The organism is Prevotella sp. FD3004 (assembly GCF_000746155.1).
In the GTDB taxonomy this organism is placed as follows: domain Bacteria; phylum Bacteroidota; class Bacteroidia; order Bacteroidales; family Bacteroidaceae; genus Prevotella.
In genome coordinates this window covers 346,029-403,699 of record NZ_JQKR01000008.1, presented here as the reverse complement: position 1 = coordinate 403,699, position 57,671 = coordinate 346,029, and the positions used below count along the sequence as shown (strand labels likewise).

44 protein-coding genes and 1 pseudogene (2 of these 45 cut by a window edge) are annotated in these 57,671 nt (G+C 44.9%); 27 read left to right on the top strand and 18 right to left on the bottom strand.

Annotation, left to right across the window (positions count from 1 at the left end; genetic code table 11):
* From T325_RS01835 to T325_RS01790, 10 genes are all read right to left on the bottom strand, one after another.
* Positions 1-751, bottom strand: the 5' portion of a protein-coding gene (locus tag T325_RS01835; protein ID WP_036909841.1) for an outer membrane beta-barrel family protein. 1,457 nt of this gene lie to the left of the window's left edge; only the first 751 of its 2,208 coding nucleotides appear in the window; the start codon lies at positions 749-751; its stop codon lies off the left edge, out of view.
* 8 nt (positions 752-759) lie between these two features.
* A complete protein-coding gene (locus tag T325_RS01830; RefSeq protein WP_036909840.1) occupies positions 760-1,689 on the bottom strand; it encodes a hypothetical protein in 930 nt (309 codons plus the stop codon).
* Entirely contained in the window at positions 1,679-2,290 is a 612-nt protein-coding gene (locus tag T325_RS01825) for a hypothetical protein (RefSeq protein WP_036909839.1), read from the bottom strand. The genes T325_RS01830 and T325_RS01825 overlap by 11 nt, the downstream gene beginning before the upstream one ends.
* A complete protein-coding gene (locus T325_RS01820) occupies positions 2,287-2,781 on the bottom strand; it encodes an RNA polymerase sigma factor (RefSeq protein WP_036909838.1) in 495 nt (164 codons plus the stop codon). Before T325_RS01820 ends, T325_RS01825 begins: the two co-directional genes overlap by 4 nt.
* Before the next feature lie 73 nt (positions 2,782-2,854).
* A complete protein-coding gene (locus tag T325_RS01815) occupies positions 2,855-3,397 on the bottom strand; it encodes a hypothetical protein (RefSeq protein WP_036909837.1) in 543 nt (180 codons plus the stop codon).
* A 95-nt stretch (positions 3,398-3,492) separates the two neighbouring features.
* Positions 3,493-4,179 (bottom strand): helix-turn-helix domain-containing protein, encoded by a 687-nt coding sequence (locus T325_RS01810; RefSeq protein WP_036909836.1) that lies wholly within the window; start codon positions 4,177-4,179, stop codon positions 3,493-3,495.
* Between the two features lie 8 nt (positions 4,180-4,187).
* Positions 4,188-5,828, bottom strand: a complete 1,641-nt coding sequence (locus T325_RS01805) for a family 43 glycosylhydrolase (RefSeq protein WP_036909835.1) — start codon at positions 5,826-5,828, stop codon at positions 4,188-4,190.
* Between the two features lie 63 nt (positions 5,829-5,891).
* Positions 5,892-7,010, bottom strand: coding sequence for a tetratricopeptide repeat protein (locus tag T325_RS01800; RefSeq protein ID WP_081911009.1), 1,119 nt, complete (start codon positions 7,008-7,010; stop codon positions 5,892-5,894).
* A 10-nt stretch (positions 7,011-7,020) separates the two neighbouring features.
* A complete protein-coding gene (locus T325_RS01795; protein WP_036909833.1) occupies positions 7,021-8,880 on the bottom strand; it encodes a M56 family metallopeptidase in 1,860 nt (619 codons plus the stop codon).
* Entirely contained in the window at positions 8,873-9,235 is a 363-nt protein-coding gene (locus T325_RS01790) for a BlaI/MecI/CopY family transcriptional regulator (protein WP_036909831.1), read from the bottom strand. The genes T325_RS01795 and T325_RS01790 overlap by 8 nt, the downstream gene beginning before the upstream one ends.
* A 315-nt stretch (positions 9,236-9,550) precedes the next feature.
* On the opposite strand from T325_RS01790, the gene T325_RS01785 reads away from it, so the two are divergent.
* From T325_RS01785 to T325_RS01760, 6 genes and pseudogenes are all read left to right on the top strand, one after another.
* Entirely contained in the window at positions 9,551-12,553 is a 3,003-nt protein-coding gene (locus T325_RS01785) for a PEP/pyruvate-binding domain-containing protein (protein ID WP_036909829.1), read from the top strand.
* A gap of 42 nt (positions 12,554-12,595) precedes the next feature.
* A pseudogene (locus T325_RS01780) lies at positions 12,596-13,720 on the top strand (PIG-L family deacetylase); the annotation flags it as partial.
* A gap of 15 nt (positions 13,721-13,735) precedes the next feature.
* On the top strand, positions 13,736-15,367 hold the full coding sequence (locus T325_RS01775; protein WP_036909828.1) for a beta-N-acetylhexosaminidase: 1,632 nt from the start codon (positions 13,736-13,738) through the stop codon (positions 15,365-15,367).
* A gap of 21 nt (positions 15,368-15,388) precedes the next feature.
* Positions 15,389-16,387 carry a YqiA/YcfP family alpha/beta fold hydrolase gene (locus T325_RS01770; protein ID WP_036909827.1) on the top strand — a complete coding sequence of 333 codons (999 nt, stop codon included), beginning with the start codon at positions 15,389-15,391 and terminating at the stop codon, positions 16,385-16,387.
* A 102-nt stretch (positions 16,388-16,489) separates the two neighbouring features.
* Positions 16,490-17,170 carry an MIP family channel protein gene (locus T325_RS01765; RefSeq protein ID WP_255327763.1) on the top strand — a complete coding sequence of 227 codons (681 nt, stop codon included), beginning with the start codon at positions 16,490-16,492 and terminating at the stop codon, positions 17,168-17,170.
* 3 nt (positions 17,171-17,173) lie between these two features.
* Entirely contained in the window at positions 17,174-18,403 is a 1,230-nt protein-coding gene (locus tag T325_RS01760) for an MFS transporter (protein WP_036909824.1), read from the top strand.
* Here T325_RS01760 and T325_RS01755 read toward each other — a convergent pair.
* The 3 genes from T325_RS01755 to T325_RS01745 form a co-directional block, all read right to left on the bottom strand.
* Positions 18,393-19,145: a LytR/AlgR family response regulator transcription factor gene (locus T325_RS01755; protein WP_036909819.1), complete on the bottom strand. Its 753-nt coding sequence runs from the start codon at positions 19,143-19,145 to the stop codon at positions 18,393-18,395. The two genes, T325_RS01760 and T325_RS01755, sit on opposite strands and share 11 nt — an antisense overlap.
* A 5-nt stretch (positions 19,146-19,150) precedes the next feature.
* Complete coding sequence (locus tag T325_RS01750; protein ID WP_036909818.1) at positions 19,151-20,194, bottom strand: sensor histidine kinase; 1,044 nt, start codon at positions 20,192-20,194, stop codon at positions 19,151-19,153.
* 97 nt (positions 20,195-20,291) lie between these two features.
* Complete coding sequence (locus T325_RS01745; RefSeq protein WP_036909817.1) at positions 20,292-22,790, bottom strand: outer membrane beta-barrel family protein; 2,499 nt, start codon at positions 22,788-22,790, stop codon at positions 20,292-20,294.
* Between the two features lie 389 nt (positions 22,791-23,179).
* Here T325_RS01745 and T325_RS12890 point away from each other — a divergent pair, with 389 nt between their 5' ends.
* From T325_RS12890 to T325_RS01720, 5 genes are all read left to right on the top strand, one after another.
* The gene (locus T325_RS12890) at positions 23,180-24,106 is read left to right on the top strand and encodes a TolC family protein (RefSeq protein ID WP_081911007.1); all 927 of its coding nucleotides are present in this window, start codon (positions 23,180-23,182) and stop codon (positions 24,104-24,106) included.
* On the top strand, positions 24,099-25,121 hold the full coding sequence (locus T325_RS01735) for a sensor histidine kinase (RefSeq protein WP_036909816.1): 1,023 nt from the start codon (positions 24,099-24,101) through the stop codon (positions 25,119-25,121). The genes T325_RS12890 and T325_RS01735 overlap by 8 nt, the downstream gene beginning before the upstream one ends.
* Positions 25,118-25,816 carry a LytR/AlgR family response regulator transcription factor gene (locus T325_RS01730; protein WP_036909815.1) on the top strand — a complete coding sequence of 233 codons (699 nt, stop codon included), beginning with the start codon at positions 25,118-25,120 and terminating at the stop codon, positions 25,814-25,816. Before T325_RS01735 ends, T325_RS01730 begins: the two co-directional genes overlap by 4 nt.
* Positions 25,817-25,996: 180 nt before the next feature.
* On the top strand, positions 25,997-27,001 hold the full coding sequence (locus T325_RS01725) for a class II fructose-bisphosphate aldolase (protein WP_036909814.1): 1,005 nt from the start codon (positions 25,997-25,999) through the stop codon (positions 26,999-27,001).
* Positions 27,002-27,135: 134 nt separating this feature from the next.
* Positions 27,136-28,641, top strand: a complete 1,506-nt coding sequence (locus T325_RS01720; RefSeq protein WP_036909813.1) for a sensor histidine kinase — start codon at positions 27,136-27,138, stop codon at positions 28,639-28,641.
* A gap of 11 nt (positions 28,642-28,652) precedes the next feature.
* Here the strand turns inward: T325_RS01720 and T325_RS01715 are convergent, their stop codons facing one another.
* Both T325_RS01715 and T325_RS01710 read right to left on the bottom strand, forming a co-directional pair.
* Positions 28,653-29,732, bottom strand: coding sequence for a DUF4831 family protein (locus T325_RS01715; RefSeq protein ID WP_081911006.1), 1,080 nt, complete (start codon positions 29,730-29,732; stop codon positions 28,653-28,655).
* A 4-nt stretch (positions 29,733-29,736) separates the two neighbouring features.
* Positions 29,737-31,248: a bifunctional ADP-dependent NAD(P)H-hydrate dehydratase/NAD(P)H-hydrate epimerase gene (locus tag T325_RS01710; protein ID WP_036909812.1), complete on the bottom strand. Its 1,512-nt coding sequence runs from the start codon at positions 31,246-31,248 to the stop codon at positions 29,737-29,739.
* A gap of 89 nt (positions 31,249-31,337) precedes the next feature.
* On the opposite strand from T325_RS01710, the gene hpt reads away from it, so the two are divergent.
* The 9 genes from hpt to T325_RS01665 all read left to right on the top strand — a co-directional run bounded on the left by hpt (position 31,338) and on the right by T325_RS01665 (position 45,162).
* Positions 31,338-31,874, top strand: a complete 537-nt coding sequence (hpt, locus tag T325_RS01705) for a hypoxanthine phosphoribosyltransferase (protein WP_036909811.1) — start codon at positions 31,338-31,340, stop codon at positions 31,872-31,874.
* A 33-nt stretch (positions 31,875-31,907) separates the two neighbouring features.
* Positions 31,908-32,480, top strand: coding sequence for an adenylate kinase (locus T325_RS01700; protein WP_036909810.1), 573 nt, complete (start codon positions 31,908-31,910; stop codon positions 32,478-32,480).
* On the top strand, positions 32,470-33,642 hold the full coding sequence (gene obgE, locus T325_RS01695; RefSeq protein WP_036909809.1) for a GTPase ObgE: 1,173 nt from the start codon (positions 32,470-32,472) through the stop codon (positions 33,640-33,642). Before T325_RS01700 ends, obgE begins: the two co-directional genes overlap by 11 nt.
* Complete coding sequence (gene pgeF, locus T325_RS01690; protein WP_036909807.1) at positions 33,639-34,415, top strand: peptidoglycan editing factor PgeF; 777 nt, start codon at positions 33,639-33,641, stop codon at positions 34,413-34,415. Before obgE ends, pgeF begins: the two co-directional genes overlap by 4 nt.
* A gap of 140 nt (positions 34,416-34,555) precedes the next feature.
* On the top strand, positions 34,556-37,840 hold the full coding sequence (locus tag T325_RS01685; RefSeq protein WP_036909805.1) for a TonB-dependent receptor: 3,285 nt from the start codon (positions 34,556-34,558) through the stop codon (positions 37,838-37,840).
* Positions 37,841-37,882: 42 nt separating this feature from the next.
* Positions 37,883-39,388 carry a BACON domain-containing protein gene (locus T325_RS01680; RefSeq protein ID WP_036909803.1) on the top strand — a complete coding sequence of 502 codons (1,506 nt, stop codon included), beginning with the start codon at positions 37,883-37,885 and terminating at the stop codon, positions 39,386-39,388.
* Positions 39,389-39,550: 162 nt separating this feature from the next.
* Complete coding sequence (locus T325_RS01675; protein ID WP_036909801.1) at positions 39,551-42,853, top strand: TonB-dependent receptor; 3,303 nt, start codon at positions 39,551-39,553, stop codon at positions 42,851-42,853.
* 125 nt (positions 42,854-42,978) lie between these two features.
* Positions 42,979-44,520 (top strand): glycine--tRNA ligase, encoded by a 1,542-nt coding sequence (locus T325_RS01670; RefSeq protein ID WP_036909799.1) that lies wholly within the window; start codon positions 42,979-42,981, stop codon positions 44,518-44,520.
* Between the two features lie 3 nt (positions 44,521-44,523).
* A complete protein-coding gene (locus T325_RS01665; protein WP_051949647.1) occupies positions 44,524-45,162 on the top strand; it encodes an FKBP-type peptidyl-prolyl cis-trans isomerase in 639 nt (212 codons plus the stop codon).
* Positions 45,163-45,447: 285 nt separating this feature from the next.
* On the opposite strand, the gene T325_RS01660 is transcribed toward T325_RS01665, so the two are convergent.
* Positions 45,448-46,359: a hypothetical protein gene (locus tag T325_RS01660; RefSeq protein ID WP_156097621.1), complete on the bottom strand. Its 912-nt coding sequence runs from the start codon at positions 46,357-46,359 to the stop codon at positions 45,448-45,450.
* A gap of 472 nt (positions 46,360-46,831) precedes the next feature.
* Between T325_RS01660 and T325_RS01655 the strand changes: the two genes are divergently transcribed.
* The 5 genes from T325_RS01655 to T325_RS01635 all read left to right on the top strand — a co-directional run bounded on the left by T325_RS01655 (position 46,832) and on the right by T325_RS01635 (position 53,483).
* The gene (locus T325_RS01655; RefSeq protein WP_036909796.1) at positions 46,832-48,568 is read left to right on the top strand and encodes a hypothetical protein; all 1,737 of its coding nucleotides are present in this window, start codon (positions 46,832-46,834) and stop codon (positions 48,566-48,568) included.
* A 175-nt stretch (positions 48,569-48,743) separates the two neighbouring features.
* Positions 48,744-50,225 carry a thiol-activated cytolysin family protein gene (locus T325_RS01650; RefSeq protein ID WP_081911004.1) on the top strand — a complete coding sequence of 494 codons (1,482 nt, stop codon included), beginning with the start codon at positions 48,744-48,746 and terminating at the stop codon, positions 50,223-50,225.
* Positions 50,226-50,251: 26 nt separating this feature from the next.
* Positions 50,252-51,166 carry a hypothetical protein gene (locus T325_RS01645; RefSeq protein ID WP_036909794.1) on the top strand — a complete coding sequence of 305 codons (915 nt, stop codon included), beginning with the start codon at positions 50,252-50,254 and terminating at the stop codon, positions 51,164-51,166.
* A 482-nt stretch (positions 51,167-51,648) separates the two neighbouring features.
* Positions 51,649-52,485: an AAA family ATPase gene (locus T325_RS01640; RefSeq protein WP_036909793.1), complete on the top strand. Its 837-nt coding sequence runs from the start codon at positions 51,649-51,651 to the stop codon at positions 52,483-52,485.
* Positions 52,482-53,483: a DUF4435 domain-containing protein gene (locus tag T325_RS01635; protein WP_036909791.1), complete on the top strand. Its 1,002-nt coding sequence runs from the start codon at positions 52,482-52,484 to the stop codon at positions 53,481-53,483. Before T325_RS01640 ends, T325_RS01635 begins: the two co-directional genes overlap by 4 nt.
* A 30-nt stretch (positions 53,484-53,513) precedes the next feature.
* Here the strand turns inward: T325_RS01635 and T325_RS01630 are convergent, their stop codons facing one another.
* Positions 53,514-53,906, bottom strand: coding sequence for a hypothetical protein (locus T325_RS01630; RefSeq protein WP_036909789.1), 393 nt, complete (start codon positions 53,904-53,906; stop codon positions 53,514-53,516).
* Between the two features lie 218 nt (positions 53,907-54,124).
* Entirely contained in the window at positions 54,125-55,690 is a 1,566-nt protein-coding gene (locus T325_RS01625; protein WP_036909787.1) for a helix-turn-helix transcriptional regulator, read from the bottom strand.
* A gap of 454 nt (positions 55,691-56,144) precedes the next feature.
* Between T325_RS01625 and T325_RS01620 the strand changes: the two genes are divergently transcribed.
* Together T325_RS01620 and T325_RS01615 are read left to right on the top strand one after the other, a co-directional pair.
* On the top strand, positions 56,145-56,456 hold the full coding sequence (locus T325_RS01620; RefSeq protein WP_156097620.1) for a hypothetical protein: 312 nt from the start codon (positions 56,145-56,147) through the stop codon (positions 56,454-56,456).
* A 7-nt stretch (positions 56,457-56,463) separates the two neighbouring features.
* A protein-coding gene (locus T325_RS01615; RefSeq protein ID WP_036909784.1) for a TonB-dependent receptor domain-containing protein crosses the window boundary here: on the top strand, positions 56,464-57,671 show its 5' portion. Its footprint extends 1,099 nt past the window's final position; 1,208 of the gene's 2,307 nt are visible here — the first part of the coding sequence; the start codon lies at positions 56,464-56,466; its stop codon lies off the right edge, out of view.

Sequence of the window (57,671 nt, the reverse complement as noted above, 5' to 3'; positions counted from 1 at the left end):
GTGAGTCTATGTCGTAGCTGGCATCCACGTTGGCAACATGATAGTGGCCAGGGTTGCTCTGGTCGTTATGTGTCTGCAGCATGTTGCCCGTTTCGAGATAGGTCCGCTCATTGTCAGACATATATCTGGATTCGCGCCTCGACGTTCTGCCATAAGCGTAATCGCCAGAGAGCATGAGTCTTCCCATCTGTCCAGTCAGGGAGTTATAATAATTGAAGTGGTTGTCCGACCTATAGCTCGCAGACACGACACCCGTTATGCCCTCCATATTGGAGCCGCCAGCCATCACGATGTTCAGAACGGCATCAACGCCTTCTGCATCCTCACGGGCACCTGGGTCGGTAATCACTTCGATACGCTTTACCATCGAAGCGGGCATCGACTTCAGCACCTCCTTGGCGTTTTTCGTCAGTCTGGGATCATAGTGTCCGTTTTTGTAAATCTTAAAGTTGCTGTTGCTCTTCACACGGATGTTATCCTGACCGTCCACAGTCACCATTGGAACCTTGCGAAGCATATCCATCACAGTCAGCGTCTTCGATTCCTCATCGCTCTGCACGTCGTAGGCTATACGGTCTATCTCCTGCTTGATGAGTTGTTTCTGTGCTTTGATGACAACACCATCCAGTTCTTTGCTCCATGTGATGGAGTCGTTGCTTACACTAGTTGAATCTGCCTGGTTCATGGGCATGGCTATCCCTGCTCTCGCTGCCATTAGCAGCGAGAGGGAAACAATCTTTTTAAGTTTCATAAGTGAGATTACTTCTTGAGTCGTTCGATGCTCATGTCGAACAGGTTCTGTATGAATTCGTCGTTGGTCTTTGTCTTTAGTTTCAGTATTTCTTTTGATACAAGTGCCTTTTCAGCATCATCTAAGTTGTCGGCCTTCTTGCACAGATTGTATATCCGTGACGCATATACGTTGGCTGGTGTTCCTTCAGGATTCTTCAGGAAAAGGTTCTTGTAGTTGTTGAAATTTGTTAGCCAGTCTCCGAAAGCTACGTCGAAGATATTTCCGATGTTGCCAAGGTCGATTTGTGTGGCTGGATTGAGGGGTATGGAGTCGACATGAAGAATGGAGTCCACATCAAAAGGAAAGTTGTCACTAAATGTAATCGAGGACGTGTCAGGAACGTTGAATTTCTTTCCCTTGATGATGATTTTCTTTGGTCTTCTATTGTTCTTACTCTCGCGATACTGCTGCGTGGTAGCGTATGTTATTGCCAGACGTACCCGCGAATCCTTCCATTCCAAAGCGTAGGCATAGCGATACTTCTTCTCGGGATCGTCCTTGTCGAGGAAACAGGCATAGATAAAGTCTGATCCATTGATTTTACCGATAGCAACAGGCGGTTCCCCGCCATCGCCAACGGCCAAGGCAACATAGTTGCTACCTACATTACTGCCTGACCTGATCTGATAGGCCGCCTCTTTGTCTTTCTCAAAAGCCTTTTGGATGTTCTTGATCTTGTTGAGGCTAACGCTATTTGTTACAGAGAAGTCATAGACATCCATCTGCGACGTTTTCTTACCCGTCTCAGGGTCGCGCACCAAGGAATGCTGTGTCTTGGTCTCTACTATTCTTTCGTTCAGCAGTGCATCGAATGCTTTCTGAATGTTCTGCTGCGCCATCAGGGCTGAAGGCAGTGCCGTCAGCATGGCTGTAAAGATAATACTTTTACTCTTCATATGCAATCAGTTCTTTTTGTTCGTTAATATATGTAATGGTACCATCTTCTTGTGTTACAGGAATATAGCCGTAGGCTGCAAGCTGGGCCTCAATCATCTCTATGCGACATTCTGCCAATTGAAGTTCCACCTCTCGCTGCTCCTGCTCTGCCTGAGCTACCAGCGCATAAGCCTTGTCAATGTCATGGATCGTTGGCTGTGGCTTGCGTATCCGTCTTTTCTTCGATTGTATCGGCTTGCTCTCTATTTGGCGCAGCGATGTGGTGTCGGCTTGCAGGATGGGCTGTGTTGCTATGGTATCTGTTTGTGCAGCTAGGGGCTGAGCTTCTGGTGAGACTTCTTGCTCAGACGGAACTGCCAGATATATGATGCCTGCCACTACGGCAGCCGCCACACTCCAGCCAATCCATTGTCTGTTTCTTCTTGGCTGAGGTTTCATAGCCTCTATCTCTTGAAACATCAGGCGATAGTCTTCCCACTCCTGAGGTATATCATTGCCTCGGAAGTAGCTGGCTAGGATGTCTTCCTCTTCGAGCGAGGTTGTACCATCCATATATTTGTCCAGCAAATCCTTGATGTATGCCTTTGTGTAACGTATCATATCTGATTCCTCCGTTTGATTTCTTCTAATAATGTTCGTCGTGCTCTTGCAAGCAGCGTGCTGACTGAGGTGATTTCGATGCCTAATAGTGTGGCTATCTCTTCGTGACTTCTTCGTTCCACCTGCCTCATATATAATAAGGTGCGTTGGGTGGTGGGTAGCTGCTGTAGCTTTGCTGAGAGCCATTCGTCGTTCTCTTTCGTTTCCAGTTCATCGTGCGGACTGGTGTCGAGGGTAATAATGATAGCCTCATCAAGCGTTTCTGAAGGTTTTCGCCTTTGATGGTTTCTTAGCAGATGCTTCGCCATCAGGGTTACAATAGCCTCTACAGACCGATAACGCTCCAGTTCGTCGTGCATCTGCCATAGGCGGAGCATCACATCCTGTGCGATGTCTTCTGCTTCGTCTTTGCCCGCTCCGTTGTGCAGACTCACTTCTAGAGCCTTCTTTCGCCACGAGCGGGCTTCCTGTTCAAATGCACCTGTTTCCATTTATTTTCGCATTACAATTATTAGACACACAAAACTTTAGAAACCAAACTTACTTTAGCATAACTTAACATCTTTACCAGATTTTCCACTTATCGATTTCTTCTTTTAGGCGCTTTACGGCTTGTTCGCAATTCTCAGGGTAGGTGAGGGTTTGCACGAACCAGAGTTTGCGATGCTTTACGAACTTGGCATAGAAGCAACGGCCACTGATGGCACCGCTATTTGTATGGAGTGAGCCTGAAAGAATGAAGTAGTCATCACCCTTCTGCTGGCGGGTGGCGTGAAGTTCTGAGGCGTATTTCGCCATGGCCTGTTCGATGGTGAGGCTGTCGGCATTGGGCTCCACGAAGGTGTTCAGCACTACCTCTGTGCTATCCTGCCAGAAACTGAAGCGACTGCTTCCTTTATCTAATATGGAATCGGGCGTCTGCTCGAAGAAAGCCGGATAGCGTACCACGTAATCATAGTCGTCATCGTGGTACTTCTTCATCTTGGTAAGCCTCATGGTCTTCTCCAGCTTCTGGGGTAGAGGAGTATTGTCTTCCTTTTCATGAACAGATACGTATATCATCACTGCTATGAAAACCAACATCGAAAGGAACAGAAATCTCTTCATACGTTTACGTTTTTAATGCAAAGGTATGAAGAGATTTCATATGATGCAAATTTATTGTCTGACATTTGTCTGACAATCATCTGACGGATAATTATCTACTTGATTATCAGCTCGTATGCTTTTCCCCTATCTACCTCTATTTTGAGATTAGAATGGCTCTCAATGATGGGCTTCAGTCTTCGGATAAGGGTGTAAAGCGTCTCATTGGCGTTATCTTTCTTGGGCCAGAGGGTGTCGCAAATCTCTGTCTTGGAGAGCGTATGATTGGAAGAGTGGAAAAACATTTCCATCAGTTGCTGCTGCATGGGCGTAAGTTTTACGTATTCGCCTTTTGCATTGAAGAATCGGCTTTCTGATTCAGAATAGAGCAAGTCTCCATATTGCAGCATTCCAGTGAGCAAAGGTGTTACCCTTCTTCGTTGGAAGAAACAGAATGTAGCCCAAAGCAACGCCAGCATCCATATGACTAATGCTGGACGTTGTTCCGACATGGAGAAGATGGTTGCCATTGAGCAATTCGCCTCGCAGCGGAAGTCTTTCTGTCTTGTGTCCACTGCCAGTATTGCACTGCCCCTCAGTTCGTCCAACTGTAGAAAACTGTTAAACACTCTGATGGTATCGGCATTAATCACATCACTCTGCTGTTTCTTCAGTGCTAAAGTCAGCGCTTGATTCATATCGTCCTCCACCAGTCGTTCCGTAGCACGATAGCTGTAGAAACTTGTCATTGCCGATGTTCCTATCAGTACCAAAAATACTATGATAGCGTACCTCTGTTTCATTTATGCCCTTAATAGCTAAATACAAAATCCTCGAGTATACAGAGTGACTTTTCCTTGGTGTCGGAGACAAAGACGAAGTATATGGCATGCTTGCCTGTGAAATCTTTAAGGGCTGGCAAGGCTGTGGTTATCTCTTTAGAATTTTGAGGCATGTCGGCTTTCAGCTCAATGGTGCCTAAGAGCTTGCCGCCCTGCGACTCCCATGGACGATCGATCATGACTTTGATTGTGCCGTCAGTTCCTTCTGGAATCAGGCGAAGTCGCAGCTTAGACTTCTTACCGTTAGTTTCTGTGAAGTTGAAGTACTTATAACCCACTATGGAACCATCGGTATTATTTACCACGCGGTTGGTGTTGTTTTTCAGGTCATAGGGAGCTTCGAAGTTGGTTTCTGTGCCATACGATGTCTCCACATACGAACCGTAGTAAACATTCTTTGGCCACTCATGTACTGCTACTTTTGGACCTGTGATCCAACAGGCAATACCCGCGGAATGACGCTCTAAGGGATTCAGACCATTGAGGGCAAAGCCTTCTGAGTTGTATTCACCTTCGGTGATTTCCACTTTACCGCCTTCGCCTTCCTCAACTTTCACCTCGATAGGAGCGACCATAGCCTGTCGGGCATATTCGTCGAGACCAGCCTGACGATGATAGAACACATACCACTGCCCGTTTACCTCACAAATGCTGCCATGGGTATTTCCGCTAACAACGCCTGAGGCGATAGTATCACCTTTCTCGTTAATTTCACGTCCGCGTCCGTCAATGATGGTGCCGCCATAGGTCCAGGGGCCTAAGGGCTTGTCGCTATAGGCATAAGCCAGTGTGTAGTTGGTGTCGGGCAAGCCGAACTCGCCATTTTCTGTCCAACGGCTATAAATGAACACGTATTTATCTTTAATCTTGCGGATGGATGAGGCTTCAAAGAAGCGGAACTCGCCTGCTTCATTTCTACCAGAAATCATGCCGTCGACAATCTTCGTTCCAGGTTTTACTGTACACATGGTGGTAGGATCAATCTCTGCGGCATAAGAATGCTCAAAGCCCCAGTAACCATATACGCGACCATCGTCGTCAACAAATACGGCAGGGTCGAAACCATAGATACCATCTACTTTATTGGGGTCGTTGGCATTCCAGTTGCATACCTCAAACGGTCCGTCAGGGCGGTCACTCTTGGCAATAAGTCCATTACGGAATCCTGTCTGATCGTTTGGGAAGAGATAATATGTCTTTTTGCCATTGCTATCGGTTACCAGTGTTACGTCTGGGGCGAATAACACATCGGCAGTACCTGCAGAGTCGAATGGCTCGCCCTTTGCGTTTTTGTCGACCATCAAAATAATACCGTCGTAACGCCACTGGCTTAAATCTTCAACGGGGGCAGACCAAACCACCTGATCGCGTCCGCAGTAAGCTGTTTTAAGATTGTCGTGCGAGCCATAGATGTATACGCGCTGCTTGTGTGCGTTATCTGGATCGTCAAACACGTATGGCTCTCCATCGGGGATATGTTCCCATAGGGGGAGATAAGGATTGCCTACGGTTGTGAGTTCAGACTTTGCGGTCTCTGTCTGTTTGGCGCACGAGAGAGCCAGCATTGTGCAGCAAACTGCTGTCGCCATTTTCAGTGTTTTAGCTTTCATAATGTTTATGATGATTGGATTTAATGGTTGCAAAGGTACTAATAAGTGATGGAAACACCAAATTTATTTTGGTATTTCCATCTTCTGTTTTACTTTATCAAGGAGCTCCAGCATTTCTTTTGCCTTAGCAGTCATTTCTGTAAGTTGTGGGGTCGGATCCTCTATTTTACGGGCAATCTCAAGGAACTGCTCATAATATTCCTTGGCCTGTTCCCTGTCGTTGAGAAGGTAAACATAGGTGTTCGCTATATTATAATAGGTGGCTACGGATGATGGATTGAACGTCAGGTGTTCTTTCCATGCGGCAACGGCTTCATCATAACGTTCTGTCATATAGTATCCCTCGGCTTGTGAGAGCGTGATAGCTTTCATGATAGCAGTGTCTGGGAGCATCAGTTCACGGGCAAGGCTCAGATAGCCGAGACCTTCTTCATGGCGCTTGGTGTCAACACAGATTACCCCAAGTCGATAAGCGCAGCCATAGTGCTGCATGCCGCTGATGAGAAACGCTAGCTGCAGGTATTTGTAGGCACGCTCAAGGTCTTGTGTCTGTGAGTAGCATATGCCGGCAGAGTAGAGTGTGTTGAAGGTGGAGTCGCCTTGTTCGAGAAGTTTGTTGTACCATTCGGAAGCTGCAATAAAATCTCTTTCGAGGAAGAACGCATCAGCCACAGCTCGATTTACAAGGATGTTTTTTGAATCGTGTAAATAATAGTTCAGACCGTATCTGAGCCCATTCTCTGGTTGGTGGTTTCGTGCATAGGCACGTGTTAGTCCAGCCACCATCTCGCCATCCATGGGATAGCGGTTTACCAGTTGTTCAGCCCAATAGATAAAGGAATCATTGTCGTCTTGCTTCTGGTAGCTGAGGGCAAGCTGGCGGAAGGCCTCATGCGAGAGGCTGTCTTCTGGCACATTTTTCAATAAGTCAGAAGCTTCGCGATAGTTGGCGCGTTTGTAGTAGCAATCAGCAAGTTTTATACGGATAGCAGTCCCTGTCTTTGCTTGCTCATAGGCCTTCTGATAATAGTTCAGTGCCTCAAAGGTGTTAAACTGCTGCATGCAACTGTCTCCTGCTTGTATGCAAACCTGCAAGGAATCTACAAAGCCCTCGCCCCTGACGGGAAGGGCCGTCATTAGGGCGAGGGAGACAAAAAGACTCAGTAATTTTAGTTTTGTCATGTTTTGTTATTTATTTTTTCTTCGTGGTGATGAGAATGACACCGTTCTGGGCACCATACTTCTCTTTGGCTTCCTGATTTTTCAGCACTTGCATACTCTCAATGGTCTTTGGATCGATCTCTTTCAGCTTCTCAGAGTCAATGGTTTTTCCATCAAGCAAAACAAGTGGGTCTTTCTCATCAACTACTTTCCTCAAGACAACTCCAATTCCTTTTTGGGGCTTCTCATCAGATTTGATACTGCCTTCATAATGGGTAACATCAGAATCTTTCCCTGGAAGGTTGAAAGAAATGGGTATAGTGTATTTTACACGAACAGCCTTGCCATTCTGCATACCAGGTTGCCACTTTGGCATGGTATTAATGATGCGTAAAGCTTCGGCATCGAGCAAGGGGTCGATAGATCTTACCACTTTCGCATTCGAGATGCTTCCATCCTCTTCTACTACGAAGGTGGCGATGACGCGTCCCTGAGTACAATTCATCTCTGCCTCTGCGGGGTATTTTAAGTTGCGAGTGATGTACTCCAAAAGTTTCGAATGACCACCAGGGAACTGGGGCATCTGTTCTACGACATCGAAAGCCTTATTGGTGTTAGCTTTGGGAGTGTTGCCCTCTTTCCTGAGTCCTATCACATAAGAATTGCCTGCTGCAGAGAATACCTTGTTGACTACGACCTTCATTGTCTCATAACCTATATACATAGCAGCGAGTTCGTCGCCTTCCGACACTTCAAGTTTGAACTTGCCGTCTGGACCTGTAACTGTTCCTTTCTTCGTACCGATAACCTTGACCACAGCACCAATGATTGGGGTGGCTTTGTCAGTTTCAATAATGCCATTATCAATTTCAGCTTCACTTATGTCAAGAACAGTTCCTGTGGCTACGAAATTCTTGTCTTCGTCGTCTTTTACCACTTCAGTCTCTGTAGGTTGAGCTTCTGATTGCACTATCGTTTCGTTAATAAGACTCTCTACGGAAGGATTCTCACTATTGGTGTATACCACATCAGTAACTTTCTCGGCATTAACAGCCAGGGTTACAGCCACGATAGGGAGGAGTGCTAACAGTTTCAGATAACTGCGGCGTGAGGATTGAGTATGTAACATCATATTGATTCGGTTTTTAAGGGTACTGTGAGAGATACCGTTGGCAAGGGAGTACCCGCCAATGCTAGCGGCTTTTGTGATTAATAGGTATTGATATTGACGCGCATTGATGCCTTGAGAGAGTACCGCTCCGTCAGCCTCATACTCATGGATAGCCCTGAGATCAGAGCGTAACATCCACATGGCGGGGTTGAACCATTGGAAAGCGGTAAGTGTGTCAACGAGAATCAAGTCCCACGAGTGGCGTAGGTGTATATGTCCTCGTTCATGAGCGAGTATAGCGGCATCATTTGTTTCGTAGTCGCTACGATTCATGACTATATAATGCATCCAGCTGAATGGTGACAATTCTGCGTTACCGGTCACACAGATTGTAGTACCGTTTTCTTGTGGATGCTGCTCGCTTTTTCTTATTAGAGCAATGATTCTGAATAACGACCAAAGCGTGTGGGCAAGTGTTGCCAGCATACCTATTATAAATATGATAGGTAGGGCTATTTGCCAAAGAGGTTTCATAGGTTCTTCGTCTACCATCTCAATCTGCAGGTCGCCAACTGTTACTGTAGGCACTTGCTGCATAGTAACCGTCTCATGCATCGTGATAACGCATAAGGGTAATAAGAAACTTGCCACTGCCGTTAACAGAAGTACGATGCGGTTTACTCTGTGAAACGTTTCTTTGGCCAGCATCAGACGATAGAACATATAGAATATCGCTATGAGTACTGCAACCTTCAGGTCGTATATCAGAAAATCAATCATTGTTGTTCTCTATTTGGTTGATCAAATCTTTTAGTTCTTCTATTGATATTTTTTCTTCTTTCACGAACGAGGAGACTGCCGATAGATAGGATCCAGAGAAATAGTTTTTGATAACGCCTGCAATAGATTTGCGTCCATATTCTGCTTCCGTTATTAAGGGGAAGTACTGATAGGTGTTTCCAAACTGCTTATGGTCTAGATAACCTTCCTTCTCTAATATCCTTACCATCGTGGAGAGTGTATTGAAATGTGGACGTGGCTCGTCGTAGTACTCTAAGAGTTCCTTGACGAACATCGGACCATGTTGCCAATACAAATCCATGATTTCCTTTTCTTTGTTTGTAAGCTTCTTCATTTTTTTCTGTTTTTAGTCTTGCTTCGGCTATCGCCTTTCCGCTCTGCCGAATAATTCATCAAATGTCGCGTCGTAATCAAAATCGCAATTATGCGAGAGCCGCGAGAACTCGTTCTCAACTGGCCGAGCGTGAGCGACTTATCCAATACCTGAGCGCAAAGTAACTAAAAGATTTCGTTATATACAACTAATACTTATAGTTTTTAAACTAAATTAATTAGTTTGGATTACTTTTAACGTATCTTTATACTTAATCGTAGTTTTTTTATAAATCCTTCGGTTATATTGCATAAATATTGTATCTTTGCGCGCAAGATGGAAGAAGCAACTAACATACCACAGGAGTGGAATAAGTTTTATCTTAAGGATGTGTCGTTTGTCAACTTGATGACGCGACGCATCTTTAATGTGCTTATTGTGGCCAATCCTTATGATGCTTTCATGCTTGAAGACGATGGTCGAGTGGATGAAAAGATATTCGATGAATACATGGAGTTGGGTATGCGTTACCCGCCTACCTTCCGACAGGTCTCGACGACCGAGGAGGCCAATGAGGTGCTTCAGACTACAGATATCGATCTTGTAATCTGTATGCCAGGTAATGCTGATAACGATGCCTTTACTGTGGCTCGTGAGGTAAAGGCTGCTCATCCTAATATCCCTTGTGTGGTTCTTACTCCGTTCTCGCATGGTATTACCAAACGTATTCAGGACGAGGATATGTCGGTGTTTGATTACGTGTTCTGTTGGTTGGGTAATACCAATCTTATCATGTCGATTATTAAACTGATAGAGGATAAGATGAACATTGATCACGACATCAAGGAGGCTGGTGTGCAGATGATATTGCTTGTCGAGGATAATATCCGCTTCTACTCATCTGTGTTGCCTAATGTGTATAATTATATATTAGCACAGTCGAAGCGATTCTCTACCGAGGCGTTGAACCCGCACGCTGCTGCTCAACGAAAGCGCGGACGCCCCAAGGTCGTGTTGGCAACAAACTACGAGGAGGCTATGATGCTCTTTGAGAAGTATCATGAGAATACATTAGGTGTGATTTCTGACACCCGCTTTCCCATGAAAAGCGTTCCTGGGCGGTTGTCGCATGTTGAAGAGGGCGATCCAGAGGCTGGTCTGAAACTGCTTCGTGAAATACGTCGACGCGATGAGTATGTACCACTGATTCTTGATTCCAGTGAAATCGTTAATCGCGAGAAAGCTGAGGCCGAGGGCTTCCATTTTATCGACAAGAATTCTACCAAAATGAATGTCGATCTCCACCATCTGATGGAGGAACACATGGGCTTTGGTGACTTTATCTTCCGTAATCCAGAGACGAAGGAAGAGGTGTTTCGCGTGTCATCGCTGAAAGAACTGCAGGATAATATCTTCAAGATACCTCGTGATTCAATGCTCTACCATGTGTCGAGAAACCACATGAGCCGTTGGCTTTGTGCGCGTGCCATCTTCCCTGTGTCGGCATTTTTGAAGCACGTCACCTGGCATAAATTGCAGGATGTTGATGCCCACCGCCAGATTATCTTTGATGCTATTGTGCAGTATCGTAAGATGAAGAACATCGGTGTGGTTGCTGTATTTGACCGTTTGAAGTTCGACCGCTATGCCCACTTTGCCCGTATCGGCGAGGGCTCCCTCGGAGGTAAAGGCCGCGGTTTGGCATTCCTCGATAATATCATCAAGCGTCACCCTGAACTTAATCAGTACGAGACGGCCAAGGTGTCGATACCGAAGACTGTTGTGCTCTGTACCGACTTCTTCGATGAGTTTATGGAGAAAAACAACCTCTATCCTGTGGCACTTTCCGATGCTTCAGACGAAGAGATCCTGCAGCATTTCATGCGAGCTCAGTTGCCTGATTCGTTGATTGCTGACTTCTTCACATTCTTTGATGCAGTAAAGTCACCAATAGCCGTGCGCTCCAGTTCTTTGCTTGAAGATTCCCACTATCAGCCGTTTGCAGGTATCTATAGCACCTATATGATTCCTTACTTAGAGGATAAATATGAAATGCTACGCATGCTGGCTTGTGCCATCAAGGGTGTGTATGCCTCGGTGTATTATAAAGATTCCAAGGCCTATATGTTGGCCACTCAGAATGTCATCGATCAGGAGAAAATGGCAGTAATTCTGCAGGAAGTGGTGGGTAAGCAGTATGGCAATCTTTATTATCCGAACTTCTCGGGTGTGCTTCGTTCGTTGAACTATTATCCTATTGGTGAAGAGACAGCAGAGGAAGGAATTGCTTCGCTGGCTTTGGGATTGGGTAAATATATTGTTGATGGAGGACAGACGCTCCGTGTGTCACCTTACCATCCAACTCAGGTCCTTCAGACTAGTGAGATGGAAACGGCCCTTAGTGAGACACAGACACGTTTCTATGCCCTTGATATGGCCCATGTGGGTGATGACTTTAAGGTTGACGATGGTTTTAATATCAAGAATCTTAGAGTGAAGCAAGCTGCTGCCGATGGCTCGCTGACCTATATTGCCTCTACTTATGATCCCACCGACCAGATAATCCGAGATGGCATTTACGATGGCGGCCGTAAGGTGATTTCTTTCTGTGGCGTTCTCCAGCATGGTGTGTTCCCCTTGCCAGAATTATTGCAGATGGCTCAGAAATACGGTTCTGAGGAGATGAGACGCCCTGTGGAGATTGAATTTGCCTGCAATCTGAACGACGATCGTACTGGTGAGTTCTATCTGTTGCAGATTCGTCCTATCGTAGACTCAAAACAGGTGCTTGATGAGGATCTGCAGAAGATATCCGATACCGAATGTCTGTTGCGTTCTCACAATAGTCTTGGTCATGGTATCTCGGAGGATGTGTTTGATGTGATTTACGTCAAGACTGATGATGATTTTACTGCAGTGAACAATCCCTATATTGCTGACGAGATAGAGCAGATGAACCGTCAATTCCTCAAGGAGGATAAGAACTATGTGTTAATAGGTCCTGGTCGTTGGGGATCCAGTGACTACTGGTTAGGCATTCCTGTGAAGTGGCCTCACATCTCTGCGGCTCGCGTCATCGTTGAGGTTGGACTGAAGAACTATCACGTCGATCCTTCTCAAGGGACCCACTTTTTCCAAAATCTCACTTCGTTTGGCGTAGGCTATTTCACTATCAATACCTTTACGGGCGACGGTGTGTTCCAAAAAGAGATGCTCGATGCTATGCCAGCTGTAGAGGAAACAAGGTTCGTTCGCCACGTACGTTTCGAACGTCCCATGAAGATTATGATGGACGGTAAGAAACAACAGGGTGTGGTGTTATTTCCTTCAAATGAATAAACTTAAGGTTAAACTATTTAATATACTTCTATGAATCTGAACCTAACATCAACTATTGAAATGCCCGACCACGAGTTGCGTCGGCAAGTTATCGATTTGTGTCAGAAGGTAGGCAAGCCTCTGCTGAAGCTTTCTACCAAAGACTATGTAGAGAATGGCTTAGGCCACCTTGTTGAGCAGTTCGACGGGCAGGCTGGCTTGGTAAACATTGAGGTGTTTAATGAGTTGCAGCATACCATAACAGGATGGCCTGGTGGTAAGCCTGGGGTCGACGATACGACCCGCCCGGAGCGTGCTAAACCTTATCCAAAGCGCGTTATTGTCTTTTCCCCTCATCCCGATGATGATGTCATCTCCATGGGTGGTACCATCCGTCGACTGATGCAACAGAAGCACGATGTGCACATTGCCTACGAAACATCCGGTAATATCGCCGTGGGCGATGAAGAGGTGCGCCGTTTTATGCATTTTATCAATGGCTTCAATACCATTTTTGCTAATGGTAGCGATGAGGTTATTAAACACTCTTATCAGGTGGTTAAGGCTTTTATCAAGAATAAAAAGGAGGGCGACCTTGACAGTGAGCAGATCCTTCGTCTGAAAGGCCTGATTCGTCGTGGCGAGGCTCGCCTGGCCTGTGAATATAGCGGCATCGACAGTAAGCATATCCATTTCCTCGATTTACCCTTCTATGAGAGTGGTAAAATTGAGAAGTTGCCGATGTCTGAGCGTGATGTCCTTCCCATTCAGGAGTTAATCTCTGAGATTAAGCCTCATCAGATTTATGTGGCTGCCGATCTGGCCGATCCTCATGGTACTCATCGCAAGTGTACAGATGCCGTATTAGCAGCTATTGACGAGGAGAAGAAAGCTGGGGCGGAATGGCTCAAAGATTGTCGCGTTTGGATGTATCGTGGTGCTTGGGCTGAGTGGGATGTTGCCGATATCGAGATGTGCGTACCCATGAGTCCAGAGGAACTGCGTGAAAAGCGAAACGCCATCCTGCGTCATCAGAGCCAGATGGAGAGTGCTCCCTTCCTAGGAAATGACGAACGCCTATTCTGGCAGCGGGCAGAGGATCGCAACCGTGAGACTGCCAAGCGTTATGATGACCTCGGACTAGCATGTTACGAGGCTATGGAGGCTTTTGTCGAATACAAATTCTAAAATCTGAACTTATATATGCGAAAACTATTATTTCTTGTTGCTATGCTGCTGCCTGTGGCAGTATCAGCAGTGACCTATGATGTTGTGCCTTTACCACAGAGCGTTGATATGCAGAAAGGCGCCCCATTTATACTTGATGGTAGTGTGCAGATCCTTTCCCCTGTTGAGCTACAGCAAGAAGCAGATTTCCTTCAGCAGTATATGGAAGACATGGTAGGCATAAAACCATCTATCTCGCAGAAGCGTGAAAAGAAACTTCGTTATATTGAACTCTCCGTATCGCCGAAGGTCTCCGCTTCTGAAGGCTATGTACTTACTATAAATAATAAAGGTATAACAATCCAGGGTGGTTCTGCCGCAGGTGTTTTTTATGGCATCCAAACACTCAGAAAATCTATAGATGGGCTCCAGCCCCTTCCTGCCGTAGTCATTACTGATGCTCCGCGATTCTCTTGGCGAGGCATGCATCTCGATTGTTCTCGTCATTTTTTCTCGGTTTCATTCATCAAGAAGTTCATTGATCTGCTGGCACTTCACAATATGAATGTGTTTCATTGGCATATTACCGATGATCAGGGCTGGCGTATTGAGATTGAGAAGTGGCCTCGTTTGATAGAGGTGGGGGCTAACAGAACAGGCACAATCATTGGGACTAACTCCGATCTTGATGATAATAAGCCTTATGGCGGTTATTATACCAAGGCTGAGGCCCGTGAGATCGTTGCTTATGCTGCAGCCCGTCACATCACTGTTGTCCCCGAGATAGATATGCCTGGCCACATGTTGGCTGCTCTTGCCAGTTACCCCGAATTGGGTTGTACTGGTGGCCCTTATCAGGTCGGTCATTATTGGGGCGTCTATAAAGATGTGCTCTGTGTTAGCAACGAGCGTGTCTATCAGTTTGTGGAGGATGTATTGACGGAGGTTATGGATATCTTTCCTTCTGAGGTGATTCATATTGGTGGCGATGAGACGCCTACCGAAAAGTGGGAGCAATGCCCCAAATGCCAAGTACTTCAGAAAAGCCTTCCAACTCCTCAACAAAAATCTGAGGAATTCTCACCGCTCACGTCGAAATTATCACCTTTACAGGCCTACTTCACAAAACGTGTGTTCGACTTTCTTACAGCTCATCATCGTCGTGCTTTGGGGTGGGATGAAATCCTTGATGGTTCGCCTCAGGATGCGATGATTATGTCATGGCGAGGAATGGATCCTGGCTCCAAGGCTGCTGAGACGGGCCACGATGTGATTATGGCTCCCACTACTCATTGTTATTTTGATTATCAACAGGTAGAAGATACACAATTTGAACCTAGTCGTTGTGGCGGTTTTATTCCTATCGAGAAGGTTTATGCACTTGATCCTGCCCCTGATAGTCTGTCTGTTGAGGCTCGCAAGCATATTCTTGGTACTCAGGCTAATCTTTGGTCAGAGTACCTGACTACAGAAAGTATGGTAGAGTATCATGCTCTGCCTCGTATGTCGGCCCTTGCCGAAGTACAATGGACTCAACCAGAGAAGAAAAAGTTTGAAGACTTTATACAACGTCTTTCAGGCTTTACTCAGCTCCTTGATCGTTATCATTACACCTATTGCAAACATCTATGGCCTGAGCGCCAGATACCTAACCGTTGGCAATTCTGATTGTGTGACTTTGTTATCTGTATGGAACAAATAAACCAATATATCAAGCAGTTCCCAGAACTCTTCAAAGGGAAAAAGGTATTGTATGTGCATGGTTTCGGTAGTAGTGGACAGAGCGGAACGGTGACACGTATCCGTGAGGTTTTACCTCATGCTGAAGTGATTGCGCCCGACCTGCCCATCCATCCGAAGGATGCTATAGACCTGTTGCGTCGGCTATGTCAAACAGAGACCCCCGACTTGATTATTGGTACTTCAATGGGAGGCATGTATGCGGAGATGCTTGACGGCTTCGACCGCATATTGGTGAACCCGGCTATGCGGATGGGTGACACGATGAAGGAGCATGGTATGATAGGAGCTCAGCACTTTTCAAACCCTCGTCAAGATGGCGTGCAGGACTTTATAGTAACTAAAGCGCTTGTCAAAGAATATAAGGACTTGACAGAACAATGTTTTAGTGCTGTAACAGACGAGGAACAGGAGAGGGTGTGGGGACTCTTCGGCGACGAGGATACTACAGTGAATACCTACGATTTGTTTCGTGGGCACTATCCGAAGGCCATCCGCTTCCATGGTGAACATCGAATGAATGACAATTCGTTCATGCACTCGGTAGTTCCCGTCATCCGATGGATTGATGACCGTCAGGAGGGAAGGGAACGTCCTATCATATATATAGGTATTGATGCACTGAAGGATAAGTGGCAAAAACCCAATAGCTCTTCGCAGAAGACAATCCGTACGCTCTTAGAGACTTATCAGCTTTATTTTGTGGCTGATGCACCAGACAATGCTTCCTACTATACCGATATCAATCAGTGGCTCTATGAGTACGTGAATGTGCCAGCATGGGGACATACCGTCTTTACCAATCAGAGGCAACTGTTGTATGGTGATTATTTTATCGGCACTGATCAACATTGGGATGGCATGGCAACACAGATCTGTTTCGGTAGCGATACTTTCAAGACTTGGGATGATATTGCGAGTTGTTTCTTAAGACTTGGCGGACAATGAAGATGGTTTATGGTTGTTATGAGGATAAAAAATGGATTATTGTTTGGAGGGGAAAAGAAAAATTACTATCTTTGCCCCTGTTAAAACCATAAAACGATAAAGATTATGAAAAAGTATTTAGCAGAAATGGTTGGCACGATGGTGCTAGTACTGATGGGTTGCGGCGTTGCCGTTAGCTTGGGTTGTGATCCTGTAAATAACATTCCCGCAGTAGTGGGAACGGCTTTCGCCTTCGGACTTGCTGTTGTGGCAATGGCTTATACCATTGGCGGTATCAGTGGTTGTCATATCAATCCTGCTATCACGCTCGGATGCTTTCTTAGCGGACGAATGAATGCAAAGGACTGTGGTATGTATATACTTTTCCAAGTCTTAGGTGCTTTCATAGGCAGTCTGCTGCTCTATATATTGACGGAGAATGTTCCTGGTTTAGAAGGAACAGGTGCTAATGACCTTCAGGCTAATGTGAGTATTCTAGGTGGCTTGCTGGCTGAGGTAATCTTTACATGTGTATTTGTTCTCGTGGTGCTTGGTGCTACCAGTAAGACCAATGGTGCTACCAACAACTTTGCAGGCCTTGCTATCGGCTTGTCGCTGATTCTTGTTCACTTGGTATGTATCCGTTATACTGGCACCTCTGTAAATCCTGCACGTTCTATAGCTCCTGCTGTTTTCCAGGGTGGTACAGCATTGGCAAACCTTTGGATATTCATTATTGGTCCTTTTGTTGGTGGTGCTTGCGCTGCTGGAATATGGAAGCTCATTGATAGCTCTGATAAGTAAAAAATGGAATCAAATAAAAACAGCCTTTTTCGAACGAACGGCACCAACTATCTGGTGCCGTTCGTTCTGATAACTACTCTTTTCTTTTTATGGGGATTTGCCCGTGCCATTTTGGATGTGCTGAACAAGCATTTCCAAAATGAGATGCATATCTCTATTACTGAATCATCGCTCATACAGGTGACCACCTATATGGGCTATTTCCTGATGGCTATACCTGCAGGTCTGTTTATCAATTATATGGGTTACAGACGTGGTGTGGTATTTGGCTTATTGCTGTTTGGCATAGGATCACTATTGTTTGTTCCCTGCACAGAGGCAGGAACTTTGGGAGCATTTCTTTTTGCATTGTTCGTAATCAGTGTAGGGCTGGTGTTCTTGGAAACAGCGGCCAATCCCTATGTGACGGAACTTGGCGATAAGGAGACGGCGTCAAGCCGTCTGAACTTGTCGCAGTCGTTCAACGGACTGGGTTGCCTTTTTGCAACTTTTGCCGTCGGTCAGTTCTTGTTCAGCGATGATGGCAATGGTAATGTGGCTGTGCCTTACGTCATACTTGGCATTGTTGTGCTGTTGATAGCAGCGGTATTCTCTAGGGTGCGTCTTCCTGAGATAGTGCATCACGACGGTATGGAACAGAAGGCAAGGTATGGGCGTGAGCCACTATTGAAAGTATGGAAGCATAAATACTTCGTTTATGGACTTATTGCCCTGCTCTCTTATGAGGTTGCGGAAATATCTATTAACAGCTACTTCATTAATTATGTAACAGGAATGGGGTGGATGGATGATCGTACGGCATCGATTGTGCTGACTGGTGCACTGGCATTCTTTATGGTAGGGCGTTTTGGCGGTAGTCTGATTATGAGAAGACTGCCTGCTGAAATGATGTTATTCCTATGTGGTGCAGGGTGTGTGGCTTGCATAATGCTTGTTCTGATGAATTTTGGCCGCTGGTCTATGATTGGTCTGATAGGTAATTACCTATTCGAAGCTGTCATGTTCCCGACAATCTTCTCGCTGGCTGTACGCGGTTTGGGTAGTTTGACGAAAAGTGCTTCATCCATATTGATGATGACCCCAGTGGGCGGATGTGGATTCCTGCTGGTAGGCATCATAGCCGATGCTACCGACATGGTGGTTCCATTCATCATTCCATTGTTGTGTTATGTCATCGTGGCCCTCTATGGCTTTGGACTTGTAGTGAGCCGTGCAAGAAAACTCAGGAGTTGATAAACTTTGACTGTAGAAAATTGATGAAGTTCTCGCGGAACGCATCGGTGACGCGGATAATCTCGTCGCCTATATAGATGCAGTCATTACGGTCTACGCTTCGAATCTTGTCAAGAGCTACGATGTATGAGCGGTGAACGCGCATAAATTGTGTTGTTGGCAGCATCTCTTCAACCGATTTCATTGTCAGGTGTGTGACAAGCGGTTTGCGCTCACCCTCAAGATAGAACATAACGTAGTCTTTCAATCCACTAACGTATAGGATTTGAGAGAGGCTTATCTGACGGTATTCGCCATCGACTTTGAGGAATATGGTAGACGGCATCTCTGCGGAACAGTTTTTTATGGCATCTGCTGTGTCGTTTGTGACTTCTATAGGGTTTCGTCCGAACCATTCGCGGGCTTTTTCCACTGCGGCTATGAATTTATTGTAGCGAATGGGCTTCAAGAGAAAGTCGAGCGCTTTAACCTCGTAACTCTCAAATGCATATTCCTTAAAGGCTGTGGTAAAGATCACACGCGTCTCTGCTGGTATCATATGAGCCAGTTCCATGCCATTCAAGTCCGGCATCTGTATATCGAGGAAAAGCAGTTGGGGATTCTGTTCCTTGATGGCGTTAATAGCTTCAACAGAATCGGTAAATGAGCCCAATAGCTCCAAATCTGGCGTCTTGGCTACGAACGATTCCAATAACTTGACTGCCAGAGGCTCGTCGTCTACAATGATACAGGTTAATGACATATCTCTTAAATCTTTAATATGATTTTTATATGATACATTTCACCTTCGAGTGTTTGCTCCCATTTGTAGCGGTTGGCATACATAAGATCTAAGCGACGACGGGTATTCTCCAAACCGATACCTGAACCGCTACGGTCTGCATCGTCCTTTGGATAGTTGGTGTTGTCACAACTGAACACCAGTTCGTCATCGTTCTGTAGCAGATTGATGTCAATCTTTGAAGGACGATTACTGCTTACGCCATGCTTGAAGGCATTCTCGATGAGTGAAATGAATAGAAGCGGTGCAATTTCCATGTTCTGTCCGACGTCAAAGGTTGTGGTCACCTCTGTTTTCTCATTGCAACGCAATTCCATCAGTGCGATATAGTTACGCATAAACTCTACCTCGCCCTGAATGGGTACTGTTTTCTTGTTTGTTTCATACATGGCGTAGCGCAAAAGGTCACTCAGTTGAGCAATGGCATCCTGTGCGGCATCAGGATTTATTTGTGTGAGGCTCGAGATATTGTTTAGGGTGTTGAAGAGAAAGTGGGGATTAATCTGACTCTTCAACCATGCAAGTTCAGCCTCTGTATTCTTTGCTTTTTCATCTTGCAACTGCTGTTTAATTTGGCGGACGCGTATAAAGTGCCGTATACCGATGGCAATAGCTGCTATGACGCAGTTAAGCAGTAGAAACATGAATACTCCAGAGAAGAATCCTATCCACATGTTGGGCGACATCTCAGGCATTTCAGGAATGCGGTCACGGGCTAGGAATACGTAGATGAAGGGAAAATTCATGAAGAGAATGAGCGCTAGATTGCAAAAAACAAACAACCAGAAGCGTCTTTTGAAAAACAGGAAAGGTCCGAGAATGTAGAAGTTGGTAAAATAAATCACGAAGGGTGAATGCATAATACCCCAAACCACGCGGAACGAGGTTTTGGTGGAATGGAAATCCTGTGTACTGAGGAAAGTGGCCAACGGGAGTGCCAGCATGATGATGAGCCATACTGCAAGTTGAGCCACGAACAACCAGATGTCTTTTCTTTCGATCTTCTTCATACGACTGCAAAGATAGGTATTATTTTTTGAATGAACAAAAAATGGACAAATAAAAATCCTCCTCCTGAGTAATCCCCATACTCAGGAGGAGAGAATGTTACTGAGGCATGGTGCCGTTAGTTGTTCCAGTACCAGTTCCTGCAGTACCAGAGCCTACGCTGTTAAGCATCTCGCCTTGTGACTGCTGTTCGATGAAATCATTCTGAACGCGGTTCACATGTTGTTTGGTTCTCACCTTCGTGTTTCCGAATGTGTAGCTTACGGTGAAGGTCACGCCATAAATGGGAACTTTGATATTGGTGTGGCTTATGAAGTCCTTACCGCGACTGTTGCTCTCAATGTTCAGTTTTCCACCACCGTTGAGGCCGAGAATTCCACTAACACTCAGGTTGAGCTTATCGTTAAGCAGCGATTTCGACAAACTTGCGGTTACAAGATTAAATCCACCGCTCCAGCCCTGAAGGGTATAGCTTTTGGTAGAGGTAATTGCGAAGGCGCTCAGTTTGAGATCCCATGGTAGTGTCTGCTGAAGACCTACCATCGCGTTGGCAGTCCAGCCATTGTTGTTCTGTGCAAGAGCGTCGCTGCGAAGATCTGTATAGTTCACGCCACCATTGAAGAATACTCGCGTGTCCTTTGTAAGTAGGTAGTTTACATAGCCGTTTACACCCGTTTGATGGCGCTTGACTACATTTCCATAGGTGGTGTTCAGCAGATTGCTGTCGTCATAGAAACTGTACTGTGAGATTGCGTTGTCTACAAAGTTGTGGTGCAAGTTCAGGTTAATCATCAACTTTGGCGTAAACAGGTTGTAAACCAGCGAGAGGTTGTGATTTTTCTCTACGTCAAGGTCTGGATTACCATAGGTAAGTGCGATAGGGTTGGTCTTGTCTACATAAGGGTTCAAGTAAGAGATGCCCGGACGCGAGATACGCATGTTGTAAGTCAGACCGAGGTTGCTGCCTGTGCCGATGTTGTATTGTAGACTGGCTGTTGGAACAAGGTTACCGTAACTGGTTGTAAAGTCCTCTCCGTTGCCCAAGTGATATTCAACATCCTGCCAAGTGTACTCATAGCGAAGGCCTGCCTTGACACCAACTTTGTTGAAGTTTCCTGCATACTCGCCGTAACCCGCAAGGATGGAGTTTTTGTACTCATAGTCACTGCTTGAGTTTGGGTCGTAAACGCTCTTCAGATAATATTTGGCATCTGATGTCGCGTCGTGAAGCTGTAACTTGCTACCAAGACTCAGTGTCTGTCCTGTCCCTAAAGGCATGGTGTAGTCGAGTTGGAAGGTGTGATTGGTGGTCTTGTCCTTATTTTCTGAGAAACGGTCTGTCAGATCGATGACTGATGAGGCCGTGCCAAAGTTGTTGGTCGACTCTGTAGTAGCAGGGCTGTAGTTCAGCTGATAGGTGAGGGCCAGCGACTGAGTGTGTTCCTTGTTGAAAAAGCGCTGGTAGTCAAGACTACCATTAAATGAGGTGCGTGTCATTTTCATATCGGTAGTACTGCCATAGCTGAAGCCTGTGCCATAGGTATTGCCCCCCATGGTGGTCAGCGAGGTGCCGTTGCTCTTCATTGTCATGCTATTCACCTGAGCAGTGAGGTTCAGTGCACTCTTGTCGTCAATCTGGTAACCTAATGTCAGACTTCCCATTGTAAACGGTGTCTTTACATCGTTAGTTGAGGTCATCAGCTGTGAACCGCCATTGGCCTGAATCTGTTCCATCTCGGTCTCCGTGGTGCCAGGCTTGTTGTAAGAGGTCATCACGTTAGCGCTGTAAGAGAGTTTTCCTTTTTGCCCGTTCAGGAAAGCACTGGCACCAAGTTGCTTGTTACCAGCTGATGCGCGCAGTGTTCCGTTGTAGCCATCCATACTCTGTATTGCCTGCGGGTTCATCTTATTCATTACGATATTCAGAACGCCAGAAGCTCCCTCGGCATCGTACTTGGCGCCTGGGTTGGTCATCACTTCGATGCTCTTTACAGCTGTGGCGGGCATGCTCTTGAATACCATCGAGGGATTTGATGAGAACATTACGTTGGGCATACCATCAACATACACTTTAAACGACGAACTTCCGTTCACGCTGATATTGTCTTGTCCGTCTACCGTAACCATTGGAACCTTGCGGAGCATGTCGAGAACGGTGTTCGACTTCGAGTCCTCATCCTCAGCCACGTTGTAGCTCATTTTGTCAACGTCCATCTTTACCAATGGCTTCTGGGCTACAACCTCTACGCCTTTCAGCATGGTGGCGCTCTCTTTTATATATAAGGTATCGAGATTCAGCGGGTTCTGCTGTCCGAGCGTTACAGTCAGCTTCAGGTCTTCCTTTCCTATACTGCTGAACACAATGTCGAACTTACCCTTGCCTTTCACTTCCTGAGCGAACTGTCCGTCTTCCTTGGTGAGGAACATTGCCACAGGCTTATCTTTCTTACCTTGTTTAAATACGCGGACGGTGGCGAAAGGTTCGCTTTCACCTAGTGCTTCGTCCATCAACACGCCCTTTATTGTGGTCTGGGCCATTGCTACTTGTGATGCCATTATCATCACTGTTGCTGCGAAAAATGCTTTTAACTGTTTCATATGTTCTGTTTTTTATTGTTATTCTGTTTTGTTCTCGTTCCCCCCTTGCGGGTTTTTCTGGTGCAAAAGTAGGTGATTTGCCGTTACCACCCAAATAGATTTCGACGACTTCTGGGGATATTTTCGACGAAATATATGAAAGAGATGCTCAGCACGGAGCAAACCCGGACTTTCCTCGGAGCAAAGTCAGACTCCTCTCGAACTAAAACAATAGCGGTAACAGGTGTTGTAGCCATGATTCTGAGTATGACTGTTTCTGTGTAAGGCGTTTTGATTTGTTGACGAAAAAGTGGGCTTGGTTTATTAAATGCTAATTCTTGTTGAATTTATTTTGTGGTTTGTGAGAAAAAACGTATCTTTGCAGGGATTTTAGTGAGACTTAATCGCAGATGAAAAAGGTGTTATTATCAATAGGTGTAGCACTGCTGAGCGCTTCGGCAGGATTTGCACAGAAACAGTGGACGCTGCAGGAGTGTATCGACTATGCGATGGCGAACAATATCACCCTCCAGAAGTCGAAACTGCAGAAGGAGAGCGCTACGGAAGATTTGAAAGGCGCCAAGGCTGCGCTCCTGCCTACGCTGAGCGCATCGACCAACCAGAGCCTGGGCTACCAGCCCTGGAAAGACTCGGGTATGTCGTATGTGACCAATGGAATGGTGAATGCGAAAGTCGATAAGACCTCATATAATGGCTCTTACTCGCTGAGCGGGCAGTGGACCGTATGGAACGGCAACCGAAACCTGAACACCATCAAGCTTGACAAACTGTCTGAGGAGCAGGCTGACCTCTCAACACAAGAGACGGCTTACTCCATTCAGGAACTCACCCGGATTTTGCGCGACAATCATAAGCTGAAAGAAGATGCCGACGATGACTTCACCATCCGTTCTCAGACTGAAATGATGGAGACTATGTCGTCGACCATGGATACGGTGACGATTATCCTCGTGGTAGCCGCAGCTTTCTCTTTGCTTGTGGCGGGTATTGGTATCATGAACATCATGCTGGTGTCTGTCACGGAGCGTACCAAAGAAATCGGACTCCGTATGGCGGTAGGTGCTACAGGACCAGTCATCTCTCTGCAATTCCTCATTGAGTCGGTACTGATATCTGTTACAGGAGGATTGATAGGCGTCCTTGTCGGGGTGGGGGCGAGCACGTTTGTCTCTTCATTCGGTATGCCGTCGAGTGTGCCGGCTTGGAGCATCTATGTGTCGTTTTGGGTGTGTGTGTTCATCGGTGTTCTGTTTGGTTACATACCAGCTCAGAAGGCCGCAAATATGGATCCTATAGAAGCAATCCGTCATGAATAAGCCACTTTATATAATTCTTCATGTGGGTATATGGGCCTATATGTTCCTGTCGCCGCTCCTTTTCATGAGGGGCAGCGACGTTAATGTTATACAGTATCTCATGAACTGTATGACGCCATTATTGATGATGGTGGTGTTCTATGCGAACTTCTTTTGGTTGACACCATATAATTTCGTTATAGGTAAACGCCGCTATTATTTGCTGTTCAACCTGTTGATGGTGGTAGTGTTCGGCACGTTTCTGCACTCTTGGTCGTCCTATACCCAATCACTCTTTCATGAAGGTTATTATTATGAGTCGAAGGTTGATACGCTGAACTATATTTTCCGTGATATGCTCAGTCTGGCTATGTCTGCGGGTATGGCTACGGCTATTGTGTTGGCTACAAAATGGCAACGAAATGAGGAAGCACGTCTGGAAGCAGAAAATGCCCGTGTTGATGCGGAACTTAAAAATCTTCGTTCGCAGGTCAACCCCCACTTCCTGCTGAATACGCTGAATAATATCTATGCACTGACGGCTATCGATCAGCCCCGCGCGCAAGATGCCATTCAGCAGCTTTCAAAGTTGCTCCGCCACATGCTATACGACAACCAGGAAGCTGAAGTTGTGTTAAAAGACGAGATACAGTTTATAGAGAACTATGTCAGCCTGATGAAAATACGTCTGTCGTCAAGTGTTGACGTGAGACTTGAGAAAGATGTGCAGGATCCTTGTGTGAGGATTTCTCCTCTCATCTTTATCTCGCTTGTAGAAAATGCATTTAAACATGGTATCAGTCCTACGGAACCGAGTTTCGTACATATCAAGCTGACACAGCGTGATAATACTATCTGTTTTAATATTAAGAACTCTAACTACCCCAAGAATAGCTATGACCGCAGTGGCCATGGAATTGGCCTTCAGCAAGTACAAAGACGCCTTGATTATGCTTATGCGGGATGCTACGAATGGGTTAAGGGCGTCGTTGGAAAAGAGGGAATCTATTCATCTACAATAATAATTAAACTATGATTATCAAGTGTGCTATTATCGATGATGAGCCTTTAGCTGCAGGCTTATTGGAGAGCTATGTTAACAAAACTCCTTATTTGAAACTTGTTGGTGTCTATGATAGTGCCATCAAGGCTATGACTGATTTGCGTGACAAATCCGTGCAGTTGCTTCTTCTCGACATTCAGATGCCGGAACTCTCAGGTATTGAGTTCGCTAAGATATTGCCCGAGGAGACGAAGGTCATCTTTACAACCGCCTTTCCCCAATATGCCATTGAGAGTTATAAGGTAAATGCCCTCGACTATCTGTTGAAGCCCATTTCGTATAGCGATTTTCTGAACTCTACAGATAAGGCTCTTGAATGGTTCACTATGAGGAAGATGGTACACGAACGTTTTGTGTATGTGAAGAGCGACTACAAGTTGCATCGTATCTCGCTCGACGATATACTCTATATTGAGGGACTGAAGGACTATGTCCGCTTCTATCTGAAGAATGGTGAGAAAATACTCTCGCTCATGTCGATGAAGAAACTCTACGACTACCTGCCAAAGCCCGAATTTCTGCGTACGCACCGTTCCTATATCGTTCATATGACAGAAGCCCCTTCGGTTGATCGCCTGCGGATTGTGTTTGGCGACACCTTTATTCCTGTATCGGATAACTATAAGGATGCTGTTCAGGCCTATTTCGACGACCATACGCTAGTGTGAGATTGTAAACTGCGTTTTACAAAAGGTAAAAAAGTAAAAGGGTAAAAAACAAAAAAGTGATAAAAAAGGAATTCATTAGTAACTTTTACCTTTTTACTTCTTTACCTTTTTACTTTTTTTTGTAACTTTGCAGTCGATTAGGTTGAATCGTTATTCATTTTAAATATTATATTCGTAATTATGGTAAATTTTAAGGATTTGGGTCTCGTGAATACCCGCGAGATGTTTAAGAGAGCAGTGGCTGGTGGCTACGCTATCCCCGCTTTCAACTTCAATACAATGGAGCAGATGCAGGCTATCGTTCAGGCTGCAGTAGAAACAAAGTCTCCTGTTATCATGCAGGTTTCTAAGGGCGCTCGTAACTATGCTAATGGTACTATCCTTCGTAACCTCGCTAAGGGCGCTGTAGAGTACGCTAAGGAGTTGGGTTGCGAGAATCCAGAGATCGTTCTTCACCTTGATCATGGTGATAGCTTCGAGCTCTGCAAGGACTGTATCGACAACGGTTTCTCTTCTGTTATGATCGACGGTTCTTCACTGCCTTACGAGGATAATATCGCCCTGACCAAGCAGGTTGTTGAGTACGCTCATCAGTTCGACGTAACTGTAGAGGCTGAGCTCGGTGTGCTCGCTGGTGTTGAGGATGAGGTTGTAGCTGAGGAGTCTCACTACACCAAGCCTGAGGAGGTTATCGACTTCGCTACACGCACAGGTTGCGACTCTCTGGCTATCTCTATCGGTACTTCACACGGTGCTTACAAGTTCAAGCCCGAGCAGTGCACACGCGATCCTAAGACTGGTAAGCTCGTTCCTCCCCCACTCGCATTCGACGTTCTGCACGAGATCGAGAAGAAGCTTCCTGGATTCCCCATCGTTCTCCACGGTTCTTCTTCAGTTCCTCAGGACGAGGTTGACACTATCAACAAGTACGGTGGTAACCTGCCCGACGCTGTAGGTATCCCCGAGGAGCAGCTCCGCGAGGCTTCTAAGAGCGCTGTTTGCAAGATCAACATCGACTCTGACTCTCGTCTGGCTATGACTGCTGCTATCCGTAAGTACCTGGCTGAGCACCCCGATCACTTCGATCCTCGCCAGTACCTGAAGCCCGCTCGCGAGAACATGAAGAAGATGTACATCCACAAGATTGTGAACGTACTTGGTTCAGACGGCAAGCTCGCTAAGTAAGTAGAGACATTTGTGCTTTATATATTCCCCGCTCTGTTTCATGCAGAGTGGGGATTTTTTTTCTCAAATATTTGGATAAAAACAAATAAATGATTACTTTTGCACATAAATTTAAACACTTATTTATTCTACTGATGAACAAAAAGATTTTTGTATTGCTATTTAATCTGCTTCTTTGTGGTGGCTTTGTCAACGCGCAGGAGGTACAGAAGAGTGATTTAGAGAAACGTGCTGAAGCAATTGACCCTAAACAGAATATAGCCAGTGCGCGTTCATTGTATATCCATGCTTTTAACGACTATTATAATAAGGGCCAGATAGGTCAGGGAGTAGAATGTGCCGTGAAGGCTACGGCTCTGTATTATAAAGAAAACTTTTATAAAGAGGCATTCGACCTGTTGCGTCGTGCCGACGATGCAATCAACTCTAGTAAACAGACGGCCAGCGACAAGGCTGCATCGCACTATTTGGTGACCAAGGAACGCTTGCAAATGTATATGAAACTGAGAAAGAGCGAGAGTGCCAAGGATCAATTGAATATTCTGGAAAGCCTGGCTGGTCAAACATCCAATGAAGGTGTGAAGAATGACCTCCTCTATACCAAGGCTATCTATTATTATACGTTTGGGATGAATGCGCAAGGGAATGCTGTTTTTAAGGAAATGGCCGACAAACTAACAGCGCAGAAGGAGTATGACAAGGTTGATGAAGTATATCAGACTCTGATAGCTAACGGTCGTAAGAGCAATAATGCCAATATGGTTGCTCAGTCGTATAGCAATTATATTGCCTGGAAGGATTCTGCAAACGCTCTGAAACATGCTGACGAGATTGGGGCTCTGAAGCAACAGATTGCTGATAATGAGGCTGCTATCTCAGAGAAAGACAGTTCATTGACCACCCGTCAGGTGATTATTGTAGGTCTCTGCGTGTTGTTGGCGGCCTTGGCTGCTGCCTTGGTTGCTGGTGGTGTGGTGCTAATGCGTTTCATCCTTCTGACCCGTAAACAGAAAAAGACTATTAAACTGGCTAATGAGAGCGATGCCCTGAAGGCAAAGTTCATCAGTAACATTTCTGCACAGTTGGAACCAACTCTCCAGAAACTCGATAGCCGTATACCAGAAGTAAAGGCGCTGCTTGATTTCTCTAACCGTATTCAGACATTGTCGAAACTCCAGAATGCGCCAGATGAGATGTCGGAAGTCGAGGAAGTTCAGGTACAACAGTTCTGTGAGGATCAGATGGATCAGATACGCGACAAGGTGAAGAACAATGTGACTCTGATGGTCAATGTGCCAAAGATGAATGTTACACTTCATAAGGATTATGTATCGCATATCCTGCTGCATCTTTTGAACAATGCCGCTGAATATACGTCTGAAGGTGGTAATATTTGGCTTGATTTCAAGAAACGCAGTCCGCACAAATACCAGTTTATTGTGTCAGACACTGGCTGTGGAATTCCTGAAGAGAAGTGTGACGATGTGTTCAAACCTTTCCTTGAGATCAAGGACCTTACCACTGGAGATGGTTTGGGATTACCTATCTGCAAGCAGATGGCTCAGAACATGAAGGGAGATCTCTCTATTGATTCTAGCTTTACCAAGGGTGCCCGCTTTGTATTAGATTTGAACATCTAAAGGAAAATTCTTTATTTGGGTTGATCAGCTTGTAACTTTTCTACAGCTCCCGAAATGGGGTGGAGTTGTAGATGAGTTGTGTATCGCTTATTGAAAAGTGCGCCGCTGAGCAACTCTACGTTACCAAACTGCCCTGCAGGAAACTCGTTGCTAACCATCATTCCCTGAACATTGGAGATGGTGGAACGTAACTTGCCAGGAATGTTAACGTAGACGCCGTTCGCTTGTTTTTGCTTCTTTTTGGGGTCGATAACCTCTACAGGAGGAACGGTCTTAAGATTTTCTATATTAATATAATAAGGTACGCCCGCGAGATCGTCTGCGTCGACAATGCCTAATTTGTCAGATAGACGGAAAAGAATCTGATTCTCGATGTCCTTATTAGGTGTGATGGTGAAAGTGTATTCTGTCGTGTCAGAGACTGTAACACCAGTAAAAAGACTTGTGAGTGCCAGATTTTGCTCCTCTAGCTTATTGAGCATCAATCGAAGTTGCTCACCATCTTTGGGCATATAGTCGGCTTGCCCTCGGGTGAGTAGGTTTCGGCTCTCGCGAATCTCATAGATTTCCTGTGCAATGAGTTCTGCCATCTTAGCCGTGCTACCAGCAGCCAATATCTCCTCAGATAAATAGGAGCGGGGATTGATTAATTCCTTTCGCCTGTTTTTCTTTTGATTAACAGCTGATGACCATGGGGTGGCAATTTTTTCATCAGTATTGATGCCAAGGAGGATGCCATCAGCCGAAAGACGTACGTTACAGGCTGAAGTGCGCGCATCGAACTTGATGGCGTAACACTTAGAGGTGTCAGCCACGGCAACAGGCTCCTGTTGTATAGTTATGATGCTATAGTTAATAGCAGGCTCAGTGATAACATCCTTCATGCGTAGATACCGCTCAGCATATTTGCAGAACTCACCTGGGGTAAAAGAACTTCTCTCTACCTGAACGGTGATGCGTAGCGCGGTTTTTGGCAGATAATAAATCGCTCCTTCTGATGTAACGCCAGGATGATATGACGCAACTAATGTTTGAGAGAAAACATGTAGTGAGCAGCTAATTACAAAAAGTGTAGACAGGAAACGGCGCATGGGATTATTCTTTTAAGCGTTTGAACGCATAGGGCAAATATTGGATGAGGTCACTAGCTATGACGCTCTCTTCACCAAGTTCGCGGGCGGCAATGTCACCAGCTAGTCCATGGAGATACATACCGACGATACAAGCATCTTCTTGCTGATAGCCGCGGGCCAGCAGTCCGGTGATGATTCCAGTTAGTACGTCTCCACTACCTGCGGTAGCCATACCGGCATTACCCGTAGAGTTGAACATGATGTGACCGTCGGGTAGGCAGAGTGAGGTGTTATGACCTTTAAGCAGAATGTATGCCTGAAGCCGCTGAGCCAAATCGCGAGCCTTCATCAAACGTTCAAAGCTATCGGTACTTGGACCTTCCAGGCGATCAAACTCCTTGGGGTGGGGGGTCAAGATGATACCTTTGGGTAGTTGCTGAAGCCAGGCGCGATGATTGGCGAGAATGTTGATGGCGTCGGCATCGGCCACAAGTGGACACTGGGTGCGTCGCAACTGGGCAATGATGGCAATAGCTGTTTGTTCGCTGGTTCCGAGACCCGGACCTATGCCAACAGCCTGAAAGTCCTCAGTGTCAACGGCTTCAGAAAAAATCGTTTCTTCACGGTCAAACTGAATCACAGCCTCAGGTACGCTGATTTGAAGAATCATGCTGTTGCGCTTAGGCGTATGGGTGGTCACCTTGCCTGCTCCTACGCGAAGACAGCCCTTGGTCGCTAATACCGAGGCTCCGCTCATGCCATAACACCCAGCGATGATAAGTGCATTGCCCATCTTCCCTTTATGGGCGAAAGGATCGCGAGGCAATAATCTTGGTCGTATATCGTTCTCTTCAACAACCGTATAGTTGGCTTCGATTTTCTCTATACCATCCTTACTGAGTCTGATATCCAGAACCTTCAACTGGCCAATGAAAACCTGATTTTCCGGGAACAGGAAAGATAACTTGGGCTGTTGCAGGGTAAGGGTCATGTTTGCGCGGATGATGTTTGCGCGGACATTATAGGTGTTGTCCTCCGTCATCAGACCCGATGGAATGTCGATGCTGACTACTTGGGCTGGAGAAGCGTTGATATATTTCACGAGCGAGGCGAATCCTCCTGCAAGAGGCTTGTTAAGTCCGGAACCGAATAGTCCGTCGATAACAAGTGTACCTGTTTCCAACTGTGGTGGCTCAAACTCTTGTATCACCTCAATCAGCGCCTTTGATTTCTTTTCGAACAGACGCTTCTTGTTGATGGCACAATCCTCCGACAAATTACCAGAGACATTGAAAAGGTATGCACATACCTCGTACCCCTTATCGCAAAGCATGCGTCCGACAGCGAGTGCATCACCGCCATTATTGCCAGGACCGGCAAATATGACGACGGGTGTCTGGTTGCTCCATACTTCGGTAATGGCTTGGGTTAGGGCTTTGGCTGCACGCTCCATCAGGTCGATACTCTTGATGGGCTCGTTCTCGATTGTATATTTGTCCAGCTCGTGGATTTGGGCACTCGTGAAAATCTTCATAGGTGCAAAAATACGAAAAATATGCTAACAAATGGCAGAGTTTGGAAGTTTTTTTGTAATTTTGCACAAATTTTTAATTCTTTCAGTGTATGAGTATCATCAAGATCAAGGATAAGACGTTCAAGACTTCGATTACTGAGGCTGAAATCAGGAACCGTGTAAGGGCTGTGGCACAGCAAATCAGTAAAGATATGGAAGGTAAGACACCATTATTCCTTGGTGTACTTAACGGATCGTTTATCTTTGCTGCTGATTTGATGCGTGAGATGACCATCCCTTGTGAGATATCTTTTGTAAAACTTGCCTCATATCAGGGTACCACCTCAACGGGAAAGATAAAGGAGGTACTAGGTATCAACGAAGATTTATCGGGTCGTACGGTCGTCATTGTTGAGGATATCGTAGAAAGTGGACAGACCATGAAGCGTATGATAGAGTCGCTTGGTACTCGCAACCCTGCTTCTGTACATATCTGTACTCTCTTTTTCAAGCCAGACAAGCTTCAAGAGGATTTGACACTTGACTATGTCGCCTTCCGAATTCCCGATGATTTCATCGTAGGCTATGGCTTGGATTACGATCAGCAAGGACGTGAACTGAAGGATATCTATACGATAGTGGAGTAGAATAATGAAATAATTATATAAATTATCAGGATAATGAAGAATATTGTAATTTTCGGTGCTCCTGGCTCAGGCAAGGGCACTCAGAGCGACAAGATGATTGAGAAGTACGGATTGAACCATATCTCGACAGGTGATGTGCTTCGTGGTGAAATTAAAAAGGGTACAGAACTGGGTAAAACAGCAGCCAGCTATATTGAGAAAGGTCAGCTGATTCCCGACGAGTTGATGGTTAGCATCTTGGCTTCTGTCTATGACAGCTTTGGTAAGGATAGCAAGGGTGTCATCTTCGATGGATTCCCCCGTACCATCCCTCAGGCAGAGGCTCTGAAGAAGATGCTCGACGAGCGCGGCGATAAGGTTGCTGCAATGATTGAGCTTGACGTGCCAGAGGATGAACTAATGAAGCGCCTTATTCTGCGTGGACAGCAGAGTGGACGTGCCGACGACAATGAGGAGACCATTAAGAAGCGCCTCGTTGTATATCACTCTCAGACCATGCCGCTCATTGAGTGGTATAAGAAAGAGGGCGTTCATTTCCATATAGACGGATTGGGCGAACTCGACCGTATTTTTGCAGACATCTGTAATGTAATTGATGGAATCTAATTTCGTAGATTATGTAAAGATCTATTGCCGCTCTGGAAAGGGCGGCAAGGGGTCTATGCACCTGCGTCATGTGAAGTATAATCCTAACGGCGGCCCTGATGGCGGTGACGGCGGTAAGGGCGGTAGCATTATTCTGCGAGGCAACCATAACTACTGGACATTGTTGCACCTGAAGTATGAACGTCATATCTTTGCGGAGCATGGTGGCAACGGTGGCCGTGATAAATGTCATGGTACCGACGGTAAGGATGTGTACATCGACGTGCCATGCGGAACTGTGGTATATAACGCTGAGACGGGTAAGTATGTTTGTGACATTACTTACGATGGGCAGGAGATTGTACTTCTAAAAGGCGGTCGTGGCGGATTGGGCAATTTCCAGTTCCGTACAGCCACAAACCAGGCTCCTCGTTATGCTCAGCCTGGTGAACCTATGCAGGAGATGACTATCATCCTCGAGCTGAAACTCCTGGCTGATGTCGGTCTGGTGGGATTCCCCAACGCAGGTAAGTCTACATTGGTTTCCTCGTTATCAAATGCCCGTCCTAAGATAGCAAACTACCCTTTTACTACGATGGAACCCTCATTGGGTATTGTTGGTTATCGTGATGGTAAGTCGTTTGTTATGGCCGATATCCCTGGTATTATCGAGGGCGCTTCTGAAGGCAAGGGACTTGGTTTGCGTTTCCTGCGCCATATTGAACGAAACTCACTGTTGCTCTTTATGGTGCCTGGTGATACTGATGACATCAAACGCGAATACGAGATATTGCTCAACGAGTTGGCACAGTTCAATCCCGAACTTACCGATAAACATCGTGTGCTTGCAGTTACCAAGTGTGATCTTTTGGATGAAGAGCTGATCGACATGCTTCGCGAGACCTTACCACAAGACCTGCCTGTGGTGTTTATCTCAGCAGTTACGGGCTTCGGTCTTGAAGAATTAAAAGACGTGCTTTGGCGTGAACTGAATGCCGAGAGCAATAAACTCGCCGTTATAACCTCAGAAGATTCTCTTGTGCATCGTGACAAGGATATGAGTCGCTTCGCACAGGAATTGGCTGACGAGGGTGAAGACGAGGATATCGAATATATCGACGATGAGGATATCGAGGATATTGAAGATCTCGATGACTTTGAGTACGAGGACGAGAGTGAGTGAGACCGCAACTGACATATTATGATTTGGGTGAAGGCGTAACTGCTTTTTCTACCACCCGTCATGGAGGCTATAGTCAAGGCAACTATAGTGAATTGAATGTGAACCTGTATTGTGGTGATGCTTTGGAGGCCATCCGGCAGAATCGCATACTGCTTTGTCAGGAATTAGATATTACAACCGATCGTCTTATCATCCCACATCAGGTGCATGGTAAGACGATTTTTCGTGTAACTGACAATTTTCTGTTAATGCCTGATACCACAAGGAATCAGGAACTCGATGGCGTCGACGCTGTGATGACTGACGTCAGAGACGTTTGTGTCGGCGTGTCCACTGCTGACTGCATACCTATTCTTATATATAGTCCTGAGTGTCATGCCGTCTGTGCCGTTCATGCAGGGTGGCGTGGAACGGTTCAACGTATTACCCATGAAGCTGTTCTTGCAATGGTCAAGGCTTATCGGTGTTGTCCAGAACGGTTGATGGCCGTTATAGGACCAGGTATTTCACTGAAAAATTTCGAGGTGGGCGATGAAGTCTATGAGCAGTTCCGGAACGCAGATTTCCCTATGGACCTAATCAGTAAGAGGTATACTAAATGGCACATTGATCTTTGGGCGTGCAACCGTCTTCAGCTTCAGTCGGCAGGGTTACTGCCCCAACATATTCAGGTATCAGGTGTCTGCACTTACGACCTTGCTGATGATTTTTTCTCCGCAAGGCGTCTTGGAATCGACTCTGGGCGTATTTTTACGGGTATTGTCATCCGATGAGAAATCTTATCTTTTTTCACTTTTTTTTCAAAAAGTTCCCGTTTTATAACATTAAATCGAATATTTTCCTTAACTTTGCAGCGAAATATCAACGCAGGGATTCATCCCGCTAAATAATTAATTAAAACAGTTCTAAGTTTATGCAGAAAAGATTGCTCTTTCTGGTTGCTATGATGTTAACGTTGTCGTTGACTGCCATGGCACAAATCACAACTTCAAGTATGGCTGGAAAGGTGACCCTCGACGATCAGAACGGCGAGGAAGTCATTGGTGCAACTGTTGTGGCTATACACGAGCCTTCAGGTACTCGTTATACCGCAGTGACAAACACCTCTGGTCGTTTCGCTATCAATGGTATGCGTACCGGTGGCCCTTATGAAGTTACCGTTTCGTACATCGGTTTCCAGCCCAAGACGGTGAAGGGAATTACTCTTCAACTGGCTGAGACCTACAACCTCTCAGTATGGCTTTCTGAAGACGCTACTGAATTGGCTGAGGTGGTCATAAGCGGTAAGGCTTCTAAGTTTGCTGCCGAGAAGACTGGTGCTGCCACCAACATTAACAGCCAGCAGATTACCAATCTGCCAACCGTAAGCCGTTCTATTACCGATGTAACACGCTTGTCTCCTTATGGAGGTAATGGCATGAGTTTCGCTGGTGCTGACGGACGTACGGCCAACTTCACTGTTGATGGTGCCAATTTCAACAACAACTTCGGTCTGAGCTCTAACCTGCCTGGTGGTGGTAATCCTATCTCTATCGATGCTATCGAGGAGTTACAGGTAGTGATTTCTCCTTATGATGTTCGTCAGACCAACTTCATCGGTGGTGGTGTTAACGCTATTACCAAGTCAGGTACGAACACCTTCAAGGGTAGCGCCTACATCTATCACAAGAACGAGAATATGCAGGGTGATGCCGTGAAGCGTCAGCAGATTAACGGTGCCCGTGAGAAGAGTCAGACCACAACCTATGGTTTCACTCTGGGTGGTCCGATCATCAAGAACAAGTTGTTCTTCTTCGTTAACGGTGAAATGATTAAGATTCCTACAGTGGTTAACCGTTGGAGAGGTTCTGAGGATGGTGTATCTGATCCTGATAACTACATTTCTCGTACGACCAACAAAGACTTGGAGGCTGTTTCTAAGTACATGGCCAGCAAGTATGGTTACGATACAGGTAGCTGGACCAGTTTCCCTGCTGATGAGAGCAACTACAAACTGATGGCTCGTTTGGATTGGAACATCACCGACAAACACCATTTGGCTCTGCGCTACAACTACACCAAGAACAATATCTGGAATTCTCCTAACGGAACTTCTATGGATGGTGGTACACGTATGGTAAGTTCTCGTATGTCACCAATCTCTATGTCGTTTGCCAACTCTATGTACTCTATGGAGAATCTCGTACATTCTTGGTCACTCGATTTGAATAGCCGTCTGACAGAGAACCTCTCTAATCAGTTCTTGGCTACCATCTCTAAGCTCGACGATATACGTGGTACTAACTCTTCTGAGTTCCCCTTCATCGATATCACTAAGGATGGCGACAACTACATGGCTCTTGGTTATGAGCTGTTCACTTGGAACAACGCCGTTCACAACACCATCTGGAACGTTAAGGATGATGTGACCTATTATGCTGGTGCTCATAAGATTATGGCTGGTTTTAGCTTTGAGCATCAGATGGCCGACAACCAGTATATGCGTAATGGTTCTGGCTACTATCGTTTCAACGCTACCGATGATATGTGGGTAGGTGGTGTGCTTCAGCCTGATATGCTGTTTAATAGCACTCCAGAGATCTTCTGTCTGACTTATGGTTATGATGGTGAGACAAAGCCTGCTGCTCGTGTACAGTTCAACCGTCCGGGTGTCTATGCTCAGGATGAGTGGAACATCAATGATAAGTTCAAGCTCACTTACGGTCTGCGCATTGATGGCCTGTTCTTCAACAACAGCGACCTGATGACTAACAACGCCATCCTCGCCCTCGACTATGACGGACGCAATATCGATACAGGTAAGTGGCCTAAGAACAGCATTACTTTCTCTCCACGTTTGGGCTTCACCTACGACGTGTTTGGTGATAAGAGCTTGAAGGTTCGTGGTGGTACTGGCCTCTTCTCAGGCCGTCTGCCTCTCGTGTTCTTCACCAATATGCCTACTAATGGCGGTCTGGTTCAGTATCAGGCGCAGATTAATGCTGCTAACGCCAAGAAGAATGGCTTCACTATGGATGAGTTCGCAGGTGGCCTGATGACCAACGTGAACGACATGATTGCCAAACTTCAGGGTCTGGGCTATCCCACAACTGTATCTCCTGATGATGGTACTGTTCCTTCTGCAGTTAACGGTGTTGATCCTAAGTTCAAGATGCCTCAGGTATGGAAGACCTCTTTGGCCTTTGACTATCAGTTGCCTGTTTCATTCCCCTTCACTGCAACGGTTGAGGGTATTTACAATAAGACCATCAATGCTGTGTCTATCTCAGACTGGAGTATCCCCAATGTAGGTGGCTTTGCTCGTTTCAATGGCATTGATAACCGTCCTATCTATCCCGTTGGTTTCCGTACTGGTACCAAGGCATTCGTTCTCGAGAATACCAGCCGCGGTTATGGATGGAGTGCAAGTGTTGAGTTGAAGGCCCAGCCTACAGACTGGCTCAGCCTGATGGCAGCTTATACTCATACTGTTTCTAAGGAAGTAACAGGTATGCCTGGTTCTGCTGCTGAGTCTGCCTTCACTTATGTTCCTACTATTGAAGGTCCTAACAACATCAAGCTCCACAATTCTCAATATGTTACTCCCGATCGTCTCGTAGCTTCTGCTACCATCCACGATAAGTGTGGCAACCACTACAACTTCGTTTACGAGGCATGGCGCGGTGGTTATAACTACTCTTATATGTTGGTTAACGATATGAATAGCGATGGTTACAACTATGATGCACTTTATATCCCAACCGATGCTCAGGTAGAGAATGGCGAGTTCCGTTTCGTATCTGCTGATGATGCCAAGCGTTTCATGGATTATGTTCATAACGACGGTTATCTGAAGAAGCATCAGGGTGAGTATGCTGAGCCTTATAGCCTTTACTCTCCTTGGGTACACCGCATTGACTTCGGCTATAAGCACGACTTCAAACTGAATATCGGTCAGACCAAGCACACTTTGCAGCTCACCTTCGATATGAAGAACGTTCTGAATTTCTTCAACTCATCATGGGGTGTTGCCAAGTATCTGAACACAGAGATTGGTACAGATCCACGTATCCTGAAGTACGAGGGTGTTGATGCACAGGGTTATGCTGTTTTCTCTACGCCTTCTGTAATCAATGGTAATACGAAGACCTGGTCAACTAACTATTCACTCAGCCAGTGCTGGTATGCATCTGTTGGTATCAAGTACTATTTTAATTAATAGTAAAGGAAAAATAGAATAAAGGAAAAAAAGTAAAAGAATATGAAACTCAGATATTTCATTCCGTCTCTTCTGGCAGTTGTGGCATCAGTGTTCACAAGTTGCTCTGACGATAATGATCCCACTTATCTCAGTGAGATCCGTGTATCTCAGTCATTCGTAGCCTTAAGCACCAGTGGCGGTTCTACATCTATCGATGTGGAAGCTGCTGGCAGCTGGAGTGTTTCTGGAGCTCCCGACTGGTTGACAGTTTCTCCAGCCTCAGGTACAGGCGATGGTACTATTACCTTCTCAGCAGCAGCTGCTGAAGGTCGTACTGCTGAAGTGCTGATTACTTGCGAGGGTAAGACACAGCGCATCAACGTTATTCAGGGCATCACATCCATCTCTACCGCTACCTGTGCAGAGGTTTTGGCTGGTCCTGATTCAAAGACCTATCGTGTAACTGGTACTGTAACAGGTATAGTCAATACTACTTATGGTAACTGGTACTTGAACGATGGCACAGGCGAGGTCTATATCTATGGTACACTCGATAAGAAGGGTGCTACAAAGAACTTCCTGAGCTTGGGTCTTGAAGTAGGTGATGTGGTTACTGTTGAAGGTCCTAAGACTACTTATAACGGTACTGTAGAACTTGTTGACGTGACTGTAATCAATATTGTTAAGTCACTCGTTAAGTGCGATTCTCTTACCGTAGCAGGTGTCGCTTCAAACGAGTTGCCTGTTGCTGGTGGCGAAATCACTGCTCACCTCACCTGTAAGGGTAATGGTGCTGCTGTTGAGATTCCTGCAGAGGCTCAGTCGTGGCTTGGTGTGGTTAGTTCTACCGCAGGTGCTAATCCAACCATCACCTTCCGTGCTGCCAAGAATGAGGGTGGTGATCGTGAGGCAACCATTATTTTCAAGACCACCGATGGCGAGAAGGAGTCAACTTCTCAGGCTGTTATCAAGCAGAAGGGCGCTATTGTGGAGTGTGGCATTGCCGACTTCCTCGCAGCTCCTGTCGGCAACACCCAGTATCGCCTGACTGGTGTCATCACTAAGGTGGCTAATGCCTCTTATGGCAACGTCTACATCAAGGATTACTCTGGTGAGGCCTATGTCTATGGTATCGGCGCTAAGGGTGACTTCGAGAAGGCTGGCTTGAAGGTTGGTGATGTAGTAACGCTGGTAGGTAAGCGTGGTGAGTATAAGGGTGCTGCTCAGATGACAGGTGCTCAACTCGAGAAGTCAAACAAGGTTACCGAGGTAAGCATTGCTGACTTCCTGGCCAAGGAGGATAATAACAGTGTATATTATATGGTAAGCGGAACCATCGACGAGATTGCCAACGATACTTATGGTAACCTCTATATTACCGATGGCACCAACCGCCTCTATGTATATGGTTGTTATCCCGGATGGGGTGCTACTGGTGATGCTCGTAAGGGCGCTATTGCGGCCTATGGCATCAAGGTTGGCAACAAACTGACTGTCATTGGCCCGAAATCTACCTACAAGGGTACGCCTCAGGTGAATGGTGGTATTTACTTCTCTCACGAGTAAGCAAGAAAAATACTTTTTATAACTCAACGGGCTGTCGTCTTTTAAGTAAGATGACAGCCCGTTCTTATTTTGTGCATTTTTTTAATAAAAAACTTGCAATTATCAGAATTTATTCATATATTTGCAACAATAAACCAATTTAGAAACCAATACACTACCAACATGCAGAAACGATTATTAACAATTGTCATGGCTGTATTGATGTCGGCAACCGTTGTAGCTCAGGTCACCACCTCTGGTGTTACTGGTATCGTGATGGCCGATGGCGAGGAAGCTATTGGAGCCACTGTTATGGCCAAGCACGTGCCCTCGGGGACTGTTTATCGTACTATCACTAATATCGATGGACGTTATACAATTACAGGTATGCGTGCCGGTGGTCCTTACGATATAGAGATATCCTATATCGGCTTCCAGACAGCCAAGTACTCGGCTATCCAGTTAGCGCTGGGGCAGAATGCTGTGGTCGACGCCACGCTCAGCGAGGGCTCAGAGATGATTCAGGAGGTGGTAGTAGTAGCAAAGGCCAACAACACCATGCGTAGCGACCGTTCAGGTGCTGTGACAAACCTGAACGCAACACAAATGGCCGCTGTTCCAACCATAGGGCGTACCATGCTTGATATTATGAAGATGACACCTCAGTCGAGTTCTGCAAGTGGTATGGCCATTGGTGGTGGTAATTATCGCCAGTCGAGCGTCACTATCGATGGTGCTTCATTCAACGATTCTTTCGGCATGGAACCAAGTCCGTTGCCTGGTGGTGGAATGCCAATCTCGCTCGACGCGCTTGAGCAGATGACGGTTTCCATTACTCCTTACGATGTCCGCCAGAGCGGATTTACGGGTGGTGGTGTGAATGCTGTTACCAAAAGTGGTACCAACGATTTCAGAGGGTCTGCCTATACTTATATGACCAGCACGTCTCTGAAGGGGCGTCATATCGCAGACACTTCTCTGCCTATTGACAAAGGCCATAATAACACCTTTGGCATGTCCCTCGGAGGGCCGATTATGAAGGATCAGCTCTTTTTCTTTGTGAATGCTGAGATCGAAGAGAATGTAGTGACGGGACCCGCGGCGTTGGCAGGCAATGGCAGTACACCTTATACCGCCACTAACCGTCGTCCGCGTATTGAGGAACTGGAAAGCCTTTCACGTTACATGCAGAATACCTATGGACTCACCACAGGTCCATGGCAGGGGTATAATCTCAAGACGCCGGCTTATCGTCTTTTGGCTCGTTTAGACTGGAACATCAGCGACAACCATAAGTTTAATGTTCGTTTCACTAAGTCAAATCGTAAGGAGTCTAATCCGGCCTCGGCCTCACGCAGCATTGGTAGCAACCGTACGTCGATAATCTATGGTGGCAATCAGAATTCCTATGGTAGCAACACCGACTACGGTATGTCATCGCTCTCAAGTCGGTATATGACAGAGTTTCACTTTACCTCATTCGCCGTAGAGTTGAACAGCAAGTTCGGCAAACTGCATAATACCCTGCGTGGTACATATTCTTTCCAAGATCAACCTCGCAGCAACGAGTATGGCGAGTCAGTTCCTGTAGTCGAGATTGTGATGGACAACGGCCAGGGCATTTATCCCTCATGGGCGCTTACAGGCGACCTGTTTACCTATAATAACGTGGCTCAGACCAAGACAACTGTCATCACCGACGAGGTAAATGTTCAGTTGGGCAAGCACAACCTCTTTGGTGGTATTCAGTTTGAACATGATTATGCTGCCAATGGTTATGCCCAGGCGGCAGCGGGCTATTACGCCTTCCAGGCAACTCCCGAACAGGTGGCTGCAGGCGATTGGGCTTCTGTGTTCACTCCTGCCAACACCCGTCTTTTTGGTATCACCTATGGAAATAATGATGGTCACTCCCCGTTCGTTTCGAAGATGAGCACCAACCAGTGGTCGCTCTACCTGCAAGACAACCTGAGTCTCTCCGACCGTTTCCGCATGTCGTTAGGCGCACGCTTCGAGCTACCGTCTTATCCAAAGTTGAAGGACAATTTCAATCAAGACTACTATAATATTGATTTTGGCGGACAGCATTTCCGTACCGACAATGTGCCCAAAGCCAGTGTCTCTTTCTCACCACGCATTGGCTTTAACTGGGACATCACAGGCAATCGTGACCTCATCCTGCGTGGTGGTACGGGCCTGTTTGTGGGGCGCTTGCCGTTTGTGTGGCTCATCTCCGCAGTCGGCAACTCTGGTATGGGGCAGACCTCATATATCGCTTCACAGACCAAAGGTGTTATACCCACTTTTACTACCAGTCAGGACGATATGCTGCGCCAGATAGGAGCTACCAGCAAGACTTCCATCCCCGGTAGTGCCACCATTCTGAGCGATGACCTGCGCATGCCAAAGACGTGGAAAGCCTCTCTGGCCCTTGATGCCAAGCTTCCTGGTGATGTCGACTTCACTATTGAAGGTATCATGAATAAAGACGTGAACCCCGTTGTGGTGTCTAATCGCGATTTCTATTGGGATGGCGTTTCTACCGTCGACTTGGGGCATGGCGACGTGCGCCATAAGATGTCATATTACGATGCGGGCTCTTCGGCCTATGTCTTGGAGAATGCGGGTTCTAAGGCCTACTATTTCTCTTTGAGTGCCCAGTTACGCAAGTCGTTTGGCTTCGGTCTCGACCTTTCAGCCAGCTATACCTATTCCAAGGCCAAGACTTATACCGACGGTATTGGCAATCAGGTGTCGTCGGCCTATAACAACTATCGCTTCTCCATCAATGCCGTCAACGATAATGAAAGAGGCTATGCCACCTATGTGGCTCCCAATCGTCTGCTCCTCTCAGCCAGCTATCGGCTGAAAGAGTCGGAGTATGCCGTTTCATGCTTCAGTTTGGTTTACGACGGCTATCAGTATGGCTATCTTAATGACTATGCTTTTAGTCGCTATTCCTACATATTCTCAACCAATGTGAACAACGACGCGTTGGCTCCTGCCAACCTCATCTATGTGCCAGCCTCGCGTCAGGAACTCGATTCATGGGATTTCGCTGAGAGTACCTATGGTGCCAGCCATCAGGTATATACCGCTCAGATGCAGCGCGACGACTTCTGGGCCTACATCCAGCAAGATGACTACCTGAAACATCGTACAGGCAAGTATGCTGAACGTGGCGGCGCTAAGATGCCTTGGCACCATCAGCTCGACTTCAAGTTCCAGCAGGATCTGACTGTCGGGATAGGAAAGACGAAGCATGCCCTCCAGTTGGGTGTCGACATCCTGAATCTAGCCAACTTCCTCTGCCATGACTGGGGCCTCTATAAGCAGGTTGCTGAGACTTCGCTCTTGTCGTACAGCAATGGTAAGTACATCTATAACACAGTGAATGGCGAGCGACACCTGAAGACCTATCAGAACTACCTCAGTCTGTCGTCTACCTATCAGGTTATGTTCACTATCCGCTATCTGTTTAATTAACAGAGATTAATCCTCGCTATCTGGCGAGGATTTTCTCTGATTTTTTGTTAATTCTTAATTCTTAATTCTTGATTCTAAATTTAAATGCGTACCTTTGCACGCAAATTTGCAAATTTAAGATTATTATGGCACAAGAAGATGTATTTAAGAAGATCGTCAGTCATTGTAAGGAGTATGGTTTCGTATTCCCCTCAAGTGAGATCTACGACGGTTTAGGTGCTGTTTACGACTATGGTCAGAACGGCGTTGAGTTGAAGAATAACATTAAGCAGTACTGGTGGAAGGCCATGACAATGCTTCACGAGAACATCGTGGGTATCGATTCTGCCATCTTTATGCATCCTACTATATGGAAGGCTTCCGGACATGTTGATGCTTTCAACGATCCCCTGATTGATAACCGCGACTCAAAGAAACGCTATCGTGCTGATGTACTGATTGAGGATCAGATTGCCAAGTACGACGAGAAGATTCAGAAAGAAGTGGAGAAAGCCCGCAAGCGTTTTGGTGACAGCTTTGATGAGGCTAAGTATATGGAGACCAGCGAGCGCGTAAAGGAAACCAAGGAGAAGCGCGACAATCTGCATGCCCGCTATGCTGAGGCTATGCAGGGACCGGATCTTGAGGCTCTGAAGCAGATTATCCTCGATGAGGAGATTGTTGACCCCATCAGCGGTACCAAGAACTGGACCGACGTTCGTCAGTTCAACCTGATGTTTGCCACAGAGATGGGTGCCAGCGCCGATGCTTCTATGAAGGTTTACCTGCGTCCGGAGACTGCTCAGGGCATCTTTGTGAATTACCTGAACGTACAGAAGACCGGTCGTATGAAGATTCCTTTCGGTATCGCTCAGATTGGTAAGGCTTTCCGTAACGAGATTGTAGCCCGTCAGTTCATCTTCCGTATGCGCGAGTTCGAACAGATGGAGATGCAGTTCTTCGTAGCTCCTGGTACCGAGTTGGAGTGGTTCCCCAAGTGGAAGGAGACACGTATGAAGTGGCACCAGGCTCTGGGCTTCGGTGCTGAGAACTATCGTTTCCACGACCACGATAAGCTGGCTCACTATGCCAATGCCGCTACCGATATCGAGTTCAAGATGCCATTCGGCTTCAAGGAGGTTGAGGGTATCCACTCTCGTACCAACTTCGACCTTTCTCAGCATGAGAAGTTCTCTGGCAAGAGCATCAAGTACTTCGATCCTCAGACCAACGAGAGTTATACTCCATACGTTATCGAGACTTCTATCGGTGTCGATCGTATGTTCCTGAGCATTATGTGTCACGCCTTTGAGGAGGAGAAACTCGAGAATGGCGAGACTCGTACCGTACTCAAGTTGCCCGCAGCCCTCGCACCAGTTAAGTGTGCTGTTATGCCTCTGGTTAAGAAAGACGGTCTGCCCGAGAAGGCTCGTGAGATTATCGACAGCCTGAAGTTCCACTTCAACTGCCAGTACGATGAGAAAGACTCTATCGGTAAGCGCTACCGTCGTCAGGATGCTATCGGTACGCCTTACTGCGTTACTGTCGACCACGATACGCTCACTGATGGCTGTGTCACTCTGCGTTTCCGCGACACCATGGAGCAGGAGCGCGTAAAGATTAGCGACCTCAACTCTATCATCGAGGACAAGGTGAGCATCGCAAGTCTGTTGAAGAAGCTTCAGTAAACAATGAAGAACTGGAAATACATATTGCTGGCTGTGATACTGTTCCCACTTGTGGGGATGGTATCATCGTGCAGCGAGGAAAGCGAGGAAGAGGGTGAGTTCGATAACTGGCAGGAGAAAAACGAGGCCTTTATCAGTCAATTAGCTGCTAATCCCAACTACCAGAAAATTCTCACCTACACTAAGGATGTCACCACAACATCTAATGTGTCTAATTCTGATTTCATCTATGTAGAAGTGCTGGAGTCGGGTAGTGGCACAGAGACGGCTCTTTTCACCGATTCGGTGTTATATACATATCGTGGAAGGCTGATTCCTTCTAAGTCGTATGAAAAGGGCTATGTGTTTGAGGAGACGTTTCTGGGCGACTTTGATTGGAGCACAGCAGGTATGCAGAAGGCCTGCGTAAGCTGGAATCCAGTTACCACAACGTCGGGTATAGTAAACACTTTGAGGACCGATGGATTCTGTACTGCCTTGCAGCACATGAAGAAAGGTGACCATTGGCTGGTTTATATCCCTTATCAGCTTGGTTATGGCGAAACTGGTTCATCGTCAGTTCCTGGTTACAGCACATTGGTGTTCGAAGTTGCTATTGCCGATATTTGGCATCCCGGCGAATACCGCCCAGATTTCAAGTGAGTCATAGTATAATAAGGCTATCCTTGGCAAAATCGTATAAGGCCGTATTTGATCTCCGAATAGTTCGGGTCTAATAAGTGAATCAAGAACTTTTATCTCTGTTTTGTTGCTTAATCCAATTAATTGGCTTGCAAATGAGTAATAAACAAAGAGTTTTTAACCTCCTTTATCTCCATGGATGGGTTTGATTATGAATATCAATTGCGAGGTTATATCGTGTGTAATATAAGACATCGGTCATATACTTAATAATATATGACCGATGTCTTATATTTACTTTATATATTAATTTATATTATCGTCGAAATAAATTACTATCGAACTGGTTAGGTCGTTAAAGCCAAAACTGCTAAAATAATCTCTTTGAGAGTAGGTGTATTTTACACTCATCTCAGAAAAAGTAAGACTTCTGCCAGTACAGTCATCATTGTCATAAAAGGTAACGTTTGCATGATTAAATTGTCCTGGTGCTAAACCAATATATGGGGCTTTCCCGCCTTTTGCTGAAGTAATCCACATCTGGCATGAAGAGATTTCATTATCCATATTATATTTCCATAAATTATCATCGTATGTTTTTATTTGTACTGGAACTGGATAATCTGGATTCTGTCCTATTGGTGTTAATTGGGGTTTTTTACCACCAACATAGAAATCCCTTGGAGTTTGGGTATTATCGATGCTAAATAAGTCCCACTCGATATATGAACCACCTTTTTTCCTTCCTTTTGCATCTTTCCAGACGCGTAGTTTCAATCTCTGTATAAACATATAATCGTAAGTTCCTCTGGTGCTGCGCATCTTTTCTTTCCATTTTCGACAAGAATTCATCTCTTCAAAAGAATTGTAAAAGTCGAATGAACCATCTTCATTCACGAAAATGGCAACATTTTCTTTTTTCTTTAGATCCTCGAATAAATTAGCAATCTGTTCGTTCAAGATAACTGCTTTGTCATCAGTAAACACGACTTTTGATTCGAAAAATTCTCCTTTATACGAAAAACGTAATGAACTAATTGAATCCATTTCATACTCTCCGTTGGTAGGCATTGTTTGAGGCTCGTTTCCTGCATATACATGAAAACATGATTTGCCAGTTTGAAAAACTTCCGTATCTTCTTCTTGACTACAAGAGACCAGATAGAAAATACAAAATGCTGTAAGTGATACGAGCAAAAATTTGTTTAATTTGTACATAATTAATTTTTGTTATAAGTGAATAAAATAGTAAAGTTTAATCAAAACTATGAGGTTGTGACTGCAAAGGTAAAAAGTATATAAGAAAAATGAAAAGGAAAATAATTCTAATAATTTACTCAGATTTTACTCAATTGTAAATGGCTAATAATCAGTGTGTTACAAGACGGTTGTTTCTGTTTCGTAACAAAAGTTATCTAGGCTTTAGATTTTTCCTGCCATTTTCGTAGATTATGATTATAATAATAGAAGAATGTAGTTCTATTAATCGGCTATGATATATGGATTACTGTGCCGAGAGTATTTGACATTTTTCTTAGTAATCCTACTGTTATGCTGCTTTTCTCTATGATAATGCAGTCTTTACTTTGGCCGAAAACATTATGAGTATAGTTCAAAAAAAGAAAAATATCTATGTCTTATTTGATTTCTGCATTTTATTTGTATCTTTGCAGTCCGAAAGTGTAGAAAGGTGAAAAGATTATTTTATATTTCAATTAGTGTGTTGTTATTGTTGGCTTGCTCAGAAAAGCAGGCGTATGTTGATATGCTGAACCAGGCAAAGGACCTGATGCATGATAAACCGGATTCGGCAATGATGATTCTCGACAGTCTTGGACAGCACGAAGATGAATTCGGTAAGCGTTTCCGCATGCTTTATCATCTACATCGACTGAATGCCCTTAATAAAGTGGATTCCCTTTTTCGTAGTACAGACCAGGCTCAGATATTAGTAGATTATTTCGACGAGCATGGAACTCCCAATGAGCAGATGCTAGCCTACTATCTCTTGGGAAGAGCTTATTATGATATTCATGAGGCCCCTATGGCCTTGAGCTGTTTTCAAACTGCCTCTGAGAAGGCAGATACGGCTTCTGCTGATTGTGACTATCGCCAACTCAGTCGTGTCTATGGTCAGATGAGCAATGTGTTTTATCAGCAAGGGCTCTATGATTATGAATTGGAATGTGAAAACTTATCTGCGAAATACGGTTGGAAAGGAAAGGATACGTTGAACGCCTTACTTAGTATGGAGGGAAAAGTCTTTATATACGAAAGGCAGAAAAAAGAAGATTCTGCGATTATTGCCTGTGAGGATATAGCTGATATCCTAGATGCCTGTGGCTACAGAAAGCAAGCTGTAAGTCTCTGTGCTTCAATTTTGCGTGAATTGGTAGATAAGCGCCAATTCTCCAAAGCGAAAGAATACATGGACAGATACGAGCAAGAGTCTGGTTTCTTTGATGCTAATAATAATATAGAAAAAGGTAGAGAGACATATTATTATTCTAAAGGCTGCTACTATATGGCCGTTAATCTTCTAGATTCTGCCGAATACTATTTTCGTAAGGAGTTACGAGATGGTAAAGACTTCAATAATCAAAATGGCGGCTCCAGGGGCTTGGCTCTTTTATTCCAGAAGAAACATATGCCCGATTCGGCAGTAAAATATGCGTTGTATAGCTATGATATGAATGATTCCGCTTATGCTCAGATGGCAATAAGAGAGGTCGAACAGATGCAGGGAATGTATGACTATACACGAAATCAGAAAATAGCGGAGCAAGCAAAGAATAAAGCGGAAAAGGAACGGCAAAGGGCAAGATATTCTGTTCTTTTGTTGATTATAATTATAACCTTAAGTACTGGGATAGGATGGAGAATATATAAGGGACGGAAGAAAGAAAGATTGAAATATGAGGCCGATCTCTCTTCTTTGGCAGAGATTCATTCGGAAGTTATTCAATTGCGCGCCCATGAGCAGACCTTAAATAAATTGCTTATGGAGAAGGAAAGTAAGGCTGTAAAGCTGAAAGAAGATATTGAAGCATACAAAGCCAAGGTGGGTTTACAAAGTGAATCTTCTGAAATAAGATTGCAGAAATCTGTGATATATGGCAATTTATGTAAACTGGCAACAAAAGGGGTGGTGCTTGATGACAATCAATGGCAACAGGTATATGTGATGGCTATTGACATTCTTCCCAACTTTTATAAATTTATATCAGAAAAGAGTTTTAAACTTACGGAGAATGAATTTAAGACATGTATTCTTATTCGCTTACATTTTAATCCTAAAACTGTAGCAAATATGGTTGGCCTGTCTCCTTCATCTATTACGAAAATCCGCATCAATCTGATGAAAAAGATGTTTGATAAAGGTGGAAAATCTAAAGAATTGGATGAATTGTTGATGCAATTCTCATGAGTAATGTTTTGTGTAAGTATTTGATTGTGAGAGTATTGCATAACAAGTAAAATCTGAGTAAAATCTTCAGAATACTTTTCTTTATTGCTTTCTAATTTTACTTGCTAACTTTGTACCCGCAATTGGCATAAACTGGCAGTGCAAAGTAAAATTAGAATATCAACTATAAAAAGTTATGCGTTTATATAAGTATTTACTCTCTTTTCTGTTTATAGCTCCTCTCTCCAGTTGTACAGAGGAATCCGACGGTCAGATGGAAACATCCCCGGTTAAGTTTCATCATCCAGATGACTATGTCGTTTCTATCAGTACGAGCCGCAACCCATTCAATCTGTTGGACGAAGACTCCACGTTGTTTAGTTGTGGCAATGGAGTCTGGAGGAGCACTCGCTCTGGCGATGACTATTTCACGGTAGAGAAGGATGTCTCGACCAATGAGACGGTAGTCCTGCCAGAGTACAGTCCTCATGTATGGTTAGGGAATGTTTTGTATAGAAGCTCTGTAGCTGATTGTACATACAGGCCCGTCCCAGGATCAAAGAAGCCGGTAACAGCTTCTTTGACCCTGTTGGGGACAGACCCTGGTGTGATAAGCAGTCCTTCTTATTCCAAGTATACGGCATATATTAAGCAGCAGATACCCAAGGCGTCATTTAAACAGAACGATGAGTTCCTCTTTTCGATAGAGCAGTTTACGTCGTATAATGAGTTGAAGTCAGCTTTCGGTAGTAACACGAATACCAGTTTCTTGTTCTGGGGCTCAACCTCGTCGAGCAGTGGCATAGAGCATCAGATCAACAAGGCGACAGGTATCTATTTGAAATTCTGGCAGAGCAGTTTCACAGCAGTAATGGATACCCCGAGTATTCCGTATGCAAATGTGTCGTCAGCACTTATGGACTCAGCAGTGTATATCAACTCCATCACCTATGGCCGTTTTGGTTTGTTGACATTGGAGACCAATGCAGAGGCTAGCTATGCGAAGAGAATGATTCAAGAGTCTTTCCATACGCTTTTCACAAAGGGCAGTTCTTATATGAACAATGAGGAGAAGAGTTTTCTGAATGGCTGTGACTTCAAGGTCTATCTCATTGGCGGCAGCGGAACCACCGCAGTACAGAGTTTCAACGGGTTCACGGGTTTTGTTGATCACATCACCAAGGGGCAGTTCTCTCGTGAGCAGCCAGGTGTACCCATATTCTGCTCTTTTGCCAATGTGGCCGATAACTCCTTAGCCAAGATTAAGTTCAAGTACAACATCCGTCGCGAACCGCTGTATGTCGAGATTATCGATAATTATTCATGGGCTGCCTACTCAGAGAGACATACTTACTCAATGAATTTTTATGCCAATCAGGCCAAGGTGCCTACGATTGCGCATCCCAAGGTTAAATTTAGGTTTAAGTTCGATGTGACGTATGATGATGCTCCCTATAATAGTATGGATACAACCTATGTTCAGGAGTATTCGAATGCTGGCTATGGTACGTCGATGCCTCTATTCTCGTTTAACTCTTATCAGGCTAGAACCATACACCATCCTGCAGGAAGAGGTGAGTGGGAGACCGACATCGTTTGGGAACGGTATACTGATGTTAAACTGCTCGAAAGTCCAGACTATAAACTGATGGGGATTACAACTATCAAGAAAAAATAAGCATAAGAAGAAAATCCTTTTGTATTATGAAGACCTGGAGGATATCTCTTTTTGCGTTGGTTCTTCTTTTGCTTTCTTGTGATAAAGAACAGCAAATAGGGGAATCTATATTACACCTGAATGTTAATGCCAAAGAGGTGCTGATTGATATCGTGGATATCGAAAACCATCATCTGGCTAAAGATAGATACACTGATTTTCAGATTGTTGCCAATAATGATAGTATAATCAATGCCTATCTTGTAGAAAGCAACGGGAATACCTATTTGGGTTTTAAACCTGTATTGCCTCTTGAATCAGGTGGAGCGGATACGATAAAACTTTTCTCTAGGGTTTATCTGGGTCGTGAGACTGTAACTGTGGTTGAGAGCACGTTCAGACTTGATTCTGTGCACTCAACGAGCAGTTACAGCTCACTTTATTACACAAACACAGAGAATAGTGTTTTCTGTCGGCCTGCAGAAACCCCTGTCAGGTTGCTAGTAGGAACAGAGGGAACATACCGAGAAGAGGGCCAAGCCAAGTTTTGTGTGGTGTTTAACTTTCCATCCGTGGAGATTCCGTATATATACTCAGTAGATTATAGTGTTACAATCAGTGGTTTTATGGGACAAAATGTTGAACCTATTCAAAGAGGCCTGATGGTGACAGATAATCCTGATGGCACGCAGAATGTGGCTCTTGCCATCGAGGGTACGATGCATAATTATTATGATGCCGAAGGGACGCTTCAAGAACCCTACAATATCACTTATGAGTTTGTCAGTCGGCATCTATTCGGAAACAATGAGAGACATATTCTTCAAATAACCAACTCGGGTGATTGTTCTGCTAATAAAATACAAGCGTGTAGTTTCGATGGGCAAAAACTCAATTTGGATTCTGTCGTAGCTATGAACTCCTTTGGCGGAGAATATATCTATCTAAGTTTATGCCGTTAAAACCCTATCCTTACTCCGAGTTTGGACTATCCTAACTGATAGTTTCATTACGACAAACTATGACTTTGCTTACTTCCCATCTATCTCTTAGTCCGTCACAATTGTTTTTTCTATTTTCACCTAACCACCTAACCCTTCTTCCCGTGACGCCTTTGTATAAAGGAGGTTTGGAGGGTTAGGTGTTGCCCAAACACCTAACCCAACACCTAACTATAGGATAGTCAGAGAAAAGGTGAGGTAATAGGTTAGGTGTGGGTTACCTCTTTCTAAGACACCTAACCCTTGAAATCCCGTTTATATAAAGGTGTTTCAGCAGAAAAGGTTAGGTGGTGGAGTGTTGTTCGCTTCAGACGTTTTTTCTGCCTTTTCTTTCACTTTGGCGACATGCGGATGATATCGTATTTCGTAATAATTTAGCCGAAAGTTTTGTGCTTTCGGCTTTTTTTGCTACTTTTGCAAAGTGATGATAAAAACCAAAAGCTATGCCGAAGTACGCAGACTATATTAAACGGATAGAGATTGACTCGCTTTGGAGCGGGAAGAAACACATCGTGTGGGATCTGAACCGTCAGGTGAACATCCTCAGCGGTACCAATGGTGTGGGTAAGAGTACTATCTTGAATAAAGTAGTGAAAGGGTTGGCTGCGGGGGGCGAGTTCCCTTCGCACATGCTGAAGGGCGTGAGGCTCGACGTGGTGCCCGAGGATGCCAAGTGGATTCGCTACGATATGATCCGCTCGCTCGACTCTAACCTGCAGCAGTCGCTGGCTGAGGGCGAGGGATTCCTGCGTCAGGCGCTTTCGGCTTTGGCTGGTGTGGGCGGCGGTTCGCTGCTCGACATACAGCTCTACAACTTGCAGCGTAAGTATCTCGACTATCAGGTGAACATTGGCAATCGCATCATCGAGCAGCTTCAGCAAGGCAATGCCGAGGCGGCTCAGCAGTTGTCGCAGAAAAAGACGAGATTTCAGGATATCGTCGACGAACTGTTCCGCGATACGGGCAAGAAGATGATACGAACGGAGAACGAGCTGAGGTTTACGCAGATAGGCGAGGTGCTGTTACCCTATCAGCTCTCGAGTGGCGAGAAGCAGATTCTGGCCATCCTGCTTACCGTGCTGGTAGAAGACAACCAACCCTATGTGCTCTTTATGGACGAGCCTGAGGTGAGTCTGCACATAGAGTGGCAGAAGCGACTGATAGACCTTTGCATAGAACTGAACCCCAACGTGCAGATTATACTGACTACCCACTCGCCAGCTGTGGTGATGAACGGTTGGATAGATAGCGTGACTGAGGTTTCGGATATCACGGTATGAGCAAACGGTTGAGGGATAATCTGAACAGCAGGTACTTCGAGGCGGCTAACGCGCTGACCTCGAAAAACGCCCGTCATAGGATTGTGGCCTATGTGGAGAGCTATGATGATATCTATTTCTGGCGTACGGTGCTTTCAGAGTTTGAGAACGACAAACGCTACTTCGAGGTGATGCTGCCTTCGAAGATGAATCTGACGCGTGGTAAGAAGTCGGTGCTGATGAACTTTCTGGAGGGTGAGCCCTTGGGAAAGGACATGATAGCTTGTGTGGATGCTGACTACGATTACCTGATACAGGGGCGCACGCTCCAATCGAAGCGGGTATTGGAGAGTGAGTTTGTGTTCCATACCTATGTCTATGCCATCGAGAACTTCCAGTGTTATGCGCCTTCATTGCATAATGTGTGTGTGTCGGTGACGCTCAACGACCACCGTATATTCGACTTCCGTGGCTATTTCGAGCGTTTCAGTGAAGCGCTGTTCCCTCTGTTTGTCTGGTCAATCATGGTCTATCGCAATGGTAACTATCCGAAGTTTTCTATTACCGACTTCAACCGCATTGCCGACCCCGGTGGCTTTAATGTACAGAACCCGGAGCCGTCGATAGCCAACGTGAAGCGTAAGGTTCACACGAAGATCAACGACTTGCAGCGCCAGTTCCCTGACGCGAAGGAGGAGTATCTCAAGACGAAGGAAGACTTGAAAGAACTGGGTGTTACTCCACAGACAACCTATTTATATATACAGGGTCATCATTTGTTTGATACTGTGGTGTCGCCTATGTTGTCGAAGGTGTGCAACCTGCTCCGCCAGGAACGCCAGAATGAGATATACCATGCTGCGGCCCATAGAACGCAGAAACGAAACGAGATGTCCTGCTACGAAAACTCGTTGCAGGACATCAAGGTGATGCTCAAGAAGAACACAGGCTATATGGTGTCAGAGCAGTTCCGCCGTCTTCAAGAGGATATAAGGAGATATCTTTCTCCTCTTGAGTAGGGAGGATTGTTCACGACCTCCATGGGAATACTAATAATCCGTATATTCAAAAGTACTATTATATATGGTTTGGCCATTGGCCTTAACGACTATTGTATAATATCCTTCTCCCTGATTGAAGTTTATGGTTTCGCTGTCGCCAGTGTTGGTTGTACCTATTGTTATATTATCAATTAACATGCCTTCATAATATACATTTATTGTAACATCATCCAGTACGCTTGTGAAGGTAACTTCGGCGGCTCCCATATACTCATTATAGTTGACGTATACAGTGGTTGGGGTATGGGGCTTACTTTTTATTCTATGTGGTACGGTAGGGTAAAAGATGACGTCATCATCATCGTCTCCAGCGTTTGCTACATTGTAATTAGGTAAAATGGCGAATATAGCCATCACTAAGCAGAAAAATTTTTTGTTCATAATGATTTTAATTTGATTGTTATTGAAATTTTCTCGCTGCAAAGCTATTCTTTTTTTCTAAAAGTAACAAGTTTATTGAAGAAAAAAATAAAACCCCTGCTGCGTAGAAAGTTGTATGTAACAATCTGTATAATAGCGTGTTGCGTAAAATGCAGCATCGTCTTTTAAAGAATAATGCAGCGTTTCTACGTTGTCGGTCAGACAAGAATAAGAGTGATTTACAGTTTTTTCGACTTGATTCTTGTCTTCGTTGCTCTTATTGTACTATTGCTGATACCCATAATCCGCTCAACGTCTGTATCGGTTTTCCCCATGTGATATAATATCTCGAACAACTGATACCTGGGTGAAAGATGATCATAGTCGGTATCAAGCTGAACGACGAATGGGAAATCTATGAGCTTATAATATTCAATAAAATGCAGGTAGTCGCTTTTGGTCCATGTAACAACAGTGGCCCCGTTAATCATGCTTTCGTACAGCGCCTTTCCTTCATAAAGTATTTTTGACTGCTTATGGTTCAGATCCTCAACCTTATCCTGCAGCATTTTTACTTCATCATTCTTATTTGTGCTGACTTCTTTTAGGTCCTTGATCTTGTCGGAATACAGATTTATCAGTAACTGGTTCTCAAGGACTTTTGCTTTAATCTTGTTTGAGCGGAATTTAAAGAATATATATATGCCTATGCATATACAAATCAGGATTGAGGTGATGAAAATAAAATAGGTAATCTTTTGGCGGAATAAGAATTCTCTGAACTCAAATTCATTCTGGGCCATGATTCCCCTGATATTATTCTGTTGTCTCTGTTTATAGATAGAGTCTTTTAATAAGATGAGTTGCTTGTTGTATTTGTTGGCTCTCTCGTAATCTTTGATGGACTCACATAGCTTGGAGAAATTACTTGTGATAGTTGCTCTGTCGTTTATATTACGACTGAAGATATATGCAGAATCCAGGTACGCTATAGACTTGTCGTATTCCTTTTGGAGTTGATGGATTCTGCTTTTTACAAAGAATCCATAGCTGTTCTTGTCATTTTCCAGAGCGTGGTAAATATACTTTGTGGCTTTCTGTATGCTATCCGGCAGCATGAAACTTGCAATATTAGCGTAGAAATAGGATCTCTGTTTTCCTTTTACATATTTAATATATGGTTCGCATTTCTCTAAGGAATACTTCGCTTTTACTTTGTTCCCCTGCGTATAATATAATATCATATAGAACATATGTGCATACGCAAGCCATTCTTTGTTATTGGCCTTGATGGAAAGGCCATAATTCTTTTCGCAATATTGTTTTGCCAAGTCGTAGTCTCCAGAATATATATATTGCTCGGCTATTCGCTCTATAATCTTATGTCTTAAGTTGAGGTTGGAAGTTTTATCAGCCGCTCTTTCTGCTTTAAGTAGATTGGCGAATCCTTCTTTTACCTCATCTTGATCACATAGCTGAGCGCCTTTATAGAAATAGCTTTCTGCCAATAAAGAGTCGTTATCTGTTTCTTGGAACACATTGATACTAAAATTTATCAGAGTATCAGAATCCATTGGCCTGTATTGTCTGTAGTCGAGTTTACATCTTATCAGGTTATAATATGCTACATCTTTTTTGTTGTTGAATTCGGTAAAATCAACTTCATCAAGTTTTATCTCAGCCGAATCGAGCTGATCTTGCTCAATAAGCTGATTAATAGAAGAAAGTTGCTCGTATTTACTATGCGAACAACTATAAATGAGTAATAGGAGTAGGCCCAAAAGGTAATATTTATATTTTCTCATCTCTATTCAGGTTTATTATTTGCAAATATACGACATTTTTTTATGATGTTCTCTCTTCTTTATGAAACCTTAACAGATTATTTTTGAGATATTATCATCGAAATTTGAGGTAAAAAGCATGATGAAAGTCTGCTGCAATGCTGCATTATTAGAGAAACAGCTATGCTGCGTTTTTCGCAAACTGCTGTAATACAGGCATTTACGATATTCTTAAAATGAAACATCCCATCTAAAATTTTTCCAAAAAAGCTTGTTTCTTTCTCAGATCGTTCATAACTTTGCGGTACAATTTTTCGAAATAAATGTCATTCGGACGATTGAAAACGAGAAAAGAAAAGTTGTCTTCTGGATCTGAAAAACAGAATTTAGAGACAATGGTTTAATAAACAAAAAATAAAGAAGAATTATGAAGAAAAGTAATGTTATAAAGTCAGCTGTTTGTATAGCCGCCATTGTGATGTTGTTCACATTCGCTACGAGCGGTCATGTCAATTTGCCTGGTCATGGTAATCGTGAGGATCAGAATCTCAAAGAGGCCGTTTTAGATTATGTGTCTTCAACTCTTACCAATGGCGAAACAGTCGAATTTGGCGGTAAATACCTTTGCAATGACTATATGGAGAATGGCGAAGCTCGCTTCTCGGCCAATGTTATCTATTATGTGGTAGCAAAGGATGGTACGAAAGGACAACGTATCGCCCATGTTATCTGTAATGAAGATAAGGATAGAATCATTGAATGGCAAGATGTCGAAAATAATAAATAAAAGTCAGATGAAACGCTTGACAATAATCATAATTGCAGCATTGGCACTCTCGTCGTCAGTATTCGGCAAGGATATTAAGGGGCGTGTCCTCGATGCAGATGGTAAGCCTATGGAGTTCGTAAATGCCGTTCTCTTGCAGGATTCCACATTCATTACTGGTGCCATTACCAATAGCAATGGTGACTTTTATCTGTCAAGTGATATCACTGTAGGATTGAAACTCCGACTGTCGTTTGTAGGTTTCGAGACTAAGATGGTGGAAATAGCCTCTGATGGCGAATTAGGCGACATCAGAATGATTGCCTCTGACAATCAGTTGAACGATGTGGTAGTGAGAGGCAACGCCTCAAAGATACACTTGCAAGGAAACTCCTTGGTAGCAAATGTAGAAAACAGTGTGCTGGCCCATGCAGGAACGGCAAAGGATGTCCTCAGACAGATTCCTATGGTGGTTGAGAACAATGGTAACCTGGAAGTGTTTGGAAAAGGTTCACCTGTCGTATATGTCAACGGTCGCAAAATTAACGATGCGCAGGAGCTGTCAAGCTTGTTGTCGGACAATATCCGGAATGTGGAGGTCATAACTAATCCCGGTGCTTCTTATTCGGCTGATGCAAAGGCAGTCATACGTATCCGGACCAAGCGACCTCAAGGCGATGGCTGGAGTGCTACACTTAGGTCAACGAACGGTTTTCAGCATTATTTCCAGAGTACAAACATGGTGGATTTGAAATTCCGTAGTGGAGGCTTGGAGCTGTTCTCGAACTTCATGTATAATACAGGTAGGAATAGGGAGAAAAAGTTGACTGATATGACTACTCTAGCCAAATCAAGATGGGATCAGCAACTATCAACGATGAATACAAGGCGTTATGACGGTATTCTTGGTAAGCTGGGATTCTCATGGATAATCAATAACAGTCATTCCATAGGTGCCTATTATCAGAATGAGTATGCCAAGAATGAAACAAAGTCGAATCTTGTGAGTTCAGTATTGGTTGATAGAGTCTTCTATGACAATTGGAATACTTGTGCCGATAACACCATTAAGAATACTCCACGTCATGCCGCAAATGTGTATTACAATGGCCAGATTAAGAAACTCAATATCGACTTTAATACCGATTACATCTGGAACAAGGGTGTTCAGAGCACTATGAATAAAGAGAAAAGTGAGATGTATGCGAATCAGGATGTGACGACCTATAGTACGAA

What these genes read in the sequence shown, in the direction of transcription:
- T325_RS01815 (WP_036909837.1), bottom strand. Translation starts at nt 3,397, where the DNA reads ATGAAGAGATTTCTGTTCCTTTCGATGTTGGTTTTCATAGCAGTGATG.
- T325_RS01725 (WP_036909814.1), top strand. Translation starts at nt 25,997, where the DNA reads ATGGTAAATTTTAAGGATTTGGGTCTCGTGAATACCCGCGAGATGTTT.
- T325_RS01795 (WP_036909833.1), bottom strand. Translation starts at nt 8,880, where the DNA reads ATGATTGATTTTCTGATATACGACCTGAAGGTTGCAGTACTCATAGCG.
- T325_RS01650 (WP_081911004.1), top strand. Translation starts at nt 48,744, where the DNA reads ATGCGTTTATATAAGTATTTACTCTCTTTTCTGTTTATAGCTCCTCTC.
- T325_RS01730 (WP_036909815.1), top strand. Translation starts at nt 25,118, where the DNA reads ATGATTATCAAGTGTGCTATTATCGATGATGAGCCTTTAGCTGCAGGC.
- T325_RS01715 (WP_081911006.1), bottom strand. Translation starts at nt 29,732, where the DNA reads ATGCGCCGTTTCCTGTCTACACTTTTTGTAATTAGCTGCTCACTACAT.
- T325_RS01640 (WP_036909793.1), top strand. Translation starts at nt 51,649, where the DNA reads ATGCCGAAGTACGCAGACTATATTAAACGGATAGAGATTGACTCGCTT.
- T325_RS01790 (WP_036909831.1), bottom strand. Translation starts at nt 9,235, where the DNA reads ATGAAGAAGCTTACAAACAAAGAAAAGGAAATCATGGATTTGTATTGG.
- T325_RS01775 (WP_036909828.1), top strand. Translation starts at nt 13,736, where the DNA reads ATGCGAAAACTATTATTTCTTGTTGCTATGCTGCTGCCTGTGGCAGTA.
- T325_RS01645 (WP_036909794.1), top strand. Translation starts at nt 50,252, where the DNA reads ATGAAGACCTGGAGGATATCTCTTTTTGCGTTGGTTCTTCTTTTGCTT.
- T325_RS01710 (WP_036909812.1), bottom strand. Translation starts at nt 31,248, where the DNA reads ATGAAGATTTTCACGAGTGCCCAAATCCACGAGCTGGACAAATATACA.
- T325_RS01810 (WP_036909836.1), bottom strand. Translation starts at nt 4,179, where the DNA reads ATGAAACAGAGGTACGCTATCATAGTATTTTTGGTACTGATAGGAACA.
- T325_RS01670 (WP_036909799.1), top strand. Translation starts at nt 42,979, where the DNA reads ATGGCACAAGAAGATGTATTTAAGAAGATCGTCAGTCATTGTAAGGAG.
- T325_RS01675 (WP_036909801.1), top strand. Translation starts at nt 39,551, where the DNA reads ATGCAGAAACGATTATTAACAATTGTCATGGCTGTATTGATGTCGGCA.
- T325_RS01735 (WP_036909816.1), top strand. Translation starts at nt 24,099, where the DNA reads ATGAATAAGCCACTTTATATAATTCTTCATGTGGGTATATGGGCCTAT.
- obgE (WP_036909809.1), top strand. Translation starts at nt 32,470, where the DNA reads ATGGAATCTAATTTCGTAGATTATGTAAAGATCTATTGCCGCTCTGGA.
- hpt (WP_036909811.1), top strand. Translation starts at nt 31,338, where the DNA reads ATGAGTATCATCAAGATCAAGGATAAGACGTTCAAGACTTCGATTACT.
- T325_RS01750 (WP_036909818.1), bottom strand. Translation starts at nt 20,194, where the DNA reads ATGAAGAAGATCGAAAGAAAAGACATCTGGTTGTTCGTGGCTCAACTT.
- T325_RS12890 (WP_081911007.1), top strand. Translation starts at nt 23,180, where the DNA reads ATGAAAAAGGTGTTATTATCAATAGGTGTAGCACTGCTGAGCGCTTCG.
- T325_RS01825 (WP_036909839.1), bottom strand. Translation starts at nt 2,290, where the DNA reads ATGATACGTTACACAAAGGCATACATCAAGGATTTGCTGGACAAATAT.
- T325_RS01630 (WP_036909789.1), bottom strand. Translation starts at nt 53,906, where the DNA reads ATGAACAAAAAATTTTTCTGCTTAGTGATGGCTATATTCGCCATTTTA.
- T325_RS01625 (WP_036909787.1), bottom strand. Translation starts at nt 55,690, where the DNA reads ATGAGAAAATATAAATATTACCTTTTGGGCCTACTCCTATTACTCATT.
- T325_RS01830 (WP_036909840.1), bottom strand. Translation starts at nt 1,689, where the DNA reads ATGAAGAGTAAAAGTATTATCTTTACAGCCATGCTGACGGCACTGCCT.
- T325_RS01785 (WP_036909829.1), top strand. Translation starts at nt 9,551, where the DNA reads ATGGAAGAAGCAACTAACATACCACAGGAGTGGAATAAGTTTTATCTT.
- T325_RS01770 (WP_036909827.1), top strand. Translation starts at nt 15,389, where the DNA reads ATGGAACAAATAAACCAATATATCAAGCAGTTCCCAGAACTCTTCAAA.
- T325_RS01755 (WP_036909819.1), bottom strand. Translation starts at nt 19,145, where the DNA reads ATGTCATTAACCTGTATCATTGTAGACGACGAGCCTCTGGCAGTCAAG.
- T325_RS01820 (WP_036909838.1), bottom strand. Translation starts at nt 2,781, where the DNA reads ATGGAAACAGGTGCATTTGAACAGGAAGCCCGCTCGTGGCGAAAGAAG.
- T325_RS01745 (WP_036909817.1), bottom strand. Translation starts at nt 22,790, where the DNA reads ATGAAACAGTTAAAAGCATTTTTCGCAGCAACAGTGATGATAATGGCA.
- T325_RS01680 (WP_036909803.1), top strand. Translation starts at nt 37,883, where the DNA reads ATGAAACTCAGATATTTCATTCCGTCTCTTCTGGCAGTTGTGGCATCA.
- T325_RS01720 (WP_036909813.1), top strand. Translation starts at nt 27,136, where the DNA reads ATGAACAAAAAGATTTTTGTATTGCTATTTAATCTGCTTCTTTGTGGT.
- T325_RS01760 (WP_036909824.1), top strand. Translation starts at nt 17,174, where the DNA reads ATGGAATCAAATAAAAACAGCCTTTTTCGAACGAACGGCACCAACTAT.
- T325_RS01685 (WP_036909805.1), top strand. Translation starts at nt 34,556, where the DNA reads ATGCAGAAAAGATTGCTCTTTCTGGTTGCTATGATGTTAACGTTGTCG.
- T325_RS01800 (WP_081911009.1), bottom strand. Translation starts at nt 7,010, where the DNA reads ATGACAAAACTAAAATTACTGAGTCTTTTTGTCTCCCTCGCCCTAATG.
- T325_RS01665 (WP_051949647.1), top strand. Translation starts at nt 44,524, where the DNA reads ATGAAGAACTGGAAATACATATTGCTGGCTGTGATACTGTTCCCACTT.
- T325_RS01805 (WP_036909835.1), bottom strand. Translation starts at nt 5,828, where the DNA reads ATGAAAGCTAAAACACTGAAAATGGCGACAGCAGTTTGCTGCACAATG.
- T325_RS01635 (WP_036909791.1), top strand. Translation starts at nt 52,482, where the DNA reads ATGAGCAAACGGTTGAGGGATAATCTGAACAGCAGGTACTTCGAGGCG.
- T325_RS01700 (WP_036909810.1), top strand. Translation starts at nt 31,908, where the DNA reads ATGAAGAATATTGTAATTTTCGGTGCTCCTGGCTCAGGCAAGGGCACT.
- T325_RS01660 (WP_156097621.1), bottom strand. Translation starts at nt 46,359, where the DNA reads ATGTACAAATTAAACAAATTTTTGCTCGTATCACTTACAGCATTTTGT.